Raw genomic sequence first — 57,671 nt, 5'->3', positions numbered from 1 at the left:
CAACGTTGGCATCAAATGCAACACGGTCACGTCCATGCCCAAAATGTTTAGACCTGCCGCAGCCTCAAGGCCCAAAAGGCCCCCACCGATGACAACCGCACTGCCACCTTTGCCCGCCGCATCGCGCATGGCATTCGTGTCATCCAGATCACGGTAGGCCAACACTCCTTCAAGATCATGACCGGGGCACGGGATGATGAACGGATCAGAACCTGTCGCCAAGACCAATTTGTCATAGCTTTCCGTGATGCCATTCTCGGATGTGACCGTTTTGGCCTCGCGATCAATCTTGGACACTTTCGCACCCATGTGCAGCGTGATGCCGTTGTCTTTGTACCAAGCTTCATCATGAATTATGATGTCATCAAAAGATTTCTCGCCAGACAGAACAGGCGACAGCATAATACGGTCGTAGTTCACACGCGGCTCTGCATTAAAGATCGTCACGTCATAGGCGTCGCCCGCATCAAGAAGATGCTCTAGCATCCGACCAGGTGCCATGCCGTTTCCGACCACGACCAGTTTGAGTTTTTGTGTCATGTACCCATGTCCCATTTTTGCTTTTGCACGTTGGGACACGAGGTGTTTCATAAACTCGGCACCGCATCCCTGACCTTTAGAAAAGGTCACGTGCAGCGCCGTTGCTGCGCTCTCAAAGAGAGCAAATATATGAAGGTCTGCCACATCATTGTGGCGGGGCATCTTTACCCGACTTGACGTCAGCATTGCGTCGAGAGGGCATACGGTTCAAGAGCGCAGCCTTAGACCAGCGCTGAATTTAGGTGACTTTTAGGTCAAGTTTTCAATGTGCCAAAAAAACACGCGAAAATATCAGGGTATTGCTCAAAACACTGCCGCAAAAATGTCGCCGTATTTACAGATATACCAAACACAGCATCGGACGATTCCCGCATTTTCTGCGTCAAAGGCGCTTGCTGGCCTCAACCACAAGATCATCAAGTCCCACACCGCCATCAGCCACAAATGCGACCAGTTGAGCTTTCATGCGAGGCTCCCAAAAGTCAGAAAGATGATCAGCCACACCTTGGGCCTGATCGATTTTGGGCTGCGTCTTAAAGAACGCAGCAATCTGATTGGCCATACGAACCATACTATCTGGTGACATCTGTGGGTCCTGCTTCAATACGATTTGGATGTGAGAAAATTTCGAAATTCTGCGCACGCGCAAAGGCAACCAATGTCACGCCTGCGGCCTCAGCGACATCAACAGCCAAAGCCGTTGGCGCCGACACAGCAATCAAAACGGGGCATCCTGCCATGGCCGTTTTTTGCACCATATCCACAGACGCCCGACTGGTGATCACAAAAGCGCCACCTGCGGGATCAACACCTGCGCGGCACAAACCACCAATAAGCTTATCAAGCGCGTTGTGACGCCCCACGTCTTCGCGCGCCATCACGATGCCTTTGCCCGCGACAAGAATTCCAGCGGCATGGACCGCACGCGTTTGGTCATGCAAAGGCTGCTGTTTGCGCAGTTGATCTGTCGCTTGCTCGACATCGAAAGATGTCAAGTGACCTGTCGTTTGCGCCAACGTCGGCAAAACCCGCAGCGCCTCGTTCAAGCTATCAATGCCACATAAGCCACAACCAACAGGCCCCGACATGTATCGACGCCGCGCGCTTAGCACTTCGGCCTGCTGCGCGTTCAACCAAAGCTGCGCTTCAAGCCCCGTTGGATGTTCGGCAATTTCAATGCGCTCAACATCAGACATCTTGGCGATAAAACCTTCGCTCAAGGCGAAGCCATAAGCGAAGTCTCCCAGATCTTGCGGACTCGCCATCATAACGGCTTGCGTTGTGCCATTGAAGCTAATCGCGATGGCAATCTCTTCCGCCAAGCTATGCCCAGATATATGTCGCGATGACGCTCGCACCTGCTACTCAGCCGCAGGCGTGATACGACGCGATTGCGCCGCTTGCGATGCGTAAGCTTCTTGCCATTCACTTGGACCGTTCGACAAGCTGACCTGTACCGCTGTCACTTTGTATTCAGGGCAATTGGTCGCCCAATCTGAATAGTCAGTGGTGATCACATTGGCCTGCGTGTCTGGGTGGTGGAAGGTGGTGTATACAACCCCCGTCGACACACGGTCCGTCAGCGTCACACGCAGCGAGGTCTCGCCCGCACGCGAGGTCAGGCGCACCCAGTCCCCGTCCGAGATACCGCGCACTTCGGCGTCATGCGGATGCACTTCCAGTACATCCTCACCATGCCATGCGACATTTTCAGTCCGCCGCGTTTGCGCGCCAACATTATATTGCGACAATATCCGCCCAGTGGTTAGCAACAGCGGGAACCGTGGTCCTGTTCGTTCATCCGTTGCAATATATTCGGTGATCATCAACCGACCTTTACCGCGCATAAACCCGTCGACATGCATCAAGGGCATGCCATCAGGGTGTTCCGCATTACAAGGCCATTGCACGGACCCTTTGTCTTCAAGCAACTGATAAGTCACATCCGCAAACGAAGGGGTTGTCGCTGCGATCTCATCCATGATTTCGCTAGGATGTGTGTAAGTCCAGCCCGCGCCCATGGCGTTGGCCAGCATTTGCGTCACTTCCCAATCGCCATACCCATTGCGTGGCGCCATGACTTTGCGCACGCGATTGATCCGACGTTCTGCATTGGTGAAAGTGCCGTCTTTTTCCAAGAACGTAGACCCCGGCAAAAATACATGCGCGTAATTTGCAGTCTCGTTTAAAAATAGATCATGCACGATCACGCATTCCATTGCAGCCAGTCCAGCCGCCACATGCTTGGTGTCCGGGTCAGATTGCAAAATGTCTTCGCCTTGACAGTACAAGCCCTTGAACGTGCCATCGACGGCGGCGTCTAGCATGTTCGGGATACGCAAGCCCGCTTCTGGATCGATTGTCACGCCCCAAAGGCTTTCAAACACATCGCGTGCGTCGGTGTTTTTCACATGGCGATAACCCGGCAATTCATGTGGGAACGACCCCATATCACAAGCGCCCTGGACGTTGTTTTGACCGCGCAACGGATTCACGCCCACGCCCTTGCGGCCGATATTGCCAGTCAGCATCGCGAGATTGGCGATGCCCATTACTGTGGTTGACCCTTGGCTGTGTTCTGTCACCCCAAGGCCATAGTAAATCGCGCCATTACCGCCTGTCGCAAACAGACGTGCCGCCGCGCGCAGCTCTTGCGCATTGACGCCGGTCAAAAGCGCTGTGGCCTCTGGGCTGTTCTTGGCATCAGACACAAAAGTGGCGTAGTCAAGGAATTCATCCCAATCACAACGGGTGCGAATATAGTCTTCATTCATCAGGCCTTCGGTCACGATCACATGCGCGATGGCCGTCACGACTGCGACGTTCGTACCGGGGCGGAGCGGCAAATGGTGGGCCGCTTCGACATGCGGTGATTTCACCAGATCAATGCGGCGCGGATCGATAACGATCAACTTAGCCCCTTGGCGCAAACGCTTTTTCAAACGCGAGGCAAACACAGGATGGCCGTCGGTCGGATTGGCGCCGATCACGATTACAACATCGCTGTGCTCGACACTGTCAAAATCCTGCGTGCCTGCGGATGTGCCAAAAGTTTGACCCAACCCGTACCCCGTCGGCGAATGGCACACGCGCGCGCATGTGTCTGTATTGTTATTGCCAAAGACAGCGCGGGCCAGCTTTTGCACCAAATAAGTTTCCTCGTTTGTACAGCGGCTCGAAGTGATCACACCGATTGATTTCTGACCATAAGTTTCTTGCAAGCCACGCATCTTATTGGCGGCAAAACCAAGTGCTTCATCCCAAGACACTTCGCGCCACGGCTCTTCGATCGTGTCGCGGATCATCGGCGATAAAATGCGATCGCTGTGGTTGGCATAGCCATAGGCAAAGCGGCCTTTGACACAAGAATGACCTCGGTTCGCTTTGCCGTTTTTGTAAGGCACCATACGCACCAAAGTGTCACCATTCATCTCGGCTTTGAACGAACAGCCAACACCGCAGTAAGCGCAGGTGGTGACAACAGATTTGGTCGGCGTCCCAAGATCGATCACAGATTTTTCTTGCAAGGTCGCAGTTGGACAGGCTTGGACACAAGCGCCACAGCTGACACAATCAGACGTCATGAAATCATCAAGCTTGGTGCCCGCAGAAATGCGACTATCAAACCCGCGACCTTCCATTGTCAGCGCGAAAGTCCCTTGCACCTCTTCACAAGCCCGCACGCAACGTGAACAAGCGATACATTTGGAAGGCTCATAGGTGAAATACGGGTTGCTTTCGTCTTTGGGCATGTATTTCGGGTTTGGACCCGATGCGGTGCGCGTGGCGAAATGCGTCTCAACCGCCTCATAGCGCACATCGCGCAGACCCACGACGCCGGCCATGTCTTGCAATTCACAATCGCCGTTGGCCGCACAGGTCAGGCAATCGAGTGGGTGATCAGAGATATACAACTCCATCACGCCTTTGCGCAACTTCTGCACTTTTGGCGTTTGGGTTTTAACAATCATTCCATCGGCCACCGGTGTCGTACAAGACGCTGGCATACCGCGACGACCTTCGATTTCAACAGCACACAGGCGGCAAGACCCGAAGGCTTCTAAATTGTCGGAAGCACAAAGCTTGGGCACGGTGATGCCAGCTTCAGCGGCGGCGCGCATCACGGATGTGCCTGTTGGCACCGTGATTTCGAACCCATCAATGGTCAGAGTGACAGGCGCGCCAGATTTCGCTGGCGTGCCCATATCGCGGTCATCTTGAATACCGTTGCCATCAACACCGTCCCAAGGGATTACAAAATCTTTCATTCTGCGGCCTCCGCTTTGCGGTCAAAATCATCTGGGAAATGCGTCAGGGCCGACATAACCGGATAAGGCGTAAAGCCCCCTAGCGCACAAAGTGATCCGTCTCGCATCGTATCACAAAGATCGGTCAAAAGCTCTTTCGCTGCGCTATCACCAGCGGCGATACGATCGATTGTCTCAACACCGCGCACAGATCCGATCCGGCAAGGGGTGCATTTACCACAACTTTCTACGGCGCAAAACTCCATCGCAAAGCGCGCCATCGACAGCATATCAGCGGTCTCGTCAAACACGACAACACCTGCGTGACCGATCAAACCGCCCGCGGCGTCAAATTCTTCGTAGCCAATCAATGTGTCAAAATCAGAGGGCGGCATATAAGCCCCAAGCGGCCCGCCAACTTGCACGGCTTTCACGGGTTTGCCAGAGGCGGTACCACCACAAACATCATTCACCAGTTCGCCCAAAGGAATACCAAAGGGGGCTTCGAACAATCCGCCACGTGCCACATTGCCCGCGATCTGCAAAGGGGTCGTACCGCGTGAGCGCCCGATGCCGAAATTTTTGTAAAAGGCCGCGCCGCGCTCGAAAATCACAGGAACCGTCGCCAAGGACAGCACGTTGTTTACAACCGTAGGCTTACCGAACAGTCCTTCAAGCGCAGGCAGCGGTGGTTTGGCGCGCACGACGCCGCGCTTACCCTCAAGCGAATTTAACAAAGACGTCTCTTCGCCGCAGACATATGCACCCGCGCCAACCCGTACTTCCAATTCAAAAGTACGCTCTGACCCTAGCAGGTTTTGACCCAAAACGCCCGCGCTTTGCGCAATCGCGATGGCTTTGTTCATCACCTCAATGGCGTCAGGATATTCGGCGCGCAGATAGATGTATCCCTTAGTGGCGTTCACCGCGAGACCGGCGATGATCATACCTTCAATCAGGCAAAAAGGGTCACCTTCCATCAGCATACGATCCGCGAACGTGCCGCTATCGCCTTCATCCGCATTGCAGACGATGTACTTTTGATCGGCTTCAGCGCCCAGCACTGTGTTCCATTTGATACCTGTTGGAAAGCCAGCCCCGCCACGTCCACGCAGACCAGAGTCTGTGACCTCAGAAACGATGTCTTTGCCCGTCATGGACAGGGCACGCGTGAGACCCAAAAGCCCGCCATTTGCCTTGTAGTCGTTCAGATTCAAAGGATCGATCAAACCGCAACGCGCAAAGGTCAAACGCGTTTGTTTGGCGAAAAACGGGATATCTTCAACCGCACCGAGTGATGCGAATGTGTCATCCAAAACAGCAGCCGCATCTTTAGGTTCGATCGGACCGTAGGCTTTGCGCCCCTCACCCCGGTCGATCTCGACCAAGGGCTCAAGCCAAACCATACCGCGTGATCCGTTGCGGATCAATTCGACGTCCAATCCACGGCTTTGGGCCTCAAGCACGATAGCATCGGCCACCGCTTCCGCACCAAGCGATTTGGCTGCACTGTCTGCAGGAACGTAAATTTTCATGCGCCAACCTCGCTCAAAATTTGATCCATTTTAGAGGTATCCACACGTCCCACAACTTTACCATCAACCATGGCGGCAGGTCCGCAAGCGCAAAGACCAAGACAATAGACAGGCTCAATGGTTACAGCGCCGTTCGCGGTGGTGCCGTGCCATGCGACACCAAGTTTTTCGAGTGTCGCATCTGCAAGCGCGTTGGCCCCGACAGCTTGACAGGCTTCAGCACGGCAAATTTTCACGATATGGCGACCAGACGGGACTTCTTTAAAGTCATGATAAAACGACACAACGCCATGCACTTCTGCGGCACTGATGTTCAGCGTTTGCGCAAGAAGGGGGACAGCCGATTGCGGCACATGATCGAAAGTCTCTTGCAAGGCATGAAGCATGGGCAAAAGCGGACCTTCCAGCGAAAGCTGTGTCGTAATGACGTCAAGGATCGCCGCATCGTTGGGCGTTTCATGAGGGTGGCGCATCGCATGTCCTTTGTACAGTTGCACAAATAGACCATAATCGCAGGCTTAAATTCAACAAGCAATTTTGTGACCCTACGCACGCCCAGTTGTGCATTTGTTGCAAGGTGCGCGGTCTATCCTGTGCGCAACGAAACATGTTAGCGCTGCAATGTACTTTATTTTGGTTTATTGCGACGCAAGAATGGCGAAATCCGAAACGACGCGGCCGATGAGGCACGTGAGCGCGTACGCAATACAGGAGTATTTTTCGACGTCCCGCTTTGCGATTCTCGGAACACGATATAAAGACCAGACATGATGATGATACTTGCGCCAAGAATTGTGACCAAATCAATGGACTCACCAAAGAACAGCGAACCGAAAATCGTTGCCCAGATAATCTGAGAATACTGCATCGGCGCAACTATAGCAGCCTCAGACGCCTTATACGCGACGATCAAAAACACGCCCCCCGTGAACCCGAGGACAGAGATAGCACCAATACCGCCAAGGTCGTTGATCGGCAACGGCTTGTACGTAAACACCATCAGCGTCCCCATGATGATAAAGTTCGCAACCATAGGATACAGCATCAACACAACGGTGCGCTCTTCACGCCCGACTTTGCGCACGATAATCGACGCCAACCCGCCAAGACAGGCACAGGTCAAAGCGGCAGCATGCCCGAGTGTAAACTCTGTCGAACCGGGCCGCAGCACAACGAATACCCCGATAAGACCAACAACGACAGCACCCCAGCGGTGCGGGCCAACACGCTCTCCCAAAACTGGAATAGACATCATCGTGATCAACAGCGGCGTTGCAAAAAGAATGGCGTAGACTTGGGCCAACGGCAATACCGTGAACGCATAGAACGCGCACATGACATTGATGGTTGAGCACATAGTTCTCAGCGCTGTCCACCAAGGATGCACAGGGCGCAAGTGACCCGATGCCGTGTCACGCATCAGCATAAAAGTGACAAGCGGAAAGGAAAACATCGTTGAGAAAAAGATCATCTGAAAAGGCGAATAAGATACGCCAAGATACTTGATCACAGCGTCATGGGTCGCAAAAACTGCGAATGCGAACAAAGCGTAAAATGCGCCGGATATATTCATGAGCTGTCTTTCCGTTTTTTGTTAGCGGTAACCGATGGTGTCATCAGTTTGGTACCCATACTTTTTGCACTTGTCGAGGCAGCTATAGCGTCCCAAATATAACATATGAAAAACGCCCATAAATCCGCCACCTGCTGCTACTGTGGCACGCATACTGTTTTAACACTTGCTGGAAAAACGCGACACGAGCTGCAATGCACGTCATGTGGCGCGCCTTTGCGGCGAATGAAATCCTTGCGCACGGATCACGTGATCGACCCCTTTACTGTGCAAGGCACGCATAAAGCCAAGCCAAAGCGCAGCAAGGAAAAGTCTAAGGACCGGAACAAATCGCGCAAGAGAAAGAAATCTATCGCCTATCGGCTGATGGATGTGGCCGAGGACATCTTTGACATTTTCGACTGACAACGATTTGTCTGGCACCAAAAAACCGAGGCATCGTTTCCAATGCCTCGGCTTGAAATACTATCGATTGATTTACAGGCTCGCTGTCAGCGCCTCGATGATTTTATCGCCCATTTCAGTTGTGGATACAGCGGTTACGCCTTCTTCGCCGAGCAAGTCAGCAGTGCGTGCGCCATTCGCCAAAACAGTTTCAATCGCCTTTTCCAGACGTGTCGCTTCATCGCCTTGATCAAACGAGTAGCGCAAAGCCATCGCGAATGAGAGCACACATGCGATTGGGTTGGCTTTCCCTTGGCCTGCGATGTCAGGCGCTGAACCGTGTACGGGTTCGTACATCGCTTTCGGGCGACCATTGGCCATCGGCAGACCCAAAGACGCGGATGGCAACATGCCCAGAGAGCCGGTCAACATCGCAGCACAATCAGACAAGATATCGCCGAACAGGTTGTCGGTCACGATAACGTCGAACTGTTTAGGGGCGCGCACCAATTGCATCGCGCCGTTGTCGGCATACATATGTGACACTTCAACTTCCGGGTAATCCACAGCAACTTCGTTGACGACATCGCGCCACAAGATACCGGATTCCATCACGTTGGCTTTTTCCATAGAACACAAACGCTTGTCACGTTTCATGGCCAATTCAAATGCAGCACGCGCGGCACGTTCGATTTCGCTTTCAGTGTATCGCTGTGTGTTGATGCCTACGCGTTCGTTGTTTTCTGTGAAGATACCACGTGGCTCACCAAAGTAGATGCCAGAAGTCAATTCGCGTACGATCATGATATCGAGACCGGCAACGATGTCTTTTTTCAATGACGAAAAGTCAGCCAAAGCGTCGAAACACTGCGCAGGGCGCAGGTTTGCAAACAGATCCATTTCTTTACGCAAGCGCAAAAGGCCGCGCTCAGGTTTGACGGAAAAATCAAGATCGTCGTATTTCGGACCACCAACAGCACCAAGCAAAACGGCATCAACGCTTTGTGCTTTTTCCATGGTCGCATCGGAAATAGGTGCACCGTGCGCATCATAGGCAGCACCGCCAACAAGATCGTGAGACACGTCAAATTTTAGACCGCGTTTGTCACCAAACCAGTCGATGACTTTGACGACTTCGGCCATCACTTCGGGGCCAATACCGTCACCGGGCAGAATAAGAAGAGATGGCGTGCTCATATCGCATTTTCCTTGTGTTTAAGCGTTGGTTTCGCCTACCCGACGACGCGACGAAGGTCAAGGAACGGCCTTTTTATCCGCTCAAACTTGAAGCCAAATGATCCCAAACCGCCGCAACCCGATGTGTGTGGCGCACGGCTTTGGGGGCCGCGATCCAAAGCGACAGCGTTGGAATAGGTAAGTTATCAAACAGACGCACCAGATTAGGATCGCTTTGCGCCACCAAGGCCTGCCCAAATCCGATACCGCACCCCGCGCGCACCAACTCCCAGTACGCCGATTGATCATCACAGCGCAGCGCAAAGTCATTTGGGGACACATCCCAACCAAATTGCCTCATAGCGCGAATGATCAAATCATTACGGTCATAGCCAATCACATCATGCGCTAAAAGATCCTTTGGGTCGTCGGGACAACCACGACGATCAATGTAAGATTTGGCCGCAAAAATGCCGATTTCGATATCCGACAAATGACGCGCAACGATATCAAGCTGGCTTGGTCGATACATGCGTAAGGCAATATCTGCATCACGATACAACAGATTTTCAGAGGCATCCGAAGGCACAAGTTCGATTTGAATAAGCGGTTCCTTCTGACGCAGCTCAGCCAATATTCTGGGCAAAACGTAATGCGCAACAAACACAGATGCGGTCAGGCGCACCGTGCCCGCTTTCTGCGTGTCAGCACCAGTGGCCGCCATAGAAAACCGCCCCGCAGCCTCCATCATCTGCTGCGCAAAAGGCAACAGCCGCTCGCCATCAGCGGTCAGCACCATACCTTTTGGACGTCGCAAAAATAAGATCACTCCAAGGGCGTCTTGCAGGCTTTGGATTTGTCGCCCGATTGTTGGCTGACTGCAGTGCAAATCACGCGCAGCGGCCGACAGCGAGCCACCCTGCGCGACAGCAACAAAGGCACGTATGAGCGTCCAATCAAGTGAGGCAAGGCGATTATCCATTCATATATGAATACCGAATATAAGATTCAATGCAATTTCAATTCACATAAGAACAAGCAATGTGGTGTTAAATCCCAAACACGGAGACACACATGACGCAAACAGTCCTCATCCTTGGTGCCCGCGGAAAAGTTGGACGCCACGCAAAAGACGCCTTTAGCCAAGCAGGCTGGAACGTCCGCCTGTATGATCGCAAACTTGGAAATATGCCTGCACAAGCCACAGGCGCTGATGTCATCGTCAATGGACTGAATCCACCCGACTATCACAATTGGGCAGACATCATTCCGCGCATCACACAGCAAGTTATAGAGGCTGCAACCATCACAGGCGCCACTGTAATCATTCCCGCGAATGTCTATAATTTCGGCAACTCCGCTGGCACATGGGATGAAACAACACCCCACCGACCACAGACACGCAAAGGCAAGATCAGGGAAATCCTAGAACGCAGTTACGAGGCATCAGGCGTCCAAACAATTCTACTGCGCGGTGGTGACTTTATCACTCCGCAAGATGGCGGTGATGATGTGATGCGATTGGTGGTGTTGAAAGACATTCGCAAAGGCAAGATCACCTTGCCAGGTGAAAGCACCACGATGCACGCCTATTGCTATTTGCCAGACTGGGCGCGTGCCGCCGTGCTACTTGCAGAAAAACGTGATGCGCTAGGTCAGTTTGAAGACATCACCTTTGGCGGCTATAACTTTACGCTTCAAGACTTAAAGGCCGAACTTGAACAGGCTTTGGGGCATCCTTTGCATATTTCGAAATTTCCATGGTGGGCCTTGAAATTGACCTCTCCATTTTGGGAATTGGCACGCGAATTGTCCGAGATGCGCTATCTTTGGGATGTGCCTCATGAACTTGGCACAGATAAATTTAATCGCCTTGTGCCCGATTTTGAACGCACTGATCTAAGCACCGTTATGCGTGCGTCATTGCCGTGCAATATCGACCCAAACAAGGCCGTGCCGAAACAAAGCGCCATCACTGTTTGAAGCCGATGACCATGACACCCCTGCGTCGATCACCTTGAGATCGGCGGAGGGCAACACATAGTCAACGCGCAAATTTCCAGGCATAGGGTCGTCCCAATCGGCCGTGTCAAATGCGGCATCGCCAGTATGTGTCTCATTGGCGATGCTTTTGGCATATGCTGAACGCGGTTGTGGGTCTTGTAGTCTTGGGTCGGTTAAAAGCGCCTGCATCTCTTCAATGCGCCCTTCTCCATCCTGCGGATCCAAATTGGCATCACCGATCACGACAAAAGGTATATCTGGAGCGGGCGTATCGAGCCTTCCATCCAAATAGTGGCGCCAAAGCGCAACCTCATCAGCATTGCGCAGACCGTTACGGTCCTCGTCTCCGTCAAATGCAGGCGTCGTAGCATAAAACGCCAACATATGAATGGAAGTCTCACCCCACATGACAGGCACATTCCAGTGATTTGTCGAAGACAACCGCAACACATCCAAATCGCCCGCATCATAGAAATTGTCAGGCAAGCGCACGTCCGGTACGTCACGCCATAGCAACGTTGAAAAATCTATGATGTCGTCGGCTGCGATCGGCAAGCGCGACAGAACGGCGAGGCCGCCCTGTCCGTGAAAGTCGCCATAAGACTGCGCATCTTTGGCTTGCCCCAAGCGCCCATCTTTATCGAGGTCACGCCCCGTGAACAAACCCGCATTGCTAATGCCGGAGAACACATATGGATAGGCAACCCCAGCTTGGGTCAACGCTACGGCCAAGGCGCGCGCCGTATGCCCCTCAAAATCTGTATCGATCCCAGTGAGCACCAAAACATCAGGTGTTGTTTTCAAAATATGATCGACAGCGAACAGTACTTCGGCATCCTCGCCCGACAAAATATCACGCAGTAAAACACCCGGTCCTGTGCGCGATAGCTCAGCATTCCAAGTCGCGATCCGCAGCATGTCTTGTGCGGCCACGACAAAGGGGCAAAAACAAAAAAGACTTATCAGCCCAGCGCGAATCACACCGGTATATGATCAAGGTCGGCCGCAGCATAGGTTTGGCGACGCTTGCCTTCGATCATATTGGCCACACGCCCCATCGCAATACCACGCATAAACAAAGAGGACGGCAAAAAAGCCCAAGCGGCCACCAGCCAAATCATCGATTGGTAATTCCCCACTGCCATCGCGCCAAACAGATTAGAGGCCGAATGTACCACCGTGGGGATCACAAACGGCAATGCAAAACCAAGAATAATGTTCACCCGTGCGTCACGTTTCAGCCGCGCCACCACATCGCCGCCAGCCGTCGGATCAAAAGTCGGAAGGTTGACCCAAACGTTGAAAGATCCTGCTTTTGAAGGCCATCGGCGACGCTGTAAAAGAAGAAGGAAAATTGTCAGCGACAAAAGCGAGATCAAATACGACACTCCAGCGCAAACACGCATCAAAGTGATATGGTTCGCTGCAGTACCTTCGGGCAAAGCCTGCACCATTAAACGGACAGGCGAGTACGGGAAATCAAGAACATAGCCGATCAACGCCCCCACAACGGTCACGAACTCACTGACAATTGTGGGAGATGAAATACCGTTGCAAATCGTCGTCAGCAACAAAATCGTCACGAAAAGTGACAAGAACCGCACCCGATTGAACGGTGGGGCGTCGCGAAACTCAACCAAACCTGGGTAGGCGGAAATATATTCGAAAAATGTGAGAGCTGCACCAAAGAGCGCGACAAGTGCAACAACTTGAGCAGAATCAGAAGACACGTTTGGCAGCAAGAACGACGGCATAGCGATCAACGCCACGACGAGAATAGAGCGCACGAATGCGCCGACCACACGGTTCAACACTGCCCATTTCCCTTCAAACTGGCCGTGCGTGATACGATGCCACACACTTTTTCCATTTTGATTGTGCCAATAATGGCGAACTGCCTCAATCTTGCCCAATTTTTGCCTTCTTTCGCCTTACTCATCAACCCACGGTTAAGGTTAACGATGAAATTAAGGCCGTTTCGTGGACAAAGCGGTGCGATTTTGCATCATTATCCATGCTAACAGAGCAAGTCTGCTCACCAAAATTATGGTGAATCGCATGGGAGCGAGACAGACTTGTCACCCAAATTTTCATAAAAAAATTCCATATTTTGAACACTGTCAGGATCAGCAGGTCTTTGCCCAAAGCGCCAAAGTCCTTTCAGCACTTAGAAAAAAGCATAAACACGCCGAAACACCACGCAAAACACCGCCGACTTGGACAAATTTCCACTTTTTCATAGCCTCGAACGCTCCATCAGTTTGCGAATTCTTGCTGGCAATAGGCAATTATCTGCATCGGCATAAATTCGCTTTTATTCTTTGTATTCAATGGGTTGAAAGAATCATTCCTTTCGATCATCTCTATCAACAACGGCACAATGTCGTTCAGTACTGTGAACCGCGCCAGTTCGGCGCATACCTAATAAAAGGATAAACGAAATGAAAAAGATCGCACTCACCCTCGGTATGACATCTCTTCTCGCAGCCCCTCTTTTTGCACAAGCTGCAATCGAAGATACAGACGGAAGCGGCGCTTACTCCTTTGCAGAAGTCGCAGCAGCCTACCCTGACGTGACAGAAGAAACCTTCCTCGCAATGGATACGGATGCCAGCGGCGAAGTGTCTGACATGGAGCTCAGCGTCGCCTTGGGCGAAGAAATGACCACAGAATAAGGGACAAGCCCTTTTGGTTGATATTTGATCGCCAAACGCACAACGGCGGCCCTAGGGCCGCCGTTGTCGTGTCTCACATACCCGTTAGGGCTATATTAAAAACCAGCGCATTACACCCAAGGGCGCTCTTGCTGCATCGATGCCTCAAAGGTTTCGATAGAGGCTTTTTTCGCCAGCGTCAGACCGATGTCATCTAGGCCCTCAAGCAAGCAATGCTTTTTATGCGCATCGACGTCGAACGCAATCTCTTGACCATCTGAGGTCGTAATCTTTTGCGCCTCAAGGTCTACAGTCATGCGTGCGTTGGAGCCTTTTTCAGCATCTTCCATCAACACATCAACCTGATCCTGCGGCAAGACGATTGGCAAGATGCCATTCTTGAAGCAGTTGTTGTAGAAGATGTCAGCGAAAGATGTGGAAATCACACATTTGATGCCAAAGTCAGCGATCGCCCAAGGCGCGTGTTCACGTGAAGAGCCACACCCGAAATTGTCGCCCGCCACAAGAATTTCCGCGTTACGATACTGAGGTTTGTTGAGAACGAAGTCTGCAATCTCGGTACCATCACGGTTGAAGCGCATCTCATCAAAGAGGTTCGCGCCAAAACCTGTGCGTTTGATCGATTTCAAGAACATCTTTGGGATGATCATGTCTGTGTCGATGTTGACGAGTGGCATAGGTGCCGCAACACCATTGAGTGTTTGAAATTTTTCCATGGTGCTTCTCCTTACATCAAATCACGAACATCGGTCAGACGACCGGTGATCGCAGCTGCGGCAGCCATACCTGGGCTGACAAGGTGTGTACGACCTTTGTAGCCTTGGCGGCCTTCGAAGTTGCGGTTGGATGTGGATGCACAACGCTCATTTTCCGCAAGTTGGTCAGGGTTCATCGCGAGACACATTGAACAGCCCGCCATGCGCCATTCAAAACCAGCGTCTTTGAAAATCTGAGCAAGGCCTTCTTCTTCGGCTTGTGCACGCACAAGACCAGACCCAGGCACGATCATAGCGCGCATGCCCTCTTTAATCTTTTTGCCTTTGAGAACCTCAGCGGCGGCACGCAAATCTTCGATACGACCGTTTGTGCAAGACCCGATAAAGACGGTGTCGATTTCGATGTCCGTCAACTTTTGACCCACTTCGAGACCCATATAAGCGATAGAGCGACGCACCGCGTCCACTTTGCCGCCCTCAAAGCTTTCTGGCGCAGGCACAACGCCAGTGATTGGCAGAACGTCCTCTGGAGAAGTGCCCCAAGTCACAACAGGCGAGATGTCTTCACCTTTAAGTGTCACAACTTTGTCGAACACAGCGTCTTCGTCAGTGAAGAGTGTCTTCCACCACGCCAAAGCCGCATCCCACTGTTCGCCTTTTGGCGCATGTGGACGGCCTTTGACATAGTCGAATGTGGTTTGGTCTGGAGCGATGAGACCCGCGCGTGCACCGCCTTCAATCGCCATGTTACAAACCGTCATGCGGCCTTCCATGGACAGATTGCGGATCGCTTCGCCTGTGTATTCGATCACATAGCCAGTACCGCCACCGGTGCCAGTTTCGCCGATCACAGCCATGGTGATGTCTTTCGCGGTCACACCGGGCTTCAACTTGCCAGTGATTTCCACCTTCATGTTCTTGCCCTTACGCTGGATCAGCGTTTGAGTCGCAAGAACATGTTCAACTTCTGATGTGCCGATACCGTGGGCCAGCGCGCCGAATGCGCCGTGTGTCGCCGTGTGGCTGTCACCACACACAACAGTCATGCCCGGCAAAGTCCAACCCTGCTCGGGACCAACGATGTGTACGATACCTTGGCGCACGTCAGACACTGGATAGTAGTGAATGCCGAATTCTTTCGCATTTGTATCAAGCGCACCAACTTGGATGCGGCTCTCTTCGGTCATTGTCGCAGGATCAGCGCGATCAAGCGTTGTTGGAACGTTGTGATCTGGAACCGCGATTGTTTTATCAGGTGCGTGGACTGTACGGTTCGTCATGCGCAGGCCCTCAAAGGCTTGTGCCGAGGTCACTTCGTGAACGAGGTGACGATCAATGTACAACAAGGTTGTGCCATCTTCGGCTTCGTGGGCTACGTGTGCGTCCCAGATTTTATCATAGAGTGTCTTCGGGGCGGTCATATCGCTCTCCGTGGATTATGAGTGGGGATTGGAATAGAAAATTGTCGTATTTGTATCGCACTCATCCTTTCATAGGATAAGCACGTAAAAGACCCTCAAGCCCGCGAACGAGCGAGGACAGCCAGCGATGCGCCGTAGAAACGACCATAAAGGCGATCGTGTTCATTGAGATCAAAAACGATAATCATGGAAGTTCACATATAGATTCGCACTGAGTCTCGCAAGATAAGATACAGATTTTAGCTAAGGTGGGCTGTATGACGTTTCTATTTTGTCGCCTGACAAGCACTCAAAACAAAAAGACCTGCATGCCTTAGCGCAACACTGTACGACAGCCCCCATGAAATAACACAGCCCGTACACCTGATGATTTATGCTCCGCGGATAGATCGACACCCCTTTCCAAATCCACCGCGACACTATAGAAACCCGCGCTTACCCCGTGCGGGCGCGCCTTATTCGAGAGTGAGCCGCAACGGCATTCTCCAGCGTTGAGATTTCGCGCTGTCGGTGGTACAGATTGAAAAAGCTAGCGCCCGGCACTCAGTGGCGATTTACAAAGGGTCTTCCATGACTGACGCGACACCGACTACATCAGACGCAAAATTTGGCGGAAAACTGATGCTCGACTTTATCACAGACCACCTTGAGGCTGAAAAAGCCGAAGACATCGTGACCATCGATCTGGAAAGCAAATCTTCCATGGCCGATTTCATGGTTGTTTGCTCTGGCCGCTCGGCGCGTCAAGTTGGCTCATTGGCTGAAAAACTGTCCTCAAGCCTCAAAATCGAACATGAAATCTTCTCACGCATTGAAGGCAAAGCCGCAGGCGATTGGGTTTTGTTGGATGCAGGCGATGTGATCGTCCACATTTTCCGTCCTGAAGTGCGCGAATTCTATCAGCTTGAAAAAATGTGGCTGTCATCTGATGAAGCGACAGCTTTGATGTCCGCGCGCCCCGAATCCTAAGGGTTACACATCGTGAGGGTTCATATTTGCGCCATGGGACGGCTTCGTAACGGCCCTGAAGCAACTCTGATCAACGATTACACCACAAGGTTTGATAGAAGCGGACGGGCCTTGGGGCTTGGTCCGCTATCTATCCATCAACTCGAAGATAAAAAAGGCGGCGGCATGAAGGCCGAGGCTGAAATCATCAGCCGCGCCATTCCAAGTGGCGCGCTGATTTGCACGATGGATGAGCGTGGCAAGATCCTGTCGTCGCCCGAATTCGCAAGCAAGCTTGGCGATTGGCGCGACATTGGGCGTCAAGACGTCGCTTTTGTCATTGGCGGCGCTGATGGGATCGATCCCAGTTTGCGCGCGCAGGCCGATTTTTCAATATCTTTGGGCAAAATGGTTTGGCCGCATATGCTGGCACGGGTGATGTTGACCGAACAACTGTATCGCGCAGCTTCTATTTTGGCAGGCGCGCCGTATCATCGGACTTAAAAACAACCCGCCAGACGGGTTGCATGGATTGAAACAGACACTTTCATCGGCGATTTTTCGTCGCGTTTTGTCAGTAGAGGTTCACCAAAGCCCGCCAGCGCGTTAGAAGGGCCCAAGTGAAACCCGAGGAGCCTCTCATGTCCGCACCCAAACCTGTCGTTCTTTGCATTCTTGATGGCTGGGGCCAACGCGACGAGATCGAGGGCAATGCCCCCGCGCAAGCCAACACCCCTGCCTATGACTGCCTGATGTCGACCTGTCCCACAGGGGCTTTAATCACCTTTGGTCCAGACGTCGGTCTGCCCTCTGGTCAGATGGGTAACTCGGAAGTTGGGCACACCAACATTGGTGCCGGCCGCGTTGTGGCGATGGACCTTGGGCAAATTGATTTGGCCATCGAAGACGGCTCTTTCTTTGAAAACGCTCAAATCGTCGCCTTCGCGCAGACACTGAAAAAAACAGGCGGCACCGCGCATTTGATGGGCGTGATTTCAGACGGTGGCGTTCACGGTCACATCGTCCACACACTGGCGGCGGCCAAAGCGATTGCCAGTCACGGTGTTCCTGTTGTGTTGCACGCGATCACCGATGGGCGCGATGTCGCGCCGAAATCCGCTGACAGCTTTATACCACAACTGATTGATGGCCTACCCAAAGGCGTGCGCATCGGCACTGTGATTGGGCGCTACTTTGCGCTGGATCGCGACAATCGCTGGGAACGCGTGTCTCAAGCCTATGAAGCCATCGTCAACGCCACTGGTATGCAGGCCGCAGACACAGCCATTGATGCAGTTACCGAGGCCTATACACGCGGCGAGAACGACGAATTTATCAAAGCGACGGTGATTGGCGATTACGCTGGCGTTGAAGATGGCGACGGATTTTTCTGCCTGAATTTCCGTGCAGACCGCGCCCGTGAAATTTTGGCCGCTTTGGGGCAACCTGATTTTGACGGCTTTGAGACAGACGATCGTCCAGACTTCGCCGCCATGCTGGGTATGGTCGAATATTCCAGCGCCCATAACGCCTATATGCAAACGGCTTATCCTAAAAAAGCGCTCGTCAATACGCTTGGCGAATGGGTTGCGAAAAAAGGCAAGCGTCAGTTCCGTTTGGCCGAAACCGAAAAATACCCCCATGTGACGTTTTTCTTGAACGGCGGCAAAGAGACCCCTGAAAAGGGCGAAGATCGTTTCATGCCGCAATCGCCGAAAGTGGCGACTTACGACTTGCAGCCAGAAATGAGCGCGCCGGAAGTGACCGAGAAATTCTTAGAAGTGCTCGATGCTGGCTATGATTTGATCGTCACCAATTACGCCAACCCCGACATGGTTGGGCACACCGGCGATTTGGGTGCTGCTATGAAAGCCTGCGAAGCTGTTGATGCGGGCTTGGGTCGTGTGATGGAAGCACTGAAACGCGTTGGCGGCACGATGATTGTCACCGCCGATCACGGCAATTGCGAAACGATGATCGATCCTGTCACAGGCGGCGCACATACAGCACACACAACGAACCTTGTCCCTGTGGCGCTGTTCAACGGACCTGATGGGGCAACGCTGCGCCAAGGTGGCAGGCTCGCCGATTTGGCGCCTTCATTATTGGATCTTATGGGGCTGGATCAACCTGCCGAAATGACTGGCGAAAGCTTAATCCAACGATGAAAACCTGGCGTGCTTTTGGGCTGATTTTGGGACTATGTGCAGCCAGTGCTGCGCAGTCCCAAGACGCGTCACCAGCAGCACTGGCCGAGGCTGCATTGGCGCAATTTTCCGCCGCCCAAAGCCAACTTGACGCGGCCAATGCCGCCACGGATCGGGTCAAGGCGCTCACCAGCGTCATCAAAGCCTATGAGAGTGGGCTTGAGGCCATGCGGGCCGGTCTAAGACAGGCGGCATTGCGCGAGGCCGAGATTGAGGCAGTGTTTCAAAACGAGAGTGGTCAGGTCGCCAACCTATTGGGTGTATTGATCAATTTACGCCCCGATGCGTCCCCTGCGGCGCTTGTGCATCCAACAGGCCCAATTGGTCACGCCCGCGCAGGCATGTTAGTGGCTTCTGTCACGCCTACGATGCAGGCTCAAGCCGAAGAATTGCGCACAAGACTGCAAGAGGTGTCAATCCTGCGCGAGTTGCAAGGCGAGGCTTTGAGCGTTCTAGAATCTGGGTTGAAAGAGGTTCAAACCGCCCGCACAGATCTCAGCCAAGCCATGTCAACGCGCACAGATTTGCCGCGCCGCTTTGTAGCGGACCCCGAACGCGTGCAAGATTTAATCAACGGCTCAGAAACACTCGAAGCTTTTGCCTCCAGCCTTGCTGTGATGGATGTGGTGGATGGGCTATCGACCCTGCCGGATTTGGACTCCGCCAAGGGCACATGGCCTTTACCGGTACAAAGTCGTTTGCTGCGCGGATTTAATGAACCCGACGCGGCGGGGGTCAAACGCCCCGGCTGGCTGTTGGCCGCGCGACCTTTGTCGCTGGTGGTCACCCCTTGGCCCGCGACCATCCGCTATCAAGGGGCTTTTTTGGACTACGGAAACGTGATCATACTTGAACCAGGAAATGACGTATTACTGGTGATGGCTGGACTAGAAGAAGTGTACGGTGACATTGGCTCGGTTATTCCAGCGGGGTCTGCTGTCGGTTTGATGGCTGGAGAGACGCCTGATCTTGAGGCCTTTGTCACAAATGCAACACAAGGGACTGGCGCAGGACTAACAGAGACGCTTTATATAGAAGTGAGAGAAGGCGGGGAACCCGTAGACCCAAATGAGTGGTTTACGCAATAAGCTACGAGACTTAGCTTTTGGGTTCTTTGCTGAACACAAGCCCTTTTACGGGGCTGAAAAGAGGAAAGACGTATGAGAAAATATTTGATGGCTGGCGTGGTTGGCGTTTTGGCAGGCACGCTTGTGTCGACACAATTCGCAGGCCCGTTGATCGCGCAAGAGGCATCGAAGACCTCTAACGTCTACGAGCAGCTCGATCTTTTTGGCGATGTTTTCGAACGCATTCGTGCGCAATATGTCGAAGAAGTTGATTCCGAAAAATTGATTGAATCTGCGATTGATGGCATGTTGTCATCGCTTGATCCACATTCATCCTATTTGTCGCCAGATGACGCCGCCGCGATGCGTGTACAGACCTCTGGATCTTTCGGCGGCTTGGGCATCGAAGTCACGCAAGAAGAGGGCTTTATCAAAGTCGTCTCACCTATGGATGGCACCCCTGCTGATATCGCTGGCGTCGAGGCCGGTGATTTTATCACCCAAGTGGATGGCGAAAGCGTGCTGGGGATGACCCTGAATGACACTGTCGCGCTGATGCGTGGCCCAGTTGGTGAGGAAATTATCATCACGGTCGCCCGCGAAGGCATCGATGAACCCTTCGATATTTCCATCATTCGTGATGTGATCAAATTGACCGCTGTACGTGCACGTGTTGAAGGCAATTCTGTCGTGCTGCGCGTGACGACCTTTAACGATCAAACCTATCCCAACCTCAAAGACGGGTTAGAGAAAAGTGTCGAAGAACTGGGCGGCATGGACAATGTCAACGGCATCGTTATCGATCTACGCAACAACCCCGGTGGTTTGCTGGATCAGGCGATCATGGTCTCCGACGCGTTTTTGGAAACCGGCGAAATCGTTTCAACCCGTGGTCGCGACCTTGAGCAAAGCGAACGTGTCAACGCACATGCAGGTGATTTGGCCGAAGGAAAACCGATCGTTGTCTTGATCAACGGTGGCTCGGCGTCTGCGTCAGAGATCGTGTCGGGCGCTTTGCAAGATCACCGTCGCGCGATTGTTGTTGGAACAAAATCTTTCGGCAAAGGTTCTGTGCAAACAGTGATGCCACTGCGTTCCGATGGCGCGATGCGTTTAACCACTGCGCGCTACTACACGCCGTCAGGCCGCTCCATTCAAGCGCTCGGTGTGTCACCTGACATCATCGTTGAACAACCCCCACGTGCCCCAGAAACGGATGAGGTCGAGAACACTCGGGCTCAACGAACCGAAGCCGATTTGCGTGGGTCTTTGGACAACGACAGTTTGACCGAAGATGAAATTTTGCAGATCGAAGCCGAGCGCGAAAAAGCGGAACTTGCCGCAAAGCTGCGCGATGAGGATTTCCAACTCTCATATGCCATCGACTTGCTGCGCGGCCTGTCTGCTATCGGCGGCAACTAATGTAATCTGCGGGGGCGTTATCGCTCCCGCATCTCTCTTTTTGACGGACGTCTCACCATGACACTTGATCCCACTTCCCTGCCCTACCGTTCTTGTGTGGGCGTTATGCTCATGAATAAAGATGGCGATATTTTCGTGGGTGAGCGCATCGACACTCCTGGTGCGTGGCAAATGCCACAAGGGGGTATTGATGCAGGCGAAGACGCAAAAGAGGCTGCCTTGCGTGAGCTTTGGGAAGAAACCGGAGTCGACCCAGAACATGTCGATTTGTTGGCTCAGACATCAAACTGGTTGACTTATGATTTGCCTGACCACCTGATCGGCAAAGTTTGGAAAGGCAAGTATCGCGGACAGAAACAACTTTGGTTCTTGATGCGTTTCAACAGCACCGATGATAAAATTTCCATCGCCTCAGAACATCCTGAGTTTGCTCAATGGAAATGGTCCGCACCTACCAATTTGGTCGCCGAGATTGTCCCGTTTAAAAAACACATCTATGAAGCTGTGGTTGCGGAGTTCGCACCGCACCTGTGATGCGAAACTCCTGCAAGATTACTTGAGATGTTTCAAAAGCACCTGTGATGGATACCCATCTTGAGTGATGCCAATGGACCGCTGGAAATCGCGAATGGCATTAACAGTGTTGGGCCCGATCAGGCCATCCACTTTATCATCCAAGAACCCTTTACGTTTCAAAATGCGCTGCATTTGCTTCTTTTCATTGAACGACAGCGGCTGATATCCACGCGGCCAACTGGCCTGAATTGGTGCGCCACCGTTCAAACGATCAGATAAATGCCCGACACCTATCACATAGGCGTCCGCCTTATTGTAGCGCTCGATCACAGCAAAATTGTCAAAAATCATAAAGGCCGCACCGGACGCACCTGCTGGCAACAAGATCGCGCCACGCCCATAATTCGGAACCACCTTGCCGTCGGTGCCACGCACGCCAAGTTTGCCCCAATCTGCAGGAGCGCGTTTTGTGTCCCGCTTGGCCAGACTGTAGTCAAACCCAGCAGGAAGGCGCACTTCGACGCCCCAAGGTTGCCCCTTGGTCCAGCCATGGCGCGCAAGATATGCGGCAGTCGACGCCAAAGCATCCGTCGGATCATTTGACCAAATATCACGTTTTCCGTCACCGGTGCCATCGACTGCAAAGGCCAAAAATGACGTTGGAATGAATTGCGTGTGCCCCATCGCACCGGCCCAGCTGCCCTTCATATTGCTAGGACTTGTATCACCCGATTGCAAAATTTGGAGCGCCGCGATCAGTTGCGCCTCAAAGAAACGCCCGCGGCGTCCGTCATAGGCCAAGGTGGCCAGCGCTTGGATCACAGGCACATCGCCACGCGTCGCACCATAGGCGCTTTCAAGCCCCCAAATAGCGGCAACGACGTGCTTGTCGACACCGTACTTGGCCTCAATCGCGTTCAACGTACTGGCGTGTTTGCGCATGGCTGCCACACCATTTTTCACCCGAACAGGTGAAGCGGCACTGTCAAGATAGTCCCAAATTTGCTTGGTAAACTCTGATTGATGACGATCTTTTGCGATCACGCTGGCGTCGTATTTCACACCGCGAAAAGCACGGTTGAGCGTGGTGTCAGAAATACCTTCGCGCCGCGCACGCGCTTTAAATCCGTCAATCCAACGCGCCAAAGCGGCGTCTTGTGTGGCAGAAATTTGATTCACGCTTTGAAACTCCGTACTTAACCCTGCGGGGGCAAACCCACCCATAGGGCTGGACTGTGCCACGGCAGCACTGCACCCCAAAATGAGACCACAAACAACTGAAAATAAACGCGAACGCACCATAGCCACCACTCCATTATTTTTCTCAACCTAACGCGATTCAGGGGTTCGCGAAAAGGCCGTTGAAAACCCTTGGCGGTTTGTCGCTAGCGTCTCTTGCGCGTGACCTTCTTTTGAATTTTATCTCGTTTCGCTTTTGACCGCGCGTGCTTACGCCCTGCCGGCTTGCCCCGCGGACGCCGGTTGCTGCGCGGCATCTGCATACCATCCAGCGCCAAGACTTCTAGCTCAAGCCCGCCCGTTACTGGCACCGCATCTGCAATCCGCACGACGACCTTTTGCCCTATGGACAATGTAATCCCTGTATCAGCGCCCATAAGCGTCTGCGTGTCTGCATCATAATGGAAAAATTCAGCCCCCATACTGCGCACAGGTGCCAGCCCATCTGCCCCTGTTTCATCCAACTTGATAAAGGCACCAAAGCTCTGAATGCCTGAAATATGCCCTGTCATTTCATTGCCAATACGTTCACTCAAGTAAGCCGCCAAATAGCGGTCATTTGTATCGCGCTCGGCCACCATAGAACGGCGTTCTGTGTCCGAAATCTGTTTGGCCGTCTCGTCAAGTGATTGAATGTCTTGCGGGCTCAACCCGTCGTCACCCCAGCCATGAGCTGACACCAAAGCGCGGTGAACAATCAAATCGGCATAACGACGAATAGGCGATGTGAAATGTGCATAAGACCGCAAAGCCAGTCCAAAGTGTCCGTAATTTTGTTGGTGATAGTAAGCCTGTGTCATCGAACGCAATGTTGAAATATTAATCAGCTCGCTATGATCTGTGCCCGCGGCTTGTGCCAAAAGGCGGTTCAAATGCGATGTATGCAACACCTGACCCTTGGCCAAATTGAGACCCGATCCCAATGCAACTTCGCGCAAGGCTTCCATTTTCTCATCTGATGGTTCTTCATGAACACGGTACAAAAGCGGCCGATTTTTAAAGAACAACTCTTCGGCAGCTGCAACATTTGCCAAGACCATAAACTCTTCGATCAATTTATGCGCATCAAGGCGCTCTGCAATTGCGACGGATGACACTTTGCCATCTTCGCCCAGAACGATCTTACGCTCAGGCAAATTTAACTCCAGCGGCTGACGGGCAGCACGAGCCAATTTAAGCGCCTCATAGGCTTCATAAATCGGATTTATCACGGTTTCCATCAGCGGCGCACACGCCTCATTTGGCGCGCCATCACGGGCGCGCTGCACCTCAGCGTAATTCAATGACGCAGCCGAGCGCATCAAGCCACGCGTAAACTCATGGGAAACTTTAGTCCCCTTGGAATCAATTTTCATCCGCACAGCAATACAAGGACGCGGCACACCTTCATGTAAGGAACACAGATCACCAGACAAACGGTCCGGCAACATCGGCACAACGCGATCAGGGAAATAGGTCGAGTTTCCGCGCAAACGGGCTTCGCGATCTAGCGCGGACCCAGAGGTCACATAGTGGGCAACATCGGCAATCGCGACCCAAAGAATAAACCCGCCCACATTGGCCGGGTCAGTGTCTAATTCAGCCCAAATCGCGTCGTCATGGTCGCGTGCATCTGCCGGGTCGATCGTCACAAGGGGCACATCGCGCAGATCTTCACGACCGTCCATACCGGCAGGCACGGCGTTATCCGCCATCTGGATCACATCATCGGGGAAAGCGTCTGGAATGTTGTGTTGATGAATCGCAATCAACGACACCGCACGCGGGGCAGTTGGATCACCAAGGCGCGCAACGATCCGAGCACGCGGCAGGCCCATACGGCCTTTGGGACCAGATTGCTCTGCCTCGACCAATTCACCGTCTTCAGCGCCGTTATCCTGACCAGAGCTTACGATCCATTCTTTGCCAGCCCCTTTATCGATGGGAACAACGCGGCCGCCTTCAGATTGTTTTCGAAAAATTCCCAGAATTTTCTCAGGATTAGAGCCTATTTTGCGTACCAGACGTCCCAAGTAGGCATAATCTTCACCTTGAACCACTTGCAGTTTTGCCAAAATGCGTTCGCCTGCGCCCAGAGCCAAGTCACCGTCTTTTTGCATCAAAAGAATACGTGGCTCAGCGCCTGTTCCGGTCCATTCCATTGGCCGTGCAAACAAATCGCCATCGGCATCCGGCGCCAAGACTTCCAAAACAGATATAGGCGGCAATTTATCTGGATCGCGATAGGTTTTGACTCGTTTGGTCAAATGGCCCTCGGCCTCTAGCTCTTTCAAGATGCGCTTGAGGTCGATGCGTGCAGCACCTTTGATGCCAAAGGCTTTGGCAATATCGCGTTTAGCGGCTTTGGTCGGGTGCTCAGTGACCCAATCAAGGATCGCCTGTTTTGTCGGGATAATTTTCATAAGATGAAACTACCACGCCATGCTGTGCTTCACCACACTCAAAGAGTGCGGCGTGTTGGTGTTTGATGGCATTTTAAATTGTCGAGCGTGTCCACAACGTATGAATGTTGGCTTCAGGAGACGCACACGGTAAGCGCCCCAAGCAGGTTTTAATGTGTCCAGACACGGGTTCTCACAATGATGATCGGCCTAGGTTTCACAGTGCGACCACCATGTCATGATGGGGAATGCCGCCATCCATATACTCATCGCCTTGAACGACAAAACCGAACCTCTCATAAAACTTGATCGCATGATTTTGCGCTCCAAGTTTGGCGTGCTTCAGATGCGGTCGTTTGGCCAATTCAGCAAGGCAGGCGTCAATCAGTTTTGCCCCCAGTCCTGTACCGCGATGCGATTTTGCGACACAAACCCTGCCGATTTTGCCAATGTCACCAACTTCATAAATGCGCGCAGTGCCAACGGGTGTTTGGTTTTCATCACGGGCGATAAAGTGAACACTTTGATCATCAAGATCATCCACCTCTTCATCCATAGGGACGTTCTGCTCATGTACAAAAACGGCAAAGCGCAATGCCAAACAATCGGAAATATCCGACGCAATTTCAATTGAAGCAGTCATGCGAAATAATCTCGGATCAAACGAGAATAAATGTTTTTAAGCGTGTGAATTTGATCAACAGGAACCCGTTCATCAACTTGGTGCATCGTCTTACCCACCAAACCAAATTCAACAACAGGACAATGGTTTTTCACAAAGCGCGCATCGGATGTCCCCCCTGACGTCGACAGCACAGGAACCATCCCTGTTTCCGCCTCTACCGCCTTTGACAGCAGGTCAACAAACGATTCTGGAGGTGTCAAAAAGCTATCGCCTGAAGTTTTGGTTTCCAGCGTGATGTCGACACCCGTTTCTTCGCTCACCTTGGCAGCCTTTGCTGCCATCCATTTGGCAAGTTCAACTGCAGTATGCGCGTCGTTAAACCTAATATTGACCGTTGCGTTGCATATCGACGGGATCACATTGGTTGCGGCGTTTCCCGTGTCAAAAGTTGTGACAGCCAAGGTCGAGGGATCAAAGTGCTCAGTGCCTTCATCCAAGGCATGAGTCGACAACTGGTCGATCAAACGTGCCAAAGCCGGAATGGGGTTTTTTGCGCGATGCGGATAGGCCACATGGCCTTGCTGCCCCTGTGCGGTAAAAACCCCTGTGATCGACCCACGGCGTCCGATTTTCATCATTTCGCCCATGACCTCAGGACAGGTCGGCTCGCCAACAAGGCAATCGGTCATGCGTTCATCATTGTTGTCCATCCAGTCCAGCAAAGCGACCGTGCCGTCATGCGCGTCGCCTTCTTCGTCACCGGTAATCGCGATAATGATTGCCCCTTTCGGTGGGGTTTGAGTTACAAAATCGACAGCCGCAGCGACAAAGGCGGCCACACCAGACTTCATATCAGTGGCACCGCGACCCCATAAAATTCCGTCTTCAATCACGCCGCCAAATGGATCTTTGGTCCAAGCCTTTTCGTCCCCGATGGGGACAACGTCTGTGTGACCGTTAAAGCCAAGCGATTTGTCGGCACCCTTGTCGCCCCATCGTGCGAATAGGTTTGGGGTTCCATTTCGATCAACGCGCGTACATGAAAAGCCAGCTTTTGATAGCGTATCTTCCAGTAAAACGAGCGCGCCCGCCTCAAGTGGCGTCACGGAAGGGCAGCGGATCAAAGCTGCGGTGAGGTCTACGGGATCGATTGTCATCTTGGCGCTCCTAGTTTCCATATGGTTAGCGCGCCCATGGCCCGTGAGCAATCTTAAGATTGTGGCGTAATGGTAACAATCTTTTTAGGAACCTTCCTCTCGGCGTATGAAAAGGTTAACAAAACCTTAACAGCATGCTTTCCTGTAAAAAAATGGGCAGACTTGACCAGTACATCCGGAAAACCGGAGGTGGTCAAAACAGGTTTCGAGTTTAATATTCACACATGTGAGTTGATTTTGTGGTGCGCGGTCTGCTTCAAATGTGAGGCGCGAGTATGATACAGGCAACGAGTCCGAACACCGCATGCGGTGTCCAAAACGGACGCAAAAAACAGTGAGCTGGATTGGCGCAAAGGCGCGTGGTCAGCACACAATTTTTAATCCCAATGGATTGCAAAAGACCGCCTTTACGGGCGCCATTCCGCGATGCCTTATGCCGCGCGGGACGATTGTGGTGGAAACCCTGTTCCCTGACCAATTCAACCAACCGCTTGACTTGATAGATTATGAACGCTGGCACGAATACAGGCGATCTCTGCATATGGTGCTCGGTCCCAACGGACGGCTTTGGTTTGCCAATGAACAAGGCGCCAACTTGATAATGCCCTCGCTTGATCTCTCAGCTTGCGAAAAAGACACGCCCATTCGGATCAGTTTTGCTTGGGATGCGTATCAAAAGCGCAGTTGGCTGTCCGCTGAAGATTTGGCCACGGGGCAGATCTACTCAAAAACAATCAAAACGGCCTATGCGATACCAATGGATGATGTGGCTCGGGTTCTGTTTGGCAAGGACTGTCAATCTATCACGCCAGCCGTCTCAGCGCTGTTTGTTTCTGATCAAGTGGAAAAACTGGGCTACGCTTCTGGCCTGTCCTCAGGGGCGCTTGTTGACACCGAAAACGGCCCAACGCCGATTGAAAAATTGGCACATGGAGATCTGGTTGTCACACAAGACTCAGATCTATCCCCGCTTGTCGCACTGATCCAATCCGAAGTTCCGAACTTTGGCAGCTACCGTTGCGTAGAATTGCGCCAGCCTTTCCAAAACTTGACCCAAACCCTGTCTGTTTCAAAGGATACTCACATCCTGACCGGCGGCATTGACACCGAATACCAGTTTGGATGCGAAAGCGTCAGCCTTAGGGCCGAACACATCGCTCCATTTGTTCCACACTCGCAGGTCAGTGGCGCTCCAGTGGCCACACGTTATCACTTGATTTTGCAAAATTCAGGCGCGTTTAAAGTCGCTGGTATTTCCGTGCTATCGCTCACAGCGCGCCATAACACCCGCGACATCGATCTCCATTCACGCACACGGTTATCGCACCTAGACACAAACCAGTTAACGCACTTACAGGCCTCAACGCCCAGATTGCTGCATGAACATGAGGCAACAGCTTTGCTTTCGGACAGGTATCTTTAAAGTGCAATTGCCTTTTTGCGTATGAATATGCCATATGCGACCTGTTGGGGGACACGATGAGACAATACTTTACTTTACTCTGTGCACTCGCTGTCTGCTTTTTTGAAATCAGCATTGCAAGCGCCGAAAATTTGACTGTCACGACAGTGACACGTGCGCCGTTTTCAATGGTCGAGAACGGTCAAGATACCGGCTTTTCGATGGACCTTCTTGATGAGGTCGCAAAGAATCTTGATTGGACTTACACGATCAACCGCGTTCAGAGTTTTGGCGAAATGCTGAACGCTGTTCAAGACGGCAGCGCAGACGCGGCCATTGCCAATATTTCCATCACCGCAAGCCGCGAAGCCGTTCTGGATTTCTCTCAACCGATTTTTGAAGCTGGCCTGCAAATTATGGCCCCATCCGACCCAAACACAGGATCGGTTTGGCAGTTGTTGTTTTCCAAAGACTTGGTGATCGCAATTTTTGGCGCTTTCGCTTTGTTGCTAGGGGGCGGCATGTTGATGTGGCATCTTGAGCGACGGCATCAAGACTATTTTGATCTGAACGCACGCGAAGCTATGTTTCCAGCCTTTTGGTGGGCGCTCAACTTAATCGTAAACGGCGGCTTTGAAGAACGCCAACCTCGCACACCTTTGGGCCGCCTATTTGGCGTCTTCTTAGTCATTTCGTCGCTGTTCTTTGTCTCTGTATTCGTGGCGAAAATCACGGCTGCCATGACAGTGGGCGCGATCCAAGCCAACGTGTCAGACATCAATGACCTTTACGGTAAAAACGTAGGCACAATTACGGGATCAACCGCAGCTGAGTTTTTGGACAAACGTGATCTAGGATACTCTGGGTTTTCTGACGTTGGAATAATGCTGCAAGCCTTCGAGACCGAAACAATCGACGCGGTCGTGTTTGATGCGCCGATATTAGCCTATTATGTAAACTCGCAAAACGACAACCGCGCGCGGCTTGTTGGGCAGGTGTTCTTGGCCGAAAACTATGGCATCGCGTTGCCTTCGAATTCACCATTGTCCGAGCAAATCAACCAAAGCCTGTTGGAGTTGCGCGAAAATGGCACCTATGATCGGATCTACAGAAAGTGGTTCGGCAACAGGTAAGCGTTACAGATCAAGGTCGCGCGGCTCGTCACCGAAAAACGGTGTCATCTGCGCGACTACGACCGAATTTTCATCCAAAGCGCGCTGCATCAAAGCAGCTTCCTCGTCAGAAATGTCGTGACCTTCGGCCAAGCGCTCTTCCAAGGTGCCATAGCCCGTGACATCCAAAGGCGCGAGGTCAGCTTGTTTTAGCAACGCAACTGTTTCACGCACGGCTTCGGCCTCATCAACGCCTGACGCATAAATCATCAACGCGCCACCTGTCGCATTCTTGGGTAGACCATCGTCAGCTTTACGGCCCACCTCAACCAAAAGCGTATAGACTTTTTGACGAGACGGTTTTTTCACTTTTTCAGTCATGGTGCAGCCTTATATCGACAAAAAGAATACGCCCGCACGGGTCGACGGGCGCATTTTGAATATTGGGTTTTAGTCGCGCAACAGATCGTTGATACCTGTTTTGGATCGTGTTTTCGCATCAACGCGTTTCACGATCACAGCACAGTACAGGTTCACGCCGTTTTTGGATGGCATGGAGCCTGCGACGACAACTGAGTATGGCGGCACTTCGCCGTAGGTAACTTCGCCAGTGTCGCGGTCAACGATTTTGGTGGACTGGCCGATAAAGACACCCATGCCCAAAACGGAACCCTCGCGAACGATACAACCCTCAACGACTTCAGAACGCGCGCCGATAAAGCAATTGTCTTCGATGATGGTCGGACCAGCTTGCATTGGCTCAAGCACACCACCGATGCCAACACCGCCGGACAGGTGAACGTTTTTACCGATTTGCGCACAGGACCCAACAGTGGCCCAAGCATCAACCATAGTGCCTTCATCAACATAAGCGCCAAGATTCACAAAAGACGGCATCAATACCGCACCGGGTGCGATATAAGCAGATTTGCGCACAACACAGTTTGGAACAGCGCGAAAACCGGCCTCTTTCCATTCAGCTGCGCCCCAACCTTTGAATTTGCTGTCGACTTTATCCCACCAGCCAGACCCTTGCGGTCCGCCATCATGCAGCTCCATGTCTTTGATACGAAAGCCCAACAAAACAGCTTTCTTTGCCCATTGATTGACGTGCCAATCGCCGTTTTCCATTTTTTCTGCAACACGCAATTTACCGCTGTCGAGGGCTGCAAGTGTATCTTCAATAGCATCGCGTGTTTCGCCTGTGGTGGCTGCGGTGATTGTGTCGCGAGCCTCCCATGCGGATTCAATGGCGGATTCAAGTTGAGCGTTGGACATATTTGTCTCCCAAGTGGTCATGGAACATCTGTTGCAAGTGGCTATAGTCGCTTGGAGGTCCGCGCGCAACGCACAGCTGAATTGTAGACCGCGCCGCACGAGAAAATTTGACGCCCCAATTGAGGAATTCGAGATGTCCGATAAAAGCGACACGACACATACACGCCGCCACCCTTTACGCGACAGTCACCAAGATATTGCAACCACGAAAGACATTCCAGACACGCCACAAACACGCGCACCTGCCTATGCTTTGGCATTTTCTGATCAAGATTTTATGTGCCGCGACGAGCTACGCCCCGTTCGATTGCAACTTGAACTGCTCAAAGCCGAGATGATGATGGCAGAGTACGGCGTTGAAAGTACGATCGTTTTGTTCGGCGGCGCACGCATTCCTGAGCCGTCAAAGAAAGACAAAGCACGTACAAAAACGCTTTCTGATCTGTCAAAATACTATGACGAGGCGCGCGCATTTGCGCGCATCATGACGGAACGCTCCAAAAAGAACGGCCACCGTGAAGATGTGATCGTCACTGGAGGTGGCCCAGGCGTAATGGAAGCAGGCAACCGCGGCGCACAAGATGCTGGCGGCGTGTCCATTGGTTTGAATATCGTATTGCCGCACGAGCAAGCGCCGAACGCTTACGTGACGCCTGATCTATGTTTCAATTTTCATTACTTCGCGATTCGGAAAATGCATTTTTTGATGCGTGCCAAAGCGATCACCGTATTTCCCGGCGGTTTTGGGACATTGGATGAAATGTTCGAGGCGCTCACATTGATTCAAACCGGCCGCATGCAACGTGTGCCGTTTTTGCTGTTTGGCAAAACGTTTTGGGAAAAGATCATCAATTGGGAAGCTCTGGCCGATGCTGGCACCATTTCTGCCCAAGACCTTGACCTGTTTCGTTTTGTCGAAACGGCCGAAGAGGCTGTACAGGCCATCGATGATTGGCAAGGTGCCAATGAGACGCGTGTATCACTGCCTGATCGCGATTGATTTTCATCTAGGGCGCTCGCTTGATGCGGGCGCCTAAATGTATCAACTGTTAGCGATGTATGGTTTCAGCCAAAACAGGTTCCGAAGGGCTGGACACGGCGGCATCCGATCCACTCAACGCCAGCCTCATGTAACGAGCCAAGGCCATTTCCTGTACCAGATCACCAATATTTTGACCTGTCTCACGTGACAAAAGATGTAGCATTTCTGCTGTGTTTTCGGGAAGAAGAAGTGTCATTTTTTCCATAGGCATACGTTTCGCACTATCCATTAAAGTATTGGTTAAAATCCCAGTGTCATTTGACCAAGATGCCGTTTTTCTAAGTGCTGATGCGCATGATTGGGAAAGGGCGCGCCGAACCGCTTCATCAAAGCTGAATATGGCTGACCGATATCCGAGGCCTTGCACAGGCGTTCGCCTTCAACGGTGCGCAACACAAGGCCACCGCCGCGTTCTGCCAGCTCATAACCTTTGGCCCGCAGGCCTTCTTGCAAATCTTCCCAATCTTGGGCGTATGCAAAGTCATGCGCCAGGTAAGCCCGCAATCCGAGTGGTTTACGTGGCCCTGCATACGCAAGTTGTGGATGGCAAGGCTGGCTCGCCTTAGCCAAAACATCGCGAATGTAGCTGCCCACAGGCATATCCACACGAGAGGCAGCACGCTCGACTGAGCGGGCAAGGTCCTCATCGAATCTGATCTGTATCCAATCCATGCCCAAGGTTGGCGCAGGTATGGTTAATTTGAGGTTAGCGTCCTACAGGCCCGCTTCAGATTCAATCTGTTTGCGCGATTTTCGCGCCCGCTCGGTCTCTGATTTTAACTGACCGCAGGCCGCCATAATATCTTCGCCACGCGGTTTACGCACAGGAGACGCATATCCACCGTCATGAATGATATCAGAAAAGGCGCGAATACGGTTGTTGGACGAGCGCTTATAAGGCGCACCGGGCCATTCATTAAACGGGATCAAATTGATCTTGGCAGGGATACCTTTGATGAGTTCAAGCAACCGATAGGCATCTTCGTCGCTGTCGTTCACGCCGTTCAGCATCACATATTCAAAGGTGATCCGCTCGGAATTGGACACACGCGGATAGGCGCGCAGAGCTTCGATCAAAGTTTCGATGTTCCAGCGTTTGTTGATCGGCACCAATTGATTGCGCACCTCGTCCGTGGTGGCGTGGAATGACACCGCCAATTGGCAACCGATCTCTTCGGCAGTGCGCGCAATTTCTGGCACAACGCCAGAGGTCGACAGGGTGATACGACGACGGGACAGTTGAATGCCCTCAGGGTCCATCGCGATATTCATCGCATCGCGCACGTTTTCAAAATTGTACAAAGGCTCGCCCATGCCCATCAAAACGATGTTCGACAACAGCCGTGTTTCGGTGTTCTTGGCACCTTGTTCTGGCCATTCCCCCAAATCATCACGCGCCACCATCACTTGGCCGATGATTTCACCAGCGCTAAGGTTACGCACCAGCTTTTGCGTGCCAGTGTGGCAGAAAGAACATGTCAACGTGCAGCCGACTTGAGAGGAGACACAGAGCGTACCGCGATCTGTCTCGGGGATGTAGACAACTTCGACCTCATGTCCTCCAGCGATCTTTACAAGATATTTGCGCGTGCCATCCTCGGACACCTGTTTCGTGACGACTTCAGGCACGGCAACCACAAACGCGGCTTTCAAATCTTCGCGCAGGGATTTTGATAGATTGGTCATATCGTCGAAATCGCGCACGCCCCAACCGTAAATCCATTGCCAGATTTGCCCGACACGCATCTTGGCCTGCTTTTCTGGGGTGCCATGTTCGATCAACACATCGCGCAGTTTTTCGCGTGTCAGACCAACCAAGTTGATCTTATCGCCCACAGGGTCTTTGCGCGGAATGGTCAGAACGTCCTGAGTGATCGGTGCGATAGGTGGCATGGCAGGTCTCTTTTCATCTTATGAAGCCGCTCATCTACAAGATTCTTGGCCATCATGAAAGACAAATGAAAAAGGCCCCCGTTTGGGAGCCTTTGAAAGTTGAGGTTTTGACACTGGTTTTAGCTACAACGTTTGTTTGCTTCTTCGACAGATGCGGTGAAGCCGAGCAAGGAAAACGTATCTTTTGTAATGGTTCCGCGTGCGGACCGACCAGTGAGCACCGCAGTGGCCCCACGTTTCATCGCCGCCACAATGCGTGCGTCGTCTTCTGCCGTCGCAGCCCAAGCTGTTTCTCCATCAACGAACAATGAGAACTCAGAGCCGCCAATTTCCATGGTGACTTCAGACCCGGAGGCAAAAGGATAGCCGCCCATAAAGGACACCTGGCCTTTGACGCCATTGGTCAAAGCGTAGGACACGAACAGCAAAATCTCAGACCGCGTTACGGATTTGATCCGCCCAGCGCTGTCGGTGTTCACGGTCTCTTTGGGTTTGGACACGGCCCAGCATTGCTTGGACGGCGTGGTTTCCTCGAAGATGTACCAATCGGTGTTGTTGCCGACGGTGTTTGTGCTTTCTTGGGCCTGCGCGCCAAGAGCGGCCACAGTCAAAACTGCGCCCAAAATTAATCTATGGATTGAAAAGCTCATTGAATTCTCGCTGCCTCTGTCTTGCGCGGCCTGTATACCAGTCACCCGTGCCATCTATCTGTATGGCTTAAAGGCGACTTGGGCCTGTTTTCAACTTCTATGCTTACAGTAACGCACTCTTGCCGATTTGTGAAAGACCCCTTGGCAGAAATTCGCTGAAACGTGATTGGTCGACCTAGAACCAGTCCCACATCAACCGTAAAGCCAATGCCGTCGAGGCCAAAACCAACACAGGCTTAATCAAGCGCGCCCCGATGCGTGTCGCCAAAGTGGACCCCAAATAAGCGCCCGCAATCTGCGCCGCTCCCATAACGAGACCCAGTATCCACAAAGGTTTGGCAACAATTGCAAAGCCAATCAACCCGCCCACATTAGAAGCGAAATTCAACAGTTTGGTGTGCGCCGTGGCGCGCAAGACGCCATACCCCGCAAGACTGACGAAACCGATCATGAAAAACGCGCCTGTGCCAGGCCCAAGAATACCATCGTAAAAACCGATAAAAGGGACGAATCCTGCGGCAAATACGACAGGCGAGATACGTTGCTTTTTGTCCACATCATCCAAACCGGGCTTAAATGCAAAGAAAAGCGCGACTGCAATCAGCAAGAATGGCAACCCCAGCCGGATCACATCTGTGGGCAAACTGCTGGCCAAAACAGCCCCGATCAGAGCGCTGCCCCCAGACAACAAGGCGAGCCGCATCTGTTTGCGCAAATCCACTTGCCCAGCGCGCGCATAGGTCAGCGCCGCCATGCCAGCGCCAAACAAACCTTGAACCTTATTGGTAGCCAGCGCAGTGATCGGGGAGACGCCGCACAACAGCAGCACAGGCAGCGTGATCAACCCACCACCGCCAGCGATCGAATCGACAAAGCCCGCCACAAAAGCCGCCGCGACAAGGATCATCACCAAGTCGAGCGTAACTTCAAACATCAGACGAATTCTGCTTTGGAATAGCCTTGCACGTACAAGAGCGCTGTCAAATCACCGTGGTTGATACGCACATCGCATTGCTCTTGCAGCGCCGGTTTGCCGTGAAGCGCCACGCCTGTGCCCGCATTTTTAAGCATCAACAAATCGTTCATGCCATCGCCCACGGCCAAAACGTCTTTGCGTGTGATACCCAAACGCGCTGTAATTTCATCGAGGGCTTCTAACTTGGCTTCGCGGCCCAGAATAGGACGGACCACTTTGCCTGTGAGCTTGCCATCCGCAACCTCAAGCCTATTGGCGCGGTTCTCGTCAAACCCCAGCTCTGATGCCACTTTCGCAGTGAACGCCGTGAACCCGCCAGAGACCAAAGCAGCGTAGCCCCCGTTGGCCTTCATTGTTTGCACCAAAGCCTTGCCGCCGGGCATGAATTCAATACGCGTTTTCAGCACATGGTCGATGATGCTTTCCGGCAGATCTTTGAGCAAGCCAACGCGTTCGTCGATGGCACCTTCAAAATCCAACTCGCCGTTCATCGCTTTGGCAGTGATTTCCGCCACGCGCGGCCCGACGCCAGCTTCTGCGGCCAGCTCGTCAATACATTCTTGTTGAATCATCGTGCTGTCCATATCGGCCAGCAGCATTTTCTTTTTGCGACCCTCCATGGGCAGAACGATCAGATCAACGCCCTCGGCTTGCATGGCTTGCCATACGTCCCAAAGATTGCTTGGCATTTCCCCGATGACAAATTCAGCCGCCTCGCCAACAGCCAACCACTGCGCATCGCCGCCACCCCATGCATTGCGCAAGGCTTCAACAGCTTCACGAGACAAAGACGGTTTGGCAGGAGAGGTCAGGAGCGTGACGATATACATGAGAATGATCCGAGTGTTTTGCGTGTGCCTCCCTATCGCATGACTGACGCCTTCTGCCAAGACTGTGATCCATATCGACACGCCAGACGTATTAAGCGTAAGAAAAAGGAATTTATCATGCGCTTTTTAACCACCCTATACCTCAGCCTAGCATTGATGAGCACATCTGCTTTCGCGCAGAGTTTCCCGTCTTTTGTCTCCGAAGATCTCAACGGCAAAACCCACAGTCTGCCCGCTGACTTTCCGGGCAATCCGACGATTGTGTTCATCGCCTATAAACGCGGCCAACAACCTGATGTGGACAGCTGGGTCAACGCGTTGAACCTTGATCCAGATATAGGCCCTGAATTTGTAGAACTGCCTGTCGTTGGCTCGTTAACGCGCCTGATCAGCCCTGTTGTCGATAATGGTATGCGTTCTGGCATCGTCGACACATCGCTTCGTGCCCGCACGATCACGCTTTATGAAAATGCAAGCAAAGTGAACACACCTTTGGGCTTTGACGGGCGCGATGACATTCGCGTGCTTTTGGTGCGACCCACTGGCGAAGTCATATGGAAAACCTCTGGCCCCGCGACATCACAAGGCGTGGATGGTCTGAAAACTGTATATGCTCAGTCATTGAAAGAGCCATAAGCATCGCCCCTGTTAGCGAACGTTTAACCACCTGTGGACGAAAACGCGTAGAGGCGCATAATTTCGTTGCATGAAACAAGAATCAGGATTAAACGCGTCTGCGGGACACCTCTCCCCAACGAGAGGCTTATATCTGGAAGGATACCAGCAATGGCTATTCAAGCTCCGGCCACGCGGCCGGCTAACCCGCGTTTTTCTTCAGGCCCTTGTGCCAAAATCCCCAATTTTTCTTTGGACATGCTTGCTGATGCGCCCCTTGGTCGCTCGCACCGCGCTGCCGTTGGCAAATCCAAACTCAAAGACGCGATCGAAACTACGCGTGAAGTCTTGGGCATCCCCGCAGATTACAAAATCGGCATCGTTCCTGGCTCTGACACGGGCGCTGTTGAAATGGCGCTTTGGTCCCTTTTGGGCGAACGCAAAGCCACCATGGTTGCATGGGAAAGCTTCGGCGCTGGCTGGGTTTCCGATGTTGTCAAACAGTTGAAAATCGACGCCGACGAAAAAGTCGCTGACTACGGTGAGATCGTTGATTTCACTGAAATCGATTTCAACACAGACGTTGTTTTCACTTGGAACGGCACCACATCCGGCGTGCGCCTTCCAAATGCTGACGCGATCCCGGCTGACCGTGAAGGTCTAACAATCTGTGATGCAACATCTGCTGTTTTCGCTATGGATCTAGACTGGGACAAACTCGACGTCACAACATTCTCGTGGCAAAAAGCACTTGGTGGCGAAGCTGCTCACGGTGTGATCGTTTTGTCTCCACGTGCTGTTGCGCGTCTGGAAAGCTACACACCAGCTTGGCCACTGCCAAAAATCTTTCGCATGACCAAAGGTGGCAAATTGATCGACGGTATCTTTACCGGTGCGACGATCAACACGCCTTCCATGTTGGCCGTTGAAGACTATCTTGTTGCCTTGAACTGGGCAAAATCCATCGGTGGCCTCAAAGGTATGATCGATCGCGCAACGGCAAATGCGACAGCGATTTGGGATTTCTGCGCAGCCAAACCTTGGATTGCAAACCTTGCATCCGACCCTGCGACGGCGTCCACAACTTCTGTTTGCCTCAAGTTCACAGACGCACGTATTCAAGATGGTGCAGCCTTTGCCAAAGCCGTTGCGAAACGCTTGGAAGCTGAAGGCGTTGCTTTGGACATTGGTGCATACCGTGACGCGCCAGCTGGTCTGCGTATCTGGTGTGGCGGCACAGTTGAAACCTCTGACATCAAGGCGCTTTTACCTTGGCTCGAGTGGGCTTTCGAAGCTGAGATCGCTGCACAATAAGCTATCGCGTTTGACCGCATAGCTTGCAGGACAATTCTAAGGCGGCCAATGGCCCTGGTCGCCTTTTCCCAAATCAGAATTTATATAATGTAGGAGCCTCACATCATGGCACCCAAAGTACTCGTATCCGATAGCTTGTCTGAAACCGCTGTTCAGATTTTCCGTGACCGCGGCATCGAAGTTGATTTCGAACCCGCGCTCGGCAAAGACAAAGAAGCCCTCGCTGCCGTCATTGGTAAATACGACGGCCTTGCGATCCGCTCAGCCACCAAAGTGACCCCAAGCCTTTTGGAGCACGCCACCAACCTTAAAGTTGTTGGCCGCGCAGGCATCGGCACAGACAACGTGGATAAAGAAGCTTCTTCCAAAAAAGGCGTGATCGTGATGAACACGCCATTCGGCAACATGATCACAACAGCCGAGCACGCCATCGCGATGATGTTCGCTGTTGCACGTCAAATCCCAGAAGCGTCTGCATCTACACACGCCGGAAAATGGGAAAAGTCCAAATTCATGGGCGTTGAGTTGACCAACAAAACACTCGGCGTTATCGGCGCAGGCAACATCGGCGGCATCGTTTGCGACCGCGCACGTGGCCTGAAAATGAAAGTGATCGCTTACGATCCCTTCTTGTCCGCTGAACGCGCTGTTGAAATGGGCGTCGAGAAAGTTGAACTGGAAGACCTGCTTGCACGCGCTGATTTCATCACATTGCACGTGCCGCTTACAGACAGCACACGCAATATCTTGTCTGCTGAAAACTTGGCGAAAACCAAAAAAGGCGTACGTATCATCAACTGTGCGCGTGGCGGTCTGGTCGATGAAAACGCGCTAGCTGAGTTGTTAAAATCCGGCCACGTTGCTGGTGCAGCTTTGGATGTGTTCGCAGTTGAACCTGCCAAAGAAAACGTTCTGTTCGGTCTGCCAAATGTTGTCTGCACGCCACACTTGGGCGCGTCGACTTCTGAGGCACAAGAAAACGTGGCGCTACAAGTGGCTGAACAAATGTCCAACTACTTGCTCGACGGCGCTGTTGAGAACGCTTTGAACATGCCATCTATGTCAGCTGAAGAAGCCAAAATCATGGGCCCTTGGGTCACTTTGGCTGAAAATTTGGGCTCTTTCATCGGTCAAGTGACGGACGAGGCGATCAAAGAAATCAACGTCACATTCGACGGCGTTGCAGCGGAAATGAACCTGAAAGCGTTGGAAGCGGCGGTTATCGCAGGCATCATGCAAGCGGCAAACCCTGACGTGAATATGGTCTCAGCCCCTGTGATCGCCAAAGAGCGCGGCATCCAAATTTCAAAGACAACACAAGACGCGACAGGGTCGTTTGACGGCTACATCAAACTCGACATCCAAACTGTCGAAAAACACCGCACTATCGCGGGCACTGTGTTCTCTGACGGCAAGCCACGTTTCATCCAGATCAAAGGCATCACCATCGACTCTGAAGTTGGCGAACACATGCTTTACACAACCAACCAAGATGTCCCTGGAATTCTTGGTAAACTCGGTACACTCTTGGCCGAGCACGACGAAAACATCGCCAACTTTACTTTGGGCCGCACAGCCCCAGGTGGCGACGCGATTGCTGTGACTTTCTTGGACACGCCAATCAAAGCGACAACTGTAAAAGCGCTCAAAGACAGCGGATTGTTCCAGCACGTGCGCCCGCTGCACTTCAAAGCGTAAGCATTTACAAAACAATCACACGATATGAGCAAGGGCCGCTGGACATTCCAGCGGCCCTTCGCTTTTTATAGCGTCGAATGACGTTCACATGACAAAGGGTTAAAATATGCGCATTTATGCAATCGGAGACATCCATGGCCACATCTTGGAACTCAAAGCGGCTCATGCGCGTATCAAAGCCGACATGGAACGTGTCGGTGACACCACGGCCAAAATCGTTCATTTAGGTGACTACACAGACCGCGGTCCTGCCAGTCGCGACGTGATCGAATATATGATGGACGGTATGGCACGCGGTGAGCCGTGGATCGCGTTGCGCGGCAATCACGATCGCCTGTTCACCCGCTTCGTGCGCGACATGACCGCCTTTGACGACAATATGCCGCCAGAGCTGTCCTTTCTCAATCCACGCATCGGCGGCAACACAACCTTGGCGTCTTACGGCGTCACAACCGTGGATTACGAATTCGAAGCCGCATTCAAAGCCGCGCAAACAGCCGTCCCCAAAGCGCATCTCGATTTCATCGAAGGTCTGCCGCTCTACTATGAATGGGGCAAATATCTCTTCGTACATGCAGGCGTGAAACCCGGCGTGCCACTTGCGGAACAAACCGAAGAAGACCTGATGTGGATCCGCAAAGGCTGGCTCGATTATGAAGGCGATTTACCTTGGATGGTTGTGCATGGCCACACGGCTGTGAACCTGCCGTCGCACTATGGCAACCGCATCGATATCGACACAGGTGCGGGCTATGGCTGGCCGGTCACAGCCATAGTGATCGAGGGCGACAGCCAAGAAGTCGTGACGGACACAGGGCGCGCGCCCTTGACGCAAGCTGACCCAAAGAACCCCGCGCCCTTCGTCAAAAAGGTCAAACCGACACAATAATGACTTTCAATGCGAGCGCCAGCACAGGTCGCTCGCATTTTCCATAATGCGTTAACAATCTTTTCACCCAGTTCCGCCAATCTGGCGCAAAGCCCACGTAAACGTTCGTGGCGGGGATTGAAGAGGTTCACACATGTCAATCGACACACTTGCGCAAGAACGTCGCGCGCGTTTGGCAGCCGAGCGCTTGCTTGAGCTCAAACAGGCAGAGTTGTTTAACGCCAATAAAAAGCTGTCAAATCACGCACGCAATTTATCTGACGAAATCATCGTCAAACGCGAAGAAACGGCGGTGCTTCAAACCGAAAAAGTTCAGGTTATGGAAGACCTAGAACGCGCCAACAACGCTGTGCATATCGCCGAACGCCGCCTGTGGGATTCGATTGAAACCATCAAAGACGGTTTTGCCGTTTTTGATCCTTCCGACATTATGATCGCAGCCAATCCAGCCTATCTAAGTGTTTTTGATGGGCTAGAAGATGTGCGGCCAGGCATTTCATATTCCGAAATTTTGAGTCTTGCTGTTGAAGAAGGCATCGTCGATATCGGCGAGATGAGCCGCTCAGAATTTGTCGAGCAAGCCTTGCAACGCTGGCGCGCCCCAGCCCGTGAACCTCATACGATTAGGCTTTGGAACAATCAATTCGTCAAACTGGTCGATAGACGGTCTGCCGATGGTGATATGGTTTCGCTTGGCCTTAATATCACCGACTCCATACGATATGCCGCACGCCTTAAAGAAGCGACACGCAAAGCTGAATCTGCCAACCGCGCCAAATCAGCTTTTCTCGCCAACATGAGCCACGAAATTCGCACCCCGATGAACGGTATGGTTGGTATGGCCGCCCTCATGAGCGAAACAGACCTGACTGAAGAACAAAAACTCTACGTCGACACGATCAAAAACTCTGGCGAGGCTCTGCTCAGCCTGATCAATGATGTTCTAGACTTTTCCAAAATCGAAGCGTCAAAACTATCGCTGAACCCACATCCATTTGATCTGGAACGCTGCATCCAAGATGTGATCGTGTTGCTGCAACCTGTCGCCAAACAAAAGAACATCGATTTGATCGTCGACTACGATATGTTCATGCCCACCTCTTTTATCGGCGACCAAGGGCGTATGCGCCAAATTTTGACAAATCTCGTCGGCAACGCCGTCAAATTTACAGCTCGAGGCCACGTCATTATACGCGTTGTCGGTCTGCCCGAAGATGACGGAAAAAGCCAACGCGTCCATATCTCAATCGAAGACACCGGCATCGGCATCGCACCTGAAATGCGCTTACATATTTTTGGTGAGTTCAATCAAGTTGAAGACGAACGCAATCGAAAATTCGAAGGTACGGGTCTCGGGTTGGCGATCACCAAACAGCTGGTCACCCTCATGGGCGGCGATATTTGGGTCGACAGCGAGCAAGGCGTTGGCTCTTGTTTCGGATTTCACTGCACGATGGATGTGGTTGAAACTGTACAAGATGTGCCAGAACTCCCCGCGTGGATACACCGTGCATATATTGTGGATCACATCAGTGCCAACAGCGCCATTTTGGAAAAGCAACTCACCGCGATTGGATTCGATGTCACGCCAATTGACACTGGCGAAGCCCTGCTCGCTTCACCACTTGATGGAGATATTTACCTGCTCGACAACAATTTACCAGACACCGACTTGGGGGGATTGATTGCCAATATCAGAGCGCGAGACGTAACTGCGCCCGTGTTGCTTATGACCTCCGGCCCTGTGTCTGCAGCGGCCCTAGAGCATGACAATACAAGCACATTGCAAAAACCATTACTGCGTGCTGACCTTTGCCTTGCACTGTCTAAACTGCTGCCGGTCAAAACAAAATCCGAAGACCCCAACGGTCGCCTAATGCGCATTCTTGCGGCTGAGGACAACAAGACCAATCAATTGGTCTTTGGTAAGATGGTCAAAGATCTTGATATTGAATTACAATTTGCCAACAATGGACGCGAAGCCATTGAACTCTATGAAAGTTTCGATCCTGACATGATTTTCATGGACATTTCTATGCCCGGGGTCGACGGCAAAGAAGCGACGCGTGCCATTCGTGCGATCGAACTCACCAATGGACATCACATCCCGATTGTCGCGCTGACGGCGCACGCAATGGCTGGGGACGATCAAGAAATTTTAGCCGCAGGACTGGATCACTATATGACCAAACCCCTACGCAAGGCCGCGATAATCGATCAAATTCAACACTATAAACCTGTACATTGTCGGGCAATTTTGCCCGAAGAGTCCGCATCTGTTCAGTACAACGCCCAAACAAGCGTCATGGCCGGTGAATAACTTATGCGTTTTGAATAACCTCAAGCATAGCGTCACAAAAGCGCTCGGTCTGGCGAGGACCAACGAGTTTTTCAAAGGCTTTGATATCTCGTGGGCGTGACGATGCAATGCGAGACAGTTGTGCCGAGGTCATCGTCATAGGCTTTAAGGTTCCGCAAGCGCCGCGCGCCAGTTGATCATGAACGCCTTGCAATTGATCAAACAGATCACCGCCTCCGCTGGCTGCAAGCTTTCGGCGTGACGGGTGAATTTTTGCCGGCTCGGCCCCCAAGATAACCGACAAGAATGCATCGCCGTATTTTTCAAGTTTTTTGGCCCCAACGCCACCGACTTGCGCCATATCATCAAGGGTTTTAGGTCTAACTTCGGCCATCTCAATCAGGGTGCGATCCGCAAAAACCACGTAGGCAGGCACGCGCGCGTCTTCGGCCAGCGCACGACGCTTGGCTTTGAGCGCTGACAACAAGGGCGCGTCTTCATCTGACACCAGCGCTTTGGCAACAGGCCCGCCGCGATTGGCTTTCGCCAGCGTATCACGGCGCAGCGTCACATTGGCCTCACCGCGCAAAATCGGAACGGCGGGTTCAGTCATAAACAGCGCACCAAATCGATCAGGGTTTGGCCGCACCAAATCGATTCCCATCATTTGGCGGAAAATCGCATTCCATTGCCGCTTGTCGTATTCCTTACCAATCCCAAACACCGTCAAGGCGTCATGGTTCCACTGCTTCACCTTATCAGTCGAATTGCCGATCAGCACATCAATCAAATGCCCAACCCCAAAGCCCTCATCACAGCGCAAGACAGCCGACAGAGCTTTACGCACGGCCACTGTACCATCGAACAGGTCAGGTGGCGTATCGCACAGATCGCAAGTGCCACAGGGCTCAGGGTCTTCGCCAAAGTAAGACAGCAAGTTTTGGCGGCGACAAACCTGCGCCTCGGCAATGCCCAGCAAAGCGTTCAACCGCGCATGATCTGCAGCACGACGTTCAACTGGCGAGGGGCTTTCGTCAATCTGTGTGCGGCGAAAGCGGATATCATCGGGGCCGAACAATGTAAGCGTTTCCGCAGGTGCGCCATCGCGCCCAGCGCGTCCGATTTCTTGATAATAGGATTCAACAGATTTTGGCAGGTCGGCATGTGCGACCCAGCGAATATCTGGCTTATCGATCCCCATGCCAAAGGCCACTGTGGCGACCACGATCAATTCGTCTTCTTGCTGAAACCGACGCTCAGCATCACGACGCAAATCGCGATCCATACCACCATGATAGGCCAGTGCCATTTGCCCACCATCGTTGAGCGCTTTGGCAAGGCTTTCGGTTTTGGCTCGCGTTCCACAATACACAATGCCCGATTGGCCCTTACGGGCTTTGGCGAAATTCAGGATTTGCGCACGTGGACTGTCTTTAACAGCGAAAGCCAAATGAATGTTTGGTCGATCGAAACCACGCAAAAAAACTTCAGGCGTCTCACCATCAAACAGCCGCGTGTTGATTTCTTCTCGGGTTTCCGCATCGGCAGTGGCGGTGAAGGCCGCAAGTGGCACATTTAGGGCGCGGCGCAAATCACCGATGCGCAGATAATCAGGGCGAAAATCATGACCCCATTGGCTGACACAATGCGCTTCATCAACGGCGATCATCGAAACATTGGACCGGCGCAAAAGTGGTAAAGTTCCACCAGAGGCAAGGCGTTCGGGTGCCATATATAACAGTTTGAGGCGGCCCTCGCTAAGAGCAGCGAATACAGCGTCGGTTTCCTCGTCGGTGTTGCCTGATGTCAAAGCACCGGCTTCAACACCGACAGCTTTGAGCGCCTGTACCTGATCACGCATCAAGGCGATCAGAGGTGAAATCACAACAGTCAAACCATCACGTACCAAGGCAGGCAACTGAAAGCACAGCGATTTGCCGCCGCCGGTTGGCATAATTGCCAGCACGTTTTGACCTGCGGTGACAGCATCAACGATTTCTTCTTGGCCAGGGCGAAAGGCACTGAACCCAAAGACCGAAGACAAAAGAGTCTGCGTTTGTGACATGTGATCCTGCTGCTTATTGATTGGTAGCAGAATCGCACGTCACGCGCAGGGTCTCAAGGCCAGATCGACTTAGACAAGGATGTGAGCGTTATTGCGAATAATGATCTCGAGCGCGTAAATGCCCAAGAACGCAATCAAAGGCGCAAGGTCGAGACCGTTCATATCCGGCAAAATGCGACGAATGCGTGAATACATAGGCTCAAGCAAGCGATTAAGGCCTTCCCAAATTTGATAAACCAAAGGCTGGCGCAGGTTGAGTACTTGGAAATTGATCAACCAACTCATCGCAATGTGAACGATCATGACGAATTTAACGACGCCGAGGATCATAAGTAGAATTTGGATGAGTGAGAGCATGGATCATTTCCTATGTTTCGTGTGGTTTTACACCTAAGGTTTTGAGTCAAGCTTCGCAAGGCATAGGCATCACAATCGTACCGTCACGTCGCCATTGATTTTTTCAACCAGCCTTGTATTGGCTGTGCATATGTATCCAATTTTACGCATCGCCTTTAATCTTTTTAAGTTTCGCAAGGCCACAAAGCTTGGGCTATGGGACACCCATGTGTCGCATCACTATTGCTTGCCCGTCGACATAGATCTTTGGTGGGAGCTTAATAACGGGCGCACCTTAACGATTTATGATCTTGGCCGTATTCCCATGGCGTTGCGCAATGGCACGGCAAAGGCAAGCAAGACGGCAGGTTTGGGCACCGTCGTCGCAGGTGCCTCTGTCAGATATCGCAAGCGGATCACCATGTTTCAAAAGATCGAAATGCGGTCACGTCCGGTAGGGTTTGATGACAAGTTTTTCTATATAGAGCAGTCGATGTGGCTCGCGAATGGAGACTGCGCCAACCATATTCTGATCCGTGGCGCGGCTGTGAAAAACGGCAAAATGGTGCCGCCGATTGAACTGCTCAAACTTGTGGATCCTGATCTGAAACAAAGCCCTTTGCCCGATTGGGTGCAAGCTTGGGCAGACGCAGATAAAACGCGCCCTTGGCCACCGGCCCGTGATTAAGAACATGGTAACGCGCCTTAGCGTTTAGACGTTGCGTAACTTTGGTTTTGCCTGTTCTATCTCGATCAACAATGATCGGGGGATTGGGCATGGAAAACGTGAGCTTTAGCAAACGCATCAAGGGCTGGATGATGTATGATTGGGCAACACAACCCTATCATACATTGATTATTACCTTTGTTTTTGGGCCCTATTTTGCCGAGCAAGTCATCGCACACCTTAGCGCAAGCGGCCTTGATGAAGCCTCCGCCCGCGCGCAGGCACAATCCATTTGGGGCATGGGTCTAACGATTTCGGGACTTACGATTGCAATCCTCGCGCCAATTTTAGGTGCCATTGCCGATGGCACGGGGCGGCGTTTGCCTTGGATTTGGTTGTTCAGTGCTTGCTATACCGTTGGCGCGGCAGGCCTTTGGGTCGCAACACCGGACGATTTTCCAACAATCACGGTTTTGACATTTTTTATACTTGGCATGATAGGGGTCGAATTCACTACGATTTTCACCAACGCCATTTTGCCCAGTCTCGGCACAAAAGAAGAAATCGGCAAAGTGTCAGGCGACGGATGGGCGTGGGGCTATGTCGGCGGATTTGTTGCCTTAATCATCATGTTGTTATTCTTTGCCGAGAACAGCAATGGCGTCACGCTTTTAAACAAGGCTCCTTTGCTTGGGTTGAATCCAGACCTACGCCAGGGCACCCGCTTTGTTGGCCCCTACGTGGCCCTGTGGTTTATCATATCGATGATCCCGTTTTTTCTATGGGTCCGCGAACCGAAAAGCAGCGGCATCCACATTGCCGCAGCAGTCAAAACTGGCCTAATAAGCCTTGGTGCGACACTCAAAAGTCTGCCATCACGCAAATCACTCTTTGCTTATCTAATGTCCTCAATGTTTTACCGCGACGCGCTGAACGGTGTTTTCGCCTTTGGCGGCGTCTACGCATTGGGTGTGCTGGAATGGTCCGTGGTCAATGTCGGCGTCTTTGGCATTTTAGCTGTCTTGTCTGGCGCGGTGTTTACTTATGTTGGCGGTTACCAAGATAGGAAATATGGCCCTAAACCTGTCATCATTTTTTCCATCGTGGTCTTGATGGTTATCTGCACAGGGATCATTTCGATCACACCCGACAGTGTCTTGTTCATCCCTGTGGCGGCAAGCAGCAGCATTCCAGATATAGCGTTCTATATTTGCGGCGTGGGCTTAGGCGCAGTTGGCGGAATCATCCAATCAGCCAGCCGGACAATGATGGTTCGCCAAGCGGACCCTGAACGCATGACCGAAGCCTTCGGTTTGTTTGCTTTATCAGGCAAAGCGACGTCTTTTTTAGCACCAGCACTGATCGCCGCGGCAACAACAGTCAGCAATTCGCAACGTATGGGCATAACCCCGCTGATCGCGCTTTTCCTTATCGGGTTGGTGCTGTTAGTCTGGGTCAAACCCGATGGAGAAGAGGTAGGTTGATGCAGTTCAAAGTAATTGGTTTTCTTTTGTGTGCAGCACTTGCAGGCTGTGGAGGTGAAGACGATCCCTCCAAAGCAGAAACGCATGCCGTCAAACTGTCGTCCAGTGATCACAGATTGGCCAAGGACCTTTTTGGTCATGTTTCCACCGCCTCAAAACAGAACGCTGAATCCTTTGGTAGTTACGCGAAAGGCTGCGTCGGCGGCGCGGTTCAACTGCCAGAAACGGGCCCGACATGGCAAGCCATGCGCCTGTCGCGCAACCGCAACTGGGGCCAGCCGATTTTGATCGATTACCTAAAAGACCTATCACGCAAAGCTGCCGCACAACCCGGCTGGGAAGGTCTGTACATCGGCGATATGAGCCAACCACGTGGCGGCCCCATGTTAACCGGGCACGCAAGTCACCAAATTGGATTGGATGCCGATATCTGGATGCGTGCGCCCAAGCATCTCATGCTTACGGTCAATGACCGCGAACACATCTCATCTATCTCTATGCGCAAATCTGCAGGTGCTTTCGTCAACGATGAGTGGACAGAACAGCACCACAACATTCTCAAAGCTGCAGCAAGTGATCCTCGTGTCGCACGCATTTTCGTGTTTCCGGGCGCCAAAGTTCAAATGTGCAAAGACGAGAAAGGCGATCGCGCTTGGCTCAATAAAATTCGACCTTGGTATGGGCATCACTACCATTTCCACGTCCGCCTCAATTGCCCCAAAGGGGATAAATCTTGCGTCAATCAAGCGCCACCACCCAAGGGGGATGGCTGTGCGGATGCGCAAGATTGGGTGAACAACATTCTCAATCCTCCACCCCCAAAGCCAAAAGACCCCAACGCCCCCAAACCGCAACCCAAAGCGCCCATCACGCTTGCAACATTGCCGTCTCAATGCTCCGCAGTTCTCTCCTCGCGCTAGGTTTCATTGCCAGTTTTACGCAAAGCTTATTGGCTGAAACACAATACATCGGGTCATACCTTTGGACATCGAATGACGCGTTGCACGGCGGGTATTCGGGGCTGGAAGTGACGGCAGACGGCACGTCTTTTACCGCGTTGTCAGATCATGGCAGTATCGCTACAGGTCAGTTTTTGCGCGACACTATGGGCGTGATAACGGATGCCATCACCACAAATCTACTGGGCTTAAAGGGCGAAGCGCAGGATGAACTCAGGTACGTCTTACAAGACTCCGAAGGCTTGGCCATTGCAGACGATGGACAGATTTATGTCAGCTTCGAAGGAAAGCATAGAGTGTGGAAATACGCGTCAAATACCAGTCGCGCAACAAACATGCCACAACATCCAGCCTTTGAAAAACTACAATCAAACTCGTCACTTGAAGCGCTCGCCATCACCAAATCTGGCGAATTATTGACTGTGCCGGAAAGATCAGGGGGCGAGACTGTTCCCTTTCCCCTTTACCGCTTTGATGGCAAGGCATGGGACATCATCTCTTCCATTCCAAGGCGCGGAAACTACCTGCCTGTAGGGATGGATATAGGTCCTGATGGTAAGCTTTACCTGCTCGAACGTTGGTTCCGTGGCATTGGGTTTTCATCACGTGTGCGGCGGTTCGATATGGAAGATACAGATCTAACCAATGAAATCACTTTGCTTGAATCCGGTCTTGGCGCTCATGACAATCTAGAAGGCATCGCCGTATGGCATGACGGCACGAGTATCCGTTTGACCATGATTTCAGACGACAATTTCAAACCCTTCCAAGTCACCGAGTTTGTCGAATACCGCGTCACCGATTAGACTTGATTTCCCTATTTTTAAAGGGTATCTGCCCGCATCGCCTCATCCGAGGCCGAGTTGCCGTCACCTTCGATAAAAAACGGAATTTATCATGAAGCATATCCTACCTGGCATTCTTGCCATGGCCGCCATCGTTGTGGCCTCTAATATCCTCGTTCAGTTTCTCATCCTTGATGGGCTTCTCACATGGGGAGCTTTCACCTATCCTTTTGCCTTTCTTGTGACCGATCTGATGAACCGCATTTATGGCGCGAATGCTGCGCGTAAAGTGATCTTTGCGGGCTTTATTGCAGGGATCATTTGCTCGCTTATTGGCACCCAAATCACCCTGCAAGGTGATGGATACACCTATTCTGCTGTCGCGTTACGTGTCGCTGTTGGCTCTGCTGCTGCATTTTTAATCGCACAGCTTGTGGACGTGTTTGTTTTCAATCGCTTGCGTGCAGGTAACTGGTGGAAAGCGCCGCTGGTGTCGTCTGTTATCGGGTCCGCTCTGGACACTGCGATCTTTTTCTCAATCGCTTTTTCTCAGTCTATTCAATGGTTTGGTGAAAATTCAGACATGGAGATCAACTGGGCATGGGACAGCGTTCCCCTGCTGACTTTCGGCACAGATGCCCCGCTTTGGGTGTCTTTGGCCCTTGCAGATTGGGGTATAAAGCTTACGCTTGCGCTGATCGCACTGGTGCCGTTTCGCATTATTTTACGTCGCCTTCACACAGATGTCGTATAATTTTACTTGCCATATACCAAATCTATGCCACGATACCCCTATCGGCAAACAATCGAAAGGAGGTGGACCAGTGTCTAGAGTTATTACGGTGAATGAGGTCAAGACAGTTGAGAGGGCCGCCGTTTAGAGGCAATCCTGTAGACGAAACACTCTCAATTGGGCAACCTAACTGGCCCATTTCCTAAATTCTCGAAGGGTTGTCTTATCTAGGCAACCCTTTTAGATTTTCCCCCTGTTTGATAAACTTGCACGCCTTTGTGGCGCGTGTTTGTAAAAGTTACACGGTTTGACCCTGTGCCACTTTACATGTTTTAAAGGTGTCACGGATACCTATCGCAGCCTCACCGCTCATACGTGCTGCCCACAACCCCACGGACCACACCCATGTCACTGCGCATCACCGAGACCATCGAGCTGGCCGATTGGGAGTTATCTGAAAGCTTCATGCGCGCCTCTGGCCCCGGTGGACAGAACGTCAACAAAGTGTCCTCGGCTGTTGAACTGCGGTTCGAGGCCGAACGATCCCCCAACCTGCCCCCCGCTATCAAAATCCGCCTGCGCAAATTGGCAGGCCGCCGCTGGACCAAAGACGGCGCGATCATTTTGCAATGCGATGAGTCACGATCCCAAGTCCGCAACCGCGAACTGATCCGCGAGCGCCTTGTCGCGCTGATCAAACAAGCCACTGAGCGGCCGAAGTTTCGGGTCAAGACCAAACCGACCAAAGGATCGGTGCGCAGACGTTTGGACGGCAAGAAGAAACGAGGAGAGATCAAGGCGTTGCGTGGGCGGGTGGAGTGATCCGAGATCAACATTAGCAATTTGGCAGTACATTGCCGTTAAAACTTGACACTCCAGCGAGAGCTTGATTCAAATAGGTACGCAAATGAAGAGAGTAAACCATGAGTGAACCAAAATATGGACTTCTCAGTGGCGACGCATTGCAGCTAATTGCGGACCGAGCAGTAGATTCATTTGAAGTTGAAGCTCAAGCATTTTTGTCAAGCCGCGATAAACCTTCTATTCGCTCTGGCAGCTTAGTTAATAAGCTTCAAAAGTTTTTTAAGGACGATGATCTGGCAAAGGCACTTGCCAGTCAGTTGGTTGCGCTTGCGGTAATGTCACGAATAGAACGACGAAGTGTCGAGGTTGTTTGCGCTGATATTATCAGTTCATTGAAGTACAATAGTGTTGATGAGAAAGCGCAAGCTTGGTTTGAACAAAAAGCATCCGTTTTTACATCTTTGACAAGCAGCGATGACGTTAAATTAGTTGCAAAAACTTTACACTTAGGCACAGATTTTCCAAAGTTGTTTACAAATGCCTTTATTCTCACCGACATTCGGCCAATTTTTGACAAGACTAGGGAAGCAATAGCTGGCGGGATAGTGACTCAATCAATTAAAATTCACTACTTAAGCTCTGAAGAAGGTTCCGATAGCCACGAAATTACTCTTTCGCTTGACGACGATGACATTGAGAAACTATTAAAGGAACTTCAGAAGGCTAAGAAAAAATCCAAGGTGGCCGCGAAGTTCGTGAAAAGCTCACTTGGAGAAAACGGTTTTGTATTAGGGGAGGATAGTTATGGCTTTAGTTGAACACATCGATACGCCACAAAAACCTCGCCACATAAATAAAAAATTTACAGTTGCGCCCCGCGGAAAAGTCTATGTTTTCGGGGAGCCAAAACTGGAAATACGTAGATTTTCCAATCATGTTCAGATCGTCAGCTTTGAAAAAGTAGCTGCACAAGCTCGCAGGCCGATCGAAACTCGACAGACCACTCAGGTACCTTTGTGGTTGCCAGCTCTTTTCGCAGCACTAGGAACAGCAGCCTTCAGCGTTAGCATTGTATACCTTATGGTTTTTGTTACGGCTATGTCGGGCGGAATAACGGTCCAAGACCTAGGAAGTCTCATTACGATAATGACACTAACTCTAATTTCAGGCGCGTTTTGGAAAATTGCTTTACAGATAAGAGAAAAATGCGCAGTAACTCGGATGAAAAAAATAGCAGAATTGGCCTAACAATATCTATTGTTGGGGCTGCGCTTACCGTTGGGTACTGGTTTTTGCTATACGCAAAGCCAAATCATGTGCATCCCGCGATAGAAACATTTGAGGCTAAAGCTATACTCGCTGGGTTAATGCCGATTCTGCTTTGCTGTGTTGGCCTACTTCTCCTAAATATATTCCATACCCCCAGCGTAAGGAGATATGTCGCTAGGGCAACCAACATGGTATTCGCTCTTAGCATTACATGCTCAGGTTTCGCTGTATTCGGATGGCCACAGATTTTGGAAATTCAGGTCAATAAAGAAAATGGCATAAACGCGAGATTTTCAATCCAAGATACTGCTTCAGATGTATCAGCAATTCTGGTTCCATTCCTAATAAGCATTGTAGCACTTTGCCTAGTCTATGCTTTGGCTGCGTATTTGGAAAAGCTTGACATAATTTAGCTACCTAAACCACCACATCCTGCGCGACCTGCTCCCCAACCCCAAATACCCGTTTATAGCGCGCGACTTCATCGGCGGGGCCCATGGCCTTGTTCGGGTTGTCGGAGAGTTTCACCGTTGGACGGCCGTTAGCTTCCACGGCTTTACACACGATCGAAAACGGCGCGAGGGCGTTGTTTTCGGTTAACCCTCGGAAATCGTTGGTCAGCAGGGTGCCCCAGCCGAAAGACGTGCGCACGCGGCCAGCGAATTGGCTGTGCAACTCGATGATTTTATCGGTGTCTAAGCCATCTGAGAAAATCACCAGTTTTTGGGTCGGGTCTTCTCCACGGCTTTTCCACCAGTTGATCGCGTTTTCAGCGCCCGTCGCGGGATCGCCTGAATCGATGCGGATGCCTGTCCAGCCCGCAAGCCAATCGGGAGCGCCCGCAAGGAAGCCTTTGGTGCCGTAGGTATCGGGCAGGATGATGCGCAGGTTGCCATCGTGCTCCTCATGCCAATCGGACAGCACATCATAGGGCGCACGGGCCAAAGCGGCATCGTCTTGGGCCAAGGCGGAATAGATCATCGGCAGCTCATGCGCGTTTGTGCCCACGGCTTCGAGGTCGTTTTTCATGGCGATGTGGCAGTTAGAGGTGCCCACGAATTTATCGCCCAGCCCCTCGCCCATGGCTTGGACGCACCAGTCTTGCCACAGGTAAGAATGCCTGCGACGGGTGCCAAAATCAGCGATGCGCAGGCCGTCATGGGGTTTGAGCAGCTCGATCTTTTCCCACAGTTTGGTCATGGCGCGGGCGTATAGGATTTGCAGTTCGAACTTGTCCATATGGCCGGTGACAGCGCGAGATCGCAGCTCCATCAGAATAGACAAAGCAGGGATTTCCCACAGCATGACCTCGGGCCAAGAGCCTTCAAAAGTGAGCTCATATTGGCCATCGATTTTTTCGAGGTGATAAGGCGGAAGGCGCAGGTTTTCGAACCATTCCATGAAATCAGGGCGGAACATCTGGCGTTTGCCGTAGAATGTATTGCCCCGCAACCAAGTGCTTTCGCCCCGCGACAAAGAGAGGGAGCGCACATGGTCGAGTTGTTCGCGCAGTTCGCCTTCATCGATCATATCCGCAAGACGGATGTTTTTGGCGCGATTGATGAGGGAAAAGGTGACTTGGGTGTCGGGTTTGTTGCGAAACACCGATTGACACATCAGCATTTTGTAGAAATCGGTATCGATCAAGGACCGCACGATGGGGTCGATTTTCCATTTGTGATTGTAAACGCGTGTGGCGATATCGACCATCTCAGAGCTCCCTTTATGCAAGATGGTTAAAGCAGGCGGGCGGTGGGTTTGGCAAGCTGTGTCAGGGCTAGATTACAAGAGCGCATGATCAGCAGAGGCATTTTTTTTGCTTATGGTTCGACGGTGATTTGCCTCGCGTAGACATTTTGCATACCTTTGCGTGCTATCAGCCGTGTGTCCTTACTTGAAAGATGTCTCATGCCCCCCTTTTTACGTGCTGTTTTGCTGATCATTTGCACCACTTTAACGCTGCCATCCGTGGGGGTTGCCCAAGGCGACTACTGGGAATTTGGTGATTGGCGCGTCATGGTCGACGAGGTGGATACAGGCGAAGATCTGCGCCGCACCTGTACTATGGTGACAGGTGGTGACGGCGATATGAGCGCGGTTTTGACGATCAGCAATGGCGACGCGGGCCCGCCTGACTATTTCCCCGAACTGATGATCAGCGACCACGCCATTCGACATCACAGCACGGTGCTGAAGCAGGACGCGCCGCTTTATCTGCACTTTGACGACGAGGATGTGATCGACGGCTCCATCATCCAATACATCGACGCCGAAGGGTTTCAACACGCCGAGGCGCGGTTCCCGCAGGCCCATAGTCAATGGGTGCTGCTGGCAATGAAACGCAACAACCAAATGGATGTGATGATGAACAACACCCGCGTCCACGTCTTTTCACTGAGCGGGTTTTCAGCGTCCTATCTGAAAATGGTTGATGAATGCGGCTTCACCGACATGGGTGTTTTGGACCGACCGTAACCACGGGTCGAAGCCGCTCCTCCTGCAGGATAAAACCCCGTTTCACAGCGCAGGACCGATCCCAGTTATCACTGCGTTTTTGCGATTAAATAGGGTCTAAAGCAGTAAAAAGGACATCCTAACTGTGTTGTGAATCACCCTCTCTGCGAGATGTTTGAGAGCCGATTCTAGCGTTTCTGGTGCTATCAATTAGGCTTCATCCCCGCCAACACAGATGATGTCATCTTGGATACGCGATCCTGCACGCCGCATAATATTCAAAGCTATGACAGTTACCCAAAAGACGCGACCGAGGCACTGTCGTTGGCGCGAATTTGCGCCCTTGGCAGTACAATTGACTTAAGCTTTTGTCTCACACATGTCTTGGCTTTTCATGGCAACTGGCTACACAACACTGAAAACGGCCACGCAAAACATAGCCCCGAAAGACATGTGAAAACCGCACAAGTTCAGGTGTTTCAGCAGAGCGGCTATCAAGCCAGTCGCGTGCGACCCAAATGACGCTCGCCCCGTTCCCGAGACAGTGCCATCTGTTTTTGACGCTCGCGAAAGCGCTCTTTGCGGTCTTCGTCAAATTCATCGACACATTGGTGGCACGAGACGCCCATTTCAAACTCGGGGCGATTTTTGTCTTCGGGCAAAATCGGGCGACGGCAGGCGTGGCACAATTCATGCGGGCCTTCGGTCAATCCGTGACCGATGGACACGCGCTGATCAAAGACGAAACATTCGCCTTCCCACAGACTTTTCTCTTCGGGCATTTCTTCCAAGTATTTCAAGATGCCGCCCTTGAGGTGAAACACGTCTTCCACGCCTTGCTGCATTAAATAGTTGGTCGATTTTTCGCACCGAATGCCGCCAGTACAAAACATGGCGATGCGTTTGTTGTGAAAGCGGTCTTTATTTTCTTCCCACCATTTCGGGAAATCGCGGAAGGTCGGCGTTTTAGGGTCAATCGCGCCTTTGAACGTACCGATGCCGACCTCGTAATCATTGCGCGTATCGATCACCGCCACATCAGGCGCCGAAATCAATTCGTTCCATTCCTCAGGCGAGCAATAGTTGCCCACAGCCGCGCGCGGATCGACATTGGGTTGCCCCATGGTGACGATCTCTTTTTTCAATCGCACTTTAATTTTGCCAAAGGGCTGATCTTGCGCCGTCGACAGCTTGAATTCGAAATCGGCACAGCCTGGCAGGGCACGAATATGCGCCACGACTTTGTCAATCGCAGCCGGCGTCGGTCCAGCCACGGTGCCATTGATGCCCTCATGTGCGAGCAGCAAAGACCCGGTGATCCCCTCGGCCTGACATAGGTCCAGCAAAGGCCCTTGAATGTCGGCGGGGGTTTCAAAACGGGTGAAGTGATATAAGGCGCAAACTGTAAACATGGCGTTTCAATACGCCCCAAATGCGCTCAGATCAAGTGCGCCGCGCGCGCAGGCCTGCGGCAAATATGGCTCTATGCTTGACCTCGCGGTCCATTGGCGTACCAACTAAAGCAACTCAAGAAAGGTTCCCCTATGCATCCTCAAAACCAAGCCCTGATTGTCATCGATGTTCAAAACGATTTTTGCCCAAATGGCGCATTGGCAGTCACTGGCGGCGATGAGATCGTCGCAGGAATCAATGCTTTGATGGATGACTTCAGTGCTGTGATTCTGACCCAAGATTGGCACCCTGCGGGGCACAGCTCTTTCGCCAGCACCCATAACGCCGACCCTTTCACCACTTATGACGCCCCCTATGGCCCCCAAGTGCTTTGGCCCGATCATTGCATTCAAGGCACTCAAGGTGCCGCGTTTCACAAAGACCTGCGCACCCACGGCGATTTGATCATCCGCAAGGGGTACACCCCCGCCATAGACAGCTATTCCGCGTTTTTCGAGAACGATAAAACAACGCCCACAGGGTTAGAGGGCTACCTGCGCGCCCGGGGCATCGACAGCGTTACCATCGTCGGACTCGCCCTTGACTATTGCGTGAACTATTCCGCCCAAGACGCGGCAAAACTGGGGTTCAAAACCACAGTTGTCACAGACCTCTGCCGCGCCATTGATGCAAGCACCGAAGCCACAGCCCGCGCCGAGATGGTGGCGCTGGGGGTTGTGGTGAAATAAGGCAAATTTCAGGTATCCGACCGGACACGTCACATGTCCGGTCGGAAAGTCATTTTAGTGGTGTGCGTGACCTGCCTCAGTGATGTTCAATCCAGGTGCCGGTTCCGCGACACCATGTCCATCATGGCCTTCGACGGGTTCGT

The 57,671-nt window shown here is 52.1% G+C and carries 57 protein-coding genes (1 of these 57 running past the window's edge); 28 read left to right on the top strand and 29 right to left on the bottom strand.

Annotation, left to right across the window (positions count from 1 at the left end; genetic code table 11):
* From nirB to KO497_RS03810, 7 genes are all read right to left on the bottom strand, one after another.
* On the bottom strand, nt 1–540 hold the 5' end (the start) of the coding sequence (nirB, locus tag KO497_RS03840) for a nitrite reductase large subunit NirB (protein ID WP_215942644.1). The gene continues 1,917 nt to the left of window position 1, outside the view; the window shows 540 of its 2,457 coding nt (coding positions 1–540); the start codon lies at nt 538–540; the stop codon falls past the left edge of the window.
* 382 nt (nt 541–922) lie between these two features.
* Nucleotides 923–1,126, bottom strand: coding sequence for a formate dehydrogenase subunit delta (locus KO497_RS03835; RefSeq protein ID WP_215942643.1), 204 nt, complete (start codon nt 1,124–1,126; stop codon nt 923–925).
* Complete coding sequence (gene fdhD / locus KO497_RS03830) at nt 1,113–1,862, bottom strand: formate dehydrogenase accessory sulfurtransferase FdhD (RefSeq protein ID WP_252729505.1); 750 nt, start codon at nt 1,860–1,862, stop codon at nt 1,113–1,115. Before fdhD ends, KO497_RS03835 begins: the two co-directional genes overlap by 14 nt.
* Before the next feature lie 39 nt (nt 1,863–1,901).
* Nucleotides 1,902–4,808 carry a formate dehydrogenase subunit alpha gene (gene fdhF / locus KO497_RS03825; protein ID WP_215942641.1) on the bottom strand — a complete coding sequence of 969 codons (2,907 nt, stop codon included), beginning with the start codon at nt 4,806–4,808 and terminating at the stop codon, nt 1,902–1,904.
* Entirely contained in the window at nt 4,805–6,322 is a 1,518-nt protein-coding gene (locus tag KO497_RS03820) for a formate dehydrogenase beta subunit (RefSeq protein WP_215942640.1), read from the bottom strand. Before KO497_RS03820 ends, fdhF begins: the two co-directional genes overlap by 4 nt.
* Nucleotides 6,319–6,795: a formate dehydrogenase subunit gamma gene (locus KO497_RS03815; protein ID WP_215942639.1), complete on the bottom strand. Its 477-nt coding sequence runs from the start codon at nt 6,793–6,795 to the stop codon at nt 6,319–6,321. The genes KO497_RS03820 and KO497_RS03815 overlap by 4 nt, the downstream gene beginning before the upstream one ends.
* Nucleotides 6,796–6,950: 155 nt before the next feature.
* Nucleotides 6,951–7,895 carry a DMT family transporter gene (locus KO497_RS03810; RefSeq protein WP_215942638.1) on the bottom strand — a complete coding sequence of 315 codons (945 nt, stop codon included), beginning with the start codon at nt 7,893–7,895 and terminating at the stop codon, nt 6,951–6,953.
* Between the two features lie 105 nt (nt 7,896–8,000).
* Between KO497_RS03810 and KO497_RS03805 the strand changes: the two genes are divergently transcribed.
* The gene (locus KO497_RS03805; protein ID WP_215942637.1) at nt 8,001–8,300 is read left to right on the top strand and encodes a hypothetical protein; all 300 of its coding nucleotides are present in this window, start codon (nt 8,001–8,003) and stop codon (nt 8,298–8,300) included.
* A gap of 72 nt (nt 8,301–8,372) precedes the next feature.
* Here the strand turns inward: KO497_RS03805 and leuB are convergent, their stop codons facing one another.
* Both leuB and KO497_RS03795 read right to left on the bottom strand, forming a co-directional pair.
* A complete protein-coding gene (gene leuB / locus KO497_RS03800) occupies nt 8,373–9,476 on the bottom strand; it encodes a 3-isopropylmalate dehydrogenase (RefSeq protein WP_215942636.1) in 1,104 nt (367 codons plus the stop codon).
* 73 nt (nt 9,477–9,549) lie between these two features.
* The gene (locus KO497_RS03795) at nt 9,550–10,437 is read right to left on the bottom strand and encodes a LysR family transcriptional regulator (RefSeq protein ID WP_215942635.1); all 888 of its coding nucleotides are present in this window, start codon (nt 10,435–10,437) and stop codon (nt 9,550–9,552) included.
* 92 nt (nt 10,438–10,529) lie between these two features.
* On the opposite strand from KO497_RS03795, the gene KO497_RS03790 reads away from it, so the two are divergent.
* Nucleotides 10,530–11,438, top strand: a complete 909-nt coding sequence (locus tag KO497_RS03790; RefSeq protein ID WP_215942634.1) for an epimerase — start codon at nt 10,530–10,532, stop codon at nt 11,436–11,438.
* Here KO497_RS03790 and KO497_RS03785 read toward each other — a convergent pair.
* A complete protein-coding gene (locus tag KO497_RS03785) occupies nt 11,376–12,392 on the bottom strand; it encodes an endonuclease/exonuclease/phosphatase family protein (RefSeq protein ID WP_354668084.1) in 1,017 nt (338 codons plus the stop codon). The two genes, KO497_RS03790 and KO497_RS03785, sit on opposite strands and share 63 nt — an antisense overlap.
* Nucleotides 12,393–12,436: 44 nt before the next feature.
* The gene (locus KO497_RS03780) at nt 12,437–13,318 is read right to left on the bottom strand and encodes a hypothetical protein (RefSeq protein WP_354668083.1); all 882 of its coding nucleotides are present in this window, start codon (nt 13,316–13,318) and stop codon (nt 12,437–12,439) included.
* A gap of 121 nt (nt 13,319–13,439) precedes the next feature.
* Here KO497_RS03780 and KO497_RS03775 point away from each other — a divergent pair, with 121 nt between their 5' ends.
* Both KO497_RS03775 and KO497_RS03770 read left to right on the top strand, forming a co-directional pair.
* Nucleotides 13,440–13,895, top strand: coding sequence for a hypothetical protein (locus tag KO497_RS03775; RefSeq protein ID WP_215942633.1), 456 nt, complete (start codon nt 13,440–13,442; stop codon nt 13,893–13,895).
* A gap of 5 nt (nt 13,896–13,900) precedes the next feature.
* Entirely contained in the window at nt 13,901–14,134 is a 234-nt protein-coding gene (locus KO497_RS03770) for an EF-hand domain-containing protein (RefSeq protein WP_215942632.1), read from the top strand.
* A 110-nt stretch (nt 14,135–14,244) separates the two neighbouring features.
* On the opposite strand, the gene leuD is transcribed toward KO497_RS03770, so the two are convergent.
* Together leuD and leuC are read right to left on the bottom strand one after the other, a co-directional pair.
* Nucleotides 14,245–14,850: a 3-isopropylmalate dehydratase small subunit gene (gene leuD / locus KO497_RS03765; protein ID WP_215942631.1), complete on the bottom strand. Its 606-nt coding sequence runs from the start codon at nt 14,848–14,850 to the stop codon at nt 14,245–14,247.
* 11 nt (nt 14,851–14,861) lie between these two features.
* Entirely contained in the window at nt 14,862–16,271 is a 1,410-nt protein-coding gene (gene leuC / locus KO497_RS03760; RefSeq protein ID WP_215942630.1) for a 3-isopropylmalate dehydratase large subunit, read from the bottom strand.
* Nucleotides 16,272–16,841: 570 nt separating this feature from the next.
* Here leuC and rsfS point away from each other — a divergent pair.
* The 6 genes from rsfS (at nt 16,842) to KO497_RS03730 (ending at nt 22,449) form a co-directional block, all read left to right on the top strand.
* On the top strand, nt 16,842–17,240 hold the full coding sequence (gene rsfS / locus KO497_RS03755) for a ribosome silencing factor (protein WP_215942629.1): 399 nt from the start codon (nt 16,842–16,844) through the stop codon (nt 17,238–17,240).
* 12 nt (nt 17,241–17,252) lie between these two features.
* Nucleotides 17,253–17,723: a 23S rRNA (pseudouridine(1915)-N(3))-methyltransferase RlmH gene (gene rlmH / locus KO497_RS03750; RefSeq protein WP_215942628.1), complete on the top strand. Its 471-nt coding sequence runs from the start codon at nt 17,253–17,255 to the stop codon at nt 17,721–17,723.
* 137 nt (nt 17,724–17,860) lie between these two features.
* Nucleotides 17,861–19,387 carry a 2,3-bisphosphoglycerate-independent phosphoglycerate mutase gene (gpmI, locus tag KO497_RS03745; RefSeq protein WP_215942627.1) on the top strand — a complete coding sequence of 509 codons (1,527 nt, stop codon included), beginning with the start codon at nt 17,861–17,863 and terminating at the stop codon, nt 19,385–19,387.
* Nucleotides 19,384–20,514 carry a murein hydrolase activator EnvC family protein gene (locus tag KO497_RS03740; RefSeq protein ID WP_215942626.1) on the top strand — a complete coding sequence of 377 codons (1,131 nt, stop codon included), beginning with the start codon at nt 19,384–19,386 and terminating at the stop codon, nt 20,512–20,514. The genes gpmI and KO497_RS03740 overlap by 4 nt, the downstream gene beginning before the upstream one ends.
* A gap of 72 nt (nt 20,515–20,586) precedes the next feature.
* Nucleotides 20,587–21,915 carry a S41 family peptidase gene (locus KO497_RS03735; RefSeq protein ID WP_215942625.1) on the top strand — a complete coding sequence of 443 codons (1,329 nt, stop codon included), beginning with the start codon at nt 20,587–20,589 and terminating at the stop codon, nt 21,913–21,915.
* A 57-nt stretch (nt 21,916–21,972) separates the two neighbouring features.
* Nucleotides 21,973–22,449: an RNA pyrophosphohydrolase gene (locus tag KO497_RS03730; protein ID WP_215942624.1), complete on the top strand. Its 477-nt coding sequence runs from the start codon at nt 21,973–21,975 to the stop codon at nt 22,447–22,449.
* An 18-nt stretch (nt 22,450–22,467) separates the two neighbouring features.
* Here KO497_RS03730 and KO497_RS03725 read toward each other — a convergent pair whose 3' ends face one another.
* The 4 genes from KO497_RS03725 to dapE all read right to left on the bottom strand — a co-directional run bounded on the left by KO497_RS03725 (nt 22,468) and on the right by dapE (nt 27,833).
* On the bottom strand, nt 22,468–23,733 hold the full coding sequence (locus KO497_RS03725; protein ID WP_215942623.1) for a lytic murein transglycosylase: 1,266 nt from the start codon (nt 23,731–23,733) through the stop codon (nt 22,468–22,470).
* Between the two features lie 83 nt (nt 23,734–23,816).
* Nucleotides 23,817–26,072 carry a ribonuclease R gene (gene rnr / locus KO497_RS03720; RefSeq protein WP_215942622.1) on the bottom strand — a complete coding sequence of 752 codons (2,256 nt, stop codon included), beginning with the start codon at nt 26,070–26,072 and terminating at the stop codon, nt 23,817–23,819.
* A gap of 196 nt (nt 26,073–26,268) precedes the next feature.
* Complete coding sequence (locus tag KO497_RS03715) at nt 26,269–26,694, bottom strand: GNAT family N-acetyltransferase (RefSeq protein WP_215942621.1); 426 nt, start codon at nt 26,692–26,694, stop codon at nt 26,269–26,271.
* A complete protein-coding gene (gene dapE, locus KO497_RS03710; RefSeq protein ID WP_215942620.1) occupies nt 26,691–27,833 on the bottom strand; it encodes a succinyl-diaminopimelate desuccinylase in 1,143 nt (380 codons plus the stop codon). Before dapE ends, KO497_RS03715 begins: the two co-directional genes overlap by 4 nt.
* A gap of 334 nt (nt 27,834–28,167) precedes the next feature.
* On the opposite strand from dapE, the gene KO497_RS19385 reads away from it, so the two are divergent.
* Nucleotides 28,168–29,256 (top strand): Hint domain-containing protein, encoded by a 1,089-nt coding sequence (locus tag KO497_RS19385; protein WP_215942619.1) that lies wholly within the window; start codon nt 28,168–28,170, stop codon nt 29,254–29,256.
* Nucleotides 29,257–29,312: 56 nt separating this feature from the next.
* Entirely contained in the window at nt 29,313–30,368 is a 1,056-nt protein-coding gene (locus tag KO497_RS03700; protein WP_215942618.1) for a transporter substrate-binding domain-containing protein, read from the top strand.
* 3 nt (nt 30,369–30,371) lie between these two features.
* Here KO497_RS03700 and KO497_RS03695 read toward each other — a convergent pair whose 3' ends face one another.
* Together KO497_RS03695 and dapD are read right to left on the bottom strand one after the other, a co-directional pair.
* A complete protein-coding gene (locus KO497_RS03695; protein WP_215942617.1) occupies nt 30,372–30,728 on the bottom strand; it encodes a hypothetical protein in 357 nt (118 codons plus the stop codon).
* Nucleotides 30,729–30,797: 69 nt separating this feature from the next.
* Nucleotides 30,798–31,625 (bottom strand): 2,3,4,5-tetrahydropyridine-2,6-dicarboxylate N-succinyltransferase, encoded by an 828-nt coding sequence (gene dapD / locus KO497_RS03690; RefSeq protein WP_215942616.1) that lies wholly within the window; start codon nt 31,623–31,625, stop codon nt 30,798–30,800.
* A 133-nt stretch (nt 31,626–31,758) separates the two neighbouring features.
* Here dapD and KO497_RS03685 point away from each other — a divergent pair, with 133 nt between their 5' ends.
* Nucleotides 31,759–32,625, top strand: a complete 867-nt coding sequence (locus KO497_RS03685; protein WP_215942615.1) for a TIGR00730 family Rossman fold protein — start codon at nt 31,759–31,761, stop codon at nt 32,623–32,625.
* Between the two features lie 49 nt (nt 32,626–32,674).
* Here KO497_RS03685 and KO497_RS03680 read toward each other — a convergent pair whose 3' ends face one another.
* From KO497_RS03680 to serB, 6 genes are all read right to left on the bottom strand, one after another.
* Entirely contained in the window at nt 32,675–32,863 is a 189-nt protein-coding gene (locus KO497_RS03680) for a hypothetical protein (protein WP_215942614.1), read from the bottom strand.
* A 44-nt stretch (nt 32,864–32,907) separates the two neighbouring features.
* Nucleotides 32,908–33,339, bottom strand: a complete 432-nt coding sequence (locus tag KO497_RS03675) for a hypothetical protein (protein WP_215942613.1) — start codon at nt 33,337–33,339, stop codon at nt 32,908–32,910.
* Nucleotides 33,340–33,381: 42 nt separating this feature from the next.
* Complete coding sequence (gene rlmN, locus KO497_RS03670; RefSeq protein ID WP_215942612.1) at nt 33,382–34,560, bottom strand: 23S rRNA (adenine(2503)-C(2))-methyltransferase RlmN; 1,179 nt, start codon at nt 34,558–34,560, stop codon at nt 33,382–33,384.
* Between the two features lie 119 nt (nt 34,561–34,679).
* Nucleotides 34,680–35,210 (bottom strand): invasion associated locus B family protein, encoded by a 531-nt coding sequence (locus KO497_RS03665; RefSeq protein WP_215942611.1) that lies wholly within the window; start codon nt 35,208–35,210, stop codon nt 34,680–34,682.
* Nucleotides 35,211–35,385: 175 nt separating this feature from the next.
* On the bottom strand, nt 35,386–36,144 hold the full coding sequence (locus KO497_RS03660; RefSeq protein ID WP_215942610.1) for a TSUP family transporter: 759 nt from the start codon (nt 36,142–36,144) through the stop codon (nt 35,386–35,388).
* Entirely contained in the window at nt 36,144–37,016 is an 873-nt protein-coding gene (serB, locus tag KO497_RS03655; RefSeq protein ID WP_215942609.1) for a phosphoserine phosphatase SerB, read from the bottom strand. Before serB ends, KO497_RS03660 begins: the two co-directional genes overlap by 1 nt.
* Nucleotides 37,017–37,133: 117 nt before the next feature.
* Between serB and KO497_RS03650 the strand changes: the two genes are divergently transcribed.
* From KO497_RS03650 to KO497_RS03630, 5 genes are all read left to right on the top strand, one after another.
* Nucleotides 37,134–37,652, top strand: a complete 519-nt coding sequence (locus KO497_RS03650) for a hypothetical protein (protein WP_215942608.1) — start codon at nt 37,134–37,136, stop codon at nt 37,650–37,652.
* 150 nt (nt 37,653–37,802) lie between these two features.
* Nucleotides 37,803–38,945 (top strand): phosphoserine transaminase, encoded by a 1,143-nt coding sequence (locus KO497_RS03645; RefSeq protein ID WP_215942607.1) that lies wholly within the window; start codon nt 37,803–37,805, stop codon nt 38,943–38,945.
* Between the two features lie 105 nt (nt 38,946–39,050).
* The gene (serA, locus tag KO497_RS03640; protein ID WP_215942606.1) at nt 39,051–40,643 is read left to right on the top strand and encodes a phosphoglycerate dehydrogenase; all 1,593 of its coding nucleotides are present in this window, start codon (nt 39,051–39,053) and stop codon (nt 40,641–40,643) included.
* A 106-nt stretch (nt 40,644–40,749) separates the two neighbouring features.
* Nucleotides 40,750–41,532: a metallophosphoesterase gene (locus KO497_RS03635; RefSeq protein WP_215942605.1), complete on the top strand. Its 783-nt coding sequence runs from the start codon at nt 40,750–40,752 to the stop codon at nt 41,530–41,532.
* A 133-nt stretch (nt 41,533–41,665) separates the two neighbouring features.
* Entirely contained in the window at nt 41,666–43,852 is a 2,187-nt protein-coding gene (locus tag KO497_RS03630; protein WP_215942604.1) for a response regulator, read from the top strand.
* 1 nt (nt 43,853) lies between these two features.
* Here KO497_RS03630 and recQ read toward each other — a convergent pair whose 3' ends face one another.
* Entirely contained in the window at nt 43,854–45,896 is a 2,043-nt protein-coding gene (gene recQ, locus KO497_RS03625; RefSeq protein WP_215942603.1) for a DNA helicase RecQ, read from the bottom strand.
* A gap of 69 nt (nt 45,897–45,965) precedes the next feature.
* Nucleotides 45,966–46,253: a YggT family protein gene (locus KO497_RS03620; protein ID WP_215942602.1), complete on the bottom strand. Its 288-nt coding sequence runs from the start codon at nt 46,251–46,253 to the stop codon at nt 45,966–45,968.
* 130 nt (nt 46,254–46,383) lie between these two features.
* Between KO497_RS03620 and KO497_RS03615 the strand changes: the two genes are divergently transcribed.
* The 8 genes from KO497_RS03615 to KO497_RS03580 all read left to right on the top strand — a co-directional run bounded on the left by KO497_RS03615 (nt 46,384) and on the right by KO497_RS03580 (nt 52,912).
* Entirely contained in the window at nt 46,384–46,920 is a 537-nt protein-coding gene (locus KO497_RS03615) for an acyl-CoA thioesterase (RefSeq protein ID WP_215942601.1), read from the top strand.
* Between the two features lie 89 nt (nt 46,921–47,009).
* Nucleotides 47,010–48,383 carry an MFS transporter gene (locus KO497_RS03610; protein ID WP_215942600.1) on the top strand — a complete coding sequence of 458 codons (1,374 nt, stop codon included), beginning with the start codon at nt 47,010–47,012 and terminating at the stop codon, nt 48,381–48,383.
* Nucleotides 48,383–49,303 carry a penicillin-insensitive murein endopeptidase gene (gene mepA / locus KO497_RS03605; protein WP_215942599.1) on the top strand — a complete coding sequence of 307 codons (921 nt, stop codon included), beginning with the start codon at nt 48,383–48,385 and terminating at the stop codon, nt 49,301–49,303. The genes KO497_RS03610 and mepA overlap by 1 nt, the downstream gene beginning before the upstream one ends.
* Nucleotides 49,276–50,148: an esterase-like activity of phytase family protein gene (locus KO497_RS03600; RefSeq protein ID WP_215942598.1), complete on the top strand. Its 873-nt coding sequence runs from the start codon at nt 49,276–49,278 to the stop codon at nt 50,146–50,148. The genes mepA and KO497_RS03600 overlap by 28 nt, the downstream gene beginning before the upstream one ends.
* 91 nt (nt 50,149–50,239) lie before the next feature.
* The gene (locus KO497_RS03595; RefSeq protein WP_215942597.1) at nt 50,240–50,881 is read left to right on the top strand and encodes a queuosine precursor transporter; all 642 of its coding nucleotides are present in this window, start codon (nt 50,240–50,242) and stop codon (nt 50,879–50,881) included.
* A gap of 384 nt (nt 50,882–51,265) precedes the next feature.
* Nucleotides 51,266–51,682, top strand: coding sequence for an alternative ribosome rescue aminoacyl-tRNA hydrolase ArfB (arfB, locus tag KO497_RS03590; RefSeq protein ID WP_215942596.1), 417 nt, complete (start codon nt 51,266–51,268; stop codon nt 51,680–51,682).
* Between the two features lie 101 nt (nt 51,683–51,783).
* Entirely contained in the window at nt 51,784–52,482 is a 699-nt protein-coding gene (locus KO497_RS03585) for a hypothetical protein (RefSeq protein WP_215942595.1), read from the top strand.
* Nucleotides 52,469–52,912 carry a hypothetical protein gene (locus KO497_RS03580; protein WP_215942594.1) on the top strand — a complete coding sequence of 148 codons (444 nt, stop codon included), beginning with the start codon at nt 52,469–52,471 and terminating at the stop codon, nt 52,910–52,912. The genes KO497_RS03585 and KO497_RS03580 overlap by 14 nt, the downstream gene beginning before the upstream one ends.
* 438 nt (nt 52,913–53,350) lie before the next feature.
* Here KO497_RS03580 and pncB read toward each other — a convergent pair whose 3' ends face one another.
* Nucleotides 53,351–54,643, bottom strand: coding sequence for a nicotinate phosphoribosyltransferase (pncB, locus tag KO497_RS03575; RefSeq protein WP_215942593.1), 1,293 nt, complete (start codon nt 54,641–54,643; stop codon nt 53,351–53,353).
* Between the two features lie 198 nt (nt 54,644–54,841).
* On the opposite strand from pncB, the gene KO497_RS03570 reads away from it, so the two are divergent.
* On the top strand, nt 54,842–55,408 hold the full coding sequence (locus tag KO497_RS03570; RefSeq protein WP_215942592.1) for a hypothetical protein: 567 nt from the start codon (nt 54,842–54,844) through the stop codon (nt 55,406–55,408).
* Nucleotides 55,409–55,881: 473 nt separating this feature from the next.
* Here the strand turns inward: KO497_RS03570 and trhO are convergent, their stop codons facing one another.
* The gene (gene trhO, locus KO497_RS03565) at nt 55,882–56,799 is read right to left on the bottom strand and encodes an oxygen-dependent tRNA uridine(34) hydroxylase TrhO (RefSeq protein ID WP_215942591.1); all 918 of its coding nucleotides are present in this window, start codon (nt 56,797–56,799) and stop codon (nt 55,882–55,884) included.
* A 132-nt stretch (nt 56,800–56,931) separates the two neighbouring features.
* On the opposite strand from trhO, the gene pncA reads away from it, so the two are divergent.
* Nucleotides 56,932–57,528: a bifunctional nicotinamidase/pyrazinamidase gene (gene pncA / locus KO497_RS03560; RefSeq protein ID WP_215942590.1), complete on the top strand. Its 597-nt coding sequence runs from the start codon at nt 56,932–56,934 to the stop codon at nt 57,526–57,528.
* The last annotated feature ends 143 nt before the right edge of the window (nt 57,529–57,671 follow it).

It is taken from the genome of Pacificibacter marinus, assembly GCF_018860665.1.
Lineage (GTDB): Bacteria > Pseudomonadota > Alphaproteobacteria > Rhodobacterales > Rhodobacteraceae > Celeribacter > Celeribacter marinus_A.
Note: the sequence above shows the minus strand (reverse complement) of the source record. Positions and strands in the feature narration are given on the sequence as shown.

Bases quoted from the DNA above. Each gene is read 5' to 3' on its own strand.
- KO497_RS03610 (WP_215942600.1), top strand. From the start codon at position 47,010: ATGGAAAACGTGAGCTTTAGCAAACGCATCAAGGGCTGGATGATGTAT.
- mepA (WP_215942599.1), top strand. From the start codon at position 48,383: ATGCAGTTCAAAGTAATTGGTTTTCTTTTGTGTGCAGCACTTGCAGGC.
- KO497_RS03595 (WP_215942597.1), top strand. From the start codon at position 50,240: ATGAAGCATATCCTACCTGGCATTCTTGCCATGGCCGCCATCGTTGTG.
- KO497_RS03675 (WP_215942613.1), bottom strand. From the start codon at position 33,339: ATGGATTGGATACAGATCAGATTCGATGAGGACCTTGCCCGCTCAGTC.
- KO497_RS03790 (WP_215942634.1), top strand. From the start codon at position 10,530: ATGACGCAAACAGTCCTCATCCTTGGTGCCCGCGGAAAAGTTGGACGC.
- pncA (WP_215942590.1), top strand. From the start codon at position 56,932: ATGCATCCTCAAAACCAAGCCCTGATTGTCATCGATGTTCAAAACGAT.
- KO497_RS03635 (WP_215942605.1), top strand. From the start codon at position 40,750: ATGCGCATTTATGCAATCGGAGACATCCATGGCCACATCTTGGAACTC.
- rsfS (WP_215942629.1), top strand. From the start codon at position 16,842: ATGACTGACGCGACACCGACTACATCAGACGCAAAATTTGGCGGAAAA.
- trhO (WP_215942591.1), bottom strand. From the start codon at position 56,799: ATGTTTACAGTTTGCGCCTTATATCACTTCACCCGTTTTGAAACCCCC.
- KO497_RS03805 (WP_215942637.1), top strand. From the start codon at position 8,001: ATGAAAAACGCCCATAAATCCGCCACCTGCTGCTACTGTGGCACGCAT.
- KO497_RS03680 (WP_215942614.1), bottom strand. From the start codon at position 32,863: ATGACACTTCTTCTTCCCGAAAACACAGCAGAAATGCTACATCTTTTG.
- KO497_RS03730 (WP_215942624.1), top strand. From the start codon at position 21,973: ATGACACTTGATCCCACTTCCCTGCCCTACCGTTCTTGTGTGGGCGTT.
- KO497_RS03620 (WP_215942602.1), bottom strand. From the start codon at position 46,253: ATGCTCTCACTCATCCAAATTCTACTTATGATCCTCGGCGTCGTTAAA.
- KO497_RS03630 (WP_215942604.1), top strand. From the start codon at position 41,666: ATGTCAATCGACACACTTGCGCAAGAACGTCGCGCGCGTTTGGCAGCC.
- arfB (WP_215942596.1), top strand. From the start codon at position 51,266: ATGTCACTGCGCATCACCGAGACCATCGAGCTGGCCGATTGGGAGTTA.
- KO497_RS03735 (WP_215942625.1), top strand. From the start codon at position 20,587: ATGAGAAAATATTTGATGGCTGGCGTGGTTGGCGTTTTGGCAGGCACG.
- serB (WP_215942609.1), bottom strand. From the start codon at position 37,016: ATGTATATCGTCACGCTCCTGACCTCTCCTGCCAAACCGTCTTTGTCT.
- KO497_RS03725 (WP_215942623.1), bottom strand. From the start codon at position 23,733: ATGGTGCGTTCGCGTTTATTTTCAGTTGTTTGTGGTCTCATTTTGGGG.
- gpmI (WP_215942627.1), top strand. From the start codon at position 17,861: ATGTCCGCACCCAAACCTGTCGTTCTTTGCATTCTTGATGGCTGGGGC.
- leuC (WP_215942630.1), bottom strand. From the start codon at position 16,271: ATGACCGCCCCGAAGACACTCTATGATAAAATCTGGGACGCACACGTA.
- leuD (WP_215942631.1), bottom strand. From the start codon at position 14,850: ATGGAAAAATTTCAAACACTCAATGGTGTTGCGGCACCTATGCCACTC.
- recQ (WP_215942603.1), bottom strand. From the start codon at position 45,896: ATGTCACAAACGCAGACTCTTTTGTCTTCGGTCTTTGGGTTCAGTGCC.
- fdhF (WP_215942641.1), bottom strand. From the start codon at position 4,808: ATGAAAGATTTTGTAATCCCTTGGGACGGTGTTGATGGCAACGGTATT.
- KO497_RS03585 (WP_215942595.1), top strand. From the start codon at position 51,784: ATGAGTGAACCAAAATATGGACTTCTCAGTGGCGACGCATTGCAGCTA.
- KO497_RS03715 (WP_215942621.1), bottom strand. From the start codon at position 26,694: ATGACTGCTTCAATTGAAATTGCGTCGGATATTTCCGATTGTTTGGCA.
- dapE (WP_215942620.1), bottom strand. From the start codon at position 27,833: ATGACAATCGATCCCGTAGACCTCACCGCAGCTTTGATCCGCTGCCCT.
- KO497_RS03665 (WP_215942611.1), bottom strand. From the start codon at position 35,210: ATGAGCTTTTCAATCCATAGATTAATTTTGGGCGCAGTTTTGACTGTG.
- KO497_RS03835 (WP_215942643.1), bottom strand. From the start codon at position 1,126: ATGTCACCAGATAGTATGGTTCGTATGGCCAATCAGATTGCTGCGTTC.
- rnr (WP_215942622.1), bottom strand. From the start codon at position 26,072: ATGAAAATTATCCCGACAAAACAGGCGATCCTTGATTGGGTCACTGAG.
- rlmN (WP_215942612.1), bottom strand. From the start codon at position 34,560: ATGCCACCTATCGCACCGATCACTCAGGACGTTCTGACCATTCCGCGC.
- dapD (WP_215942616.1), bottom strand. From the start codon at position 31,625: ATGTCCAACGCTCAACTTGAATCCGCCATTGAATCCGCATGGGAGGCT.
- KO497_RS03580 (WP_215942594.1), top strand. From the start codon at position 52,469: ATGGCTTTAGTTGAACACATCGATACGCCACAAAAACCTCGCCACATA.
- KO497_RS03695 (WP_215942617.1), bottom strand. From the start codon at position 30,728: ATGACTGAAAAAGTGAAAAAACCGTCTCGTCAAAAAGTCTATACGCTT.
- leuB (WP_215942636.1), bottom strand. From the start codon at position 9,476: ATGAGCACGCCATCTCTTCTTATTCTGCCCGGTGACGGTATTGGCCCC.
- KO497_RS03570 (WP_215942592.1), top strand. From the start codon at position 54,842: ATGCCCCCCTTTTTACGTGCTGTTTTGCTGATCATTTGCACCACTTTA.
- KO497_RS03820 (WP_215942640.1), bottom strand. From the start codon at position 6,322: ATGAAAATTTACGTTCCTGCAGACAGTGCAGCCAAATCGCTTGGTGCG.
- KO497_RS03650 (WP_215942608.1), top strand. From the start codon at position 37,134: ATGCGCTTTTTAACCACCCTATACCTCAGCCTAGCATTGATGAGCACA.
- KO497_RS03810 (WP_215942638.1), bottom strand. From the start codon at position 7,895: ATGAATATATCCGGCGCATTTTACGCTTTGTTCGCATTCGCAGTTTTT.
- KO497_RS03770 (WP_215942632.1), top strand. From the start codon at position 13,901: ATGAAAAAGATCGCACTCACCCTCGGTATGACATCTCTTCTCGCAGCC.
- KO497_RS03645 (WP_215942607.1), top strand. From the start codon at position 37,803: ATGGCTATTCAAGCTCCGGCCACGCGGCCGGCTAACCCGCGTTTTTCT.
- KO497_RS03795 (WP_215942635.1), bottom strand. From the start codon at position 10,437: ATGGATAATCGCCTTGCCTCACTTGATTGGACGCTCATACGTGCCTTT.
- KO497_RS03815 (WP_215942639.1), bottom strand. From the start codon at position 6,795: ATGCGCCACCCTCATGAAACGCCCAACGATGCGGCGATCCTTGACGTC.
- KO497_RS03685 (WP_215942615.1), top strand. From the start codon at position 31,759: ATGTCCGATAAAAGCGACACGACACATACACGCCGCCACCCTTTACGC.
- KO497_RS03660 (WP_215942610.1), bottom strand. From the start codon at position 36,144: ATGTTTGAAGTTACGCTCGACTTGGTGATGATCCTTGTCGCGGCGGCT.
- KO497_RS03615 (WP_215942601.1), top strand. From the start codon at position 46,384: ATGTATCCAATTTTACGCATCGCCTTTAATCTTTTTAAGTTTCGCAAG.
- pncB (WP_215942593.1), bottom strand. From the start codon at position 54,643: ATGGTCGATATCGCCACACGCGTTTACAATCACAAATGGAAAATCGAC.
- KO497_RS03700 (WP_215942618.1), top strand. From the start codon at position 29,313: ATGAGACAATACTTTACTTTACTCTGTGCACTCGCTGTCTGCTTTTTT.
- serA (WP_215942606.1), top strand. From the start codon at position 39,051: ATGGCACCCAAAGTACTCGTATCCGATAGCTTGTCTGAAACCGCTGTT.
- KO497_RS03740 (WP_215942626.1), top strand. From the start codon at position 19,384: ATGAAAACCTGGCGTGCTTTTGGGCTGATTTTGGGACTATGTGCAGCC.
- KO497_RS03600 (WP_215942598.1), top strand. From the start codon at position 49,276: ATGCTCCGCAGTTCTCTCCTCGCGCTAGGTTTCATTGCCAGTTTTACG.